Source organism: Corynebacterium lubricantis DSM 45231 (genome assembly GCF_000379425.1).
GTDB classification, from domain to species: Bacteria; Actinomycetota; Actinomycetes; order Mycobacteriales; family Mycobacteriaceae; genus Corynebacterium; species Corynebacterium lubricantis.
Map to the genome: position 1 here is coordinate 57672 of NZ_KB902226.1, position 57671 is coordinate 115342.

54 protein-coding genes (2 of these 54 cut by a window edge) are annotated in these 57671 nt (G+C 58.3%); 21 read left to right on the top strand and 33 right to left on the bottom strand.

Annotated elements, in window-relative coordinates:
• Positions 1-529, bottom strand: partial view of an FAD-dependent monooxygenase gene (locus tag A37O_RS0110775; RefSeq protein WP_018297510.1) — the 5' portion only. 845 nt of this gene lie to the left of the window's left edge; the window shows 529 of its 1374 coding nt (coding positions 1-529); it begins with the start codon at positions 527-529; the stop codon falls past the left edge of the window.
• A gap of 48 nt (positions 530-577) precedes the next feature.
• Positions 578-1945 carry an MFS transporter gene (locus tag A37O_RS0110780; protein ID WP_018297511.1) on the bottom strand — a complete coding sequence of 456 codons (1368 nt, stop codon included), beginning with the start codon at positions 1943-1945 and terminating at the stop codon, positions 578-580.
• A gap of 64 nt (positions 1946-2009) precedes the next feature.
• Between A37O_RS0110780 and A37O_RS0110785 the strand changes: the two genes are divergently transcribed.
• The 4 genes from A37O_RS0110785 (at position 2010) to A37O_RS0110800 (ending at position 5585) form a co-directional block, all read left to right on the top strand.
• Positions 2010-2795, top strand: a complete 786-nt coding sequence (locus tag A37O_RS0110785; RefSeq protein ID WP_018297512.1) for an IclR family transcriptional regulator — start codon at positions 2010-2012, stop codon at positions 2793-2795.
• Between the two features lie 210 nt (positions 2796-3005).
• Positions 3006-4040 carry a cupin domain-containing protein gene (locus A37O_RS0110790; RefSeq protein ID WP_245533839.1) on the top strand — a complete coding sequence of 345 codons (1035 nt, stop codon included), beginning with the start codon at positions 3006-3008 and terminating at the stop codon, positions 4038-4040.
• Between the two features lie 4 nt (positions 4041-4044).
• Positions 4045-4872: a fumarylacetoacetate hydrolase family protein gene (locus A37O_RS0110795; protein ID WP_018297514.1), complete on the top strand. Its 828-nt coding sequence runs from the start codon at positions 4045-4047 to the stop codon at positions 4870-4872.
• Positions 4872-5585 (top strand): maleylpyruvate isomerase family mycothiol-dependent enzyme, encoded by a 714-nt coding sequence (locus A37O_RS0110800; RefSeq protein ID WP_018297515.1) that lies wholly within the window; start codon positions 4872-4874, stop codon positions 5583-5585. The genes A37O_RS0110795 and A37O_RS0110800 overlap by 1 nt, the downstream gene beginning before the upstream one ends.
• An 86-nt stretch (positions 5586-5671) precedes the next feature.
• Here A37O_RS0110800 and A37O_RS15395 read toward each other — a convergent pair whose 3' ends face one another.
• The gene (locus A37O_RS15395; protein WP_018297516.1) at positions 5672-7084 is read right to left on the bottom strand and encodes a DUF5129 domain-containing protein; all 1413 of its coding nucleotides are present in this window, start codon (positions 7082-7084) and stop codon (positions 5672-5674) included.
• Positions 7081-8037: a nitronate monooxygenase gene (locus A37O_RS0110810; RefSeq protein ID WP_018297517.1), complete on the bottom strand. Its 957-nt coding sequence runs from the start codon at positions 8035-8037 to the stop codon at positions 7081-7083. Before A37O_RS0110810 ends, A37O_RS15395 begins: the two co-directional genes overlap by 4 nt.
• 13 nt (positions 8038-8050) lie before the next feature.
• Here A37O_RS0110810 and pth point away from each other — a divergent pair, with 13 nt between their 5' ends.
• Positions 8051-8704 (top strand): aminoacyl-tRNA hydrolase, encoded by a 654-nt coding sequence (pth, locus tag A37O_RS0110815; RefSeq protein WP_026196316.1) that lies wholly within the window; start codon positions 8051-8053, stop codon positions 8702-8704.
• Positions 8705-8761: 57 nt separating this feature from the next.
• Here the strand turns inward: pth and A37O_RS0110820 are convergent, their stop codons facing one another.
• Positions 8762-9322 (bottom strand): NADPH-dependent FMN reductase, encoded by a 561-nt coding sequence (locus tag A37O_RS0110820; protein WP_018297519.1) that lies wholly within the window; start codon positions 9320-9322, stop codon positions 8762-8764.
• A 178-nt stretch (positions 9323-9500) separates the two neighbouring features.
• Here A37O_RS0110820 and A37O_RS0110825 point away from each other — a divergent pair, with 178 nt between their 5' ends.
• Positions 9501-11132, top strand: a complete 1632-nt coding sequence (locus tag A37O_RS0110825) for a peptide chain release factor 3 (protein ID WP_018297520.1) — start codon at positions 9501-9503, stop codon at positions 11130-11132.
• Here the strand turns inward: A37O_RS0110825 and A37O_RS0110830 are convergent.
• A complete protein-coding gene (locus tag A37O_RS0110830) occupies positions 11129-12001 on the bottom strand; it encodes a patatin-like phospholipase family protein (protein ID WP_018297521.1) in 873 nt (290 codons plus the stop codon). The genes A37O_RS0110825 and A37O_RS0110830 overlap by 4 nt on opposite strands.
• Positions 12002-12127: 126 nt before the next feature.
• Between A37O_RS0110830 and A37O_RS0110835 the strand changes: the two genes are divergently transcribed.
• Complete coding sequence (locus A37O_RS0110835; RefSeq protein WP_018297522.1) at positions 12128-12892, top strand: HNH endonuclease family protein; 765 nt, start codon at positions 12128-12130, stop codon at positions 12890-12892.
• Here the strand turns inward: A37O_RS0110835 and A37O_RS0110840 are convergent, their stop codons facing one another.
• Complete coding sequence (locus tag A37O_RS0110840) at positions 12893-13258, bottom strand: DUF2200 domain-containing protein (RefSeq protein ID WP_018297523.1); 366 nt, start codon at positions 13256-13258, stop codon at positions 12893-12895.
• Between the two features lie 4 nt (positions 13259-13262).
• Positions 13263-14468, bottom strand: a complete 1206-nt coding sequence (locus tag A37O_RS0110845; protein WP_156802579.1) for a YihY/virulence factor BrkB family protein — start codon at positions 14466-14468, stop codon at positions 13263-13265.
• Positions 14469-14574: 106 nt separating this feature from the next.
• Between A37O_RS0110845 and A37O_RS0110850 the strand changes: the two genes are divergently transcribed.
• From A37O_RS0110850 to A37O_RS0110865, 4 genes are all read left to right on the top strand, one after another.
• Positions 14575-15057, top strand: coding sequence for a heme-binding beta-barrel domain-containing protein (locus A37O_RS0110850; RefSeq protein ID WP_018297525.1), 483 nt, complete (start codon positions 14575-14577; stop codon positions 15055-15057).
• A 29-nt stretch (positions 15058-15086) separates the two neighbouring features.
• Complete coding sequence (locus A37O_RS0110855; protein WP_018297526.1) at positions 15087-15497, top strand: hypothetical protein; 411 nt, start codon at positions 15087-15089, stop codon at positions 15495-15497.
• A gap of 148 nt (positions 15498-15645) precedes the next feature.
• Complete coding sequence (locus A37O_RS0110860; protein ID WP_018297527.1) at positions 15646-16935, top strand: NAD-dependent epimerase/dehydratase family protein; 1290 nt, start codon at positions 15646-15648, stop codon at positions 16933-16935.
• A 6-nt stretch (positions 16936-16941) separates the two neighbouring features.
• Positions 16942-18102: a glycosyltransferase family 4 protein gene (locus A37O_RS0110865; RefSeq protein ID WP_018297528.1), complete on the top strand. Its 1161-nt coding sequence runs from the start codon at positions 16942-16944 to the stop codon at positions 18100-18102.
• Positions 18103-18126: 24 nt separating this feature from the next.
• Here A37O_RS0110865 and A37O_RS0110870 read toward each other — a convergent pair whose 3' ends face one another.
• Positions 18127-18339: a hypothetical protein gene (locus tag A37O_RS0110870; RefSeq protein WP_083912652.1), complete on the bottom strand. Its 213-nt coding sequence runs from the start codon at positions 18337-18339 to the stop codon at positions 18127-18129.
• A gap of 182 nt (positions 18340-18521) precedes the next feature.
• Between A37O_RS0110870 and A37O_RS0110875 the strand changes: the two genes are divergently transcribed.
• Positions 18522-18977 (top strand): DoxX family protein, encoded by a 456-nt coding sequence (locus A37O_RS0110875; protein ID WP_018297530.1) that lies wholly within the window; start codon positions 18522-18524, stop codon positions 18975-18977.
• A 121-nt stretch (positions 18978-19098) separates the two neighbouring features.
• Here the strand turns inward: A37O_RS0110875 and A37O_RS15400 are convergent, their stop codons facing one another.
• Together A37O_RS15400 and A37O_RS0110885 are read right to left on the bottom strand one after the other, a co-directional pair.
• The gene (locus A37O_RS15400) at positions 19099-21327 is read right to left on the bottom strand and encodes a YhgE/Pip domain-containing protein (protein WP_018297531.1); all 2229 of its coding nucleotides are present in this window, start codon (positions 21325-21327) and stop codon (positions 19099-19101) included.
• A 619-nt stretch (positions 21328-21946) separates the two neighbouring features.
• Positions 21947-23398, bottom strand: a complete 1452-nt coding sequence (locus tag A37O_RS0110885) for a glyceraldehyde-3-phosphate dehydrogenase (RefSeq protein WP_018297532.1) — start codon at positions 23396-23398, stop codon at positions 21947-21949.
• Positions 23399-23696: 298 nt separating this feature from the next.
• Here A37O_RS0110885 and A37O_RS0110890 point away from each other — a divergent pair, with 298 nt between their 5' ends.
• The gene (locus A37O_RS0110890) at positions 23697-24914 is read left to right on the top strand and encodes a DUF6882 domain-containing protein (RefSeq protein WP_156802580.1); all 1218 of its coding nucleotides are present in this window, start codon (positions 23697-23699) and stop codon (positions 24912-24914) included.
• Here the strand turns inward: A37O_RS0110890 and A37O_RS0110895 are convergent.
• Positions 24911-25897, bottom strand: a complete 987-nt coding sequence (locus tag A37O_RS0110895) for a 3-hydroxyisobutyryl-CoA hydrolase (protein ID WP_018297534.1) — start codon at positions 25895-25897, stop codon at positions 24911-24913. The genes A37O_RS0110890 and A37O_RS0110895 overlap by 4 nt on opposite strands.
• 16 nt (positions 25898-25913) lie before the next feature.
• Here A37O_RS0110895 and A37O_RS0110900 point away from each other — a divergent pair, with 16 nt between their 5' ends.
• Together A37O_RS0110900 and A37O_RS0110905 are read left to right on the top strand one after the other, a co-directional pair.
• Positions 25914-26732, top strand: a complete 819-nt coding sequence (locus A37O_RS0110900; protein WP_018297535.1) for an HAD family hydrolase — start codon at positions 25914-25916, stop codon at positions 26730-26732.
• A complete protein-coding gene (locus A37O_RS0110905) occupies positions 26729-27292 on the top strand; it encodes a DNA-3-methyladenine glycosylase (RefSeq protein ID WP_026196317.1) in 564 nt (187 codons plus the stop codon). Before A37O_RS0110900 ends, A37O_RS0110905 begins: the two co-directional genes overlap by 4 nt.
• A 23-nt stretch (positions 27293-27315) precedes the next feature.
• On the opposite strand, the gene ppk2 is transcribed toward A37O_RS0110905, so the two are convergent.
• The 8 genes from ppk2 to A37O_RS0110945 form a co-directional block, all read right to left on the bottom strand.
• Entirely contained in the window at positions 27316-28206 is an 891-nt protein-coding gene (ppk2, locus tag A37O_RS0110910; RefSeq protein WP_018297537.1) for a polyphosphate kinase 2, read from the bottom strand.
• 85 nt (positions 28207-28291) lie between these two features.
• A complete protein-coding gene (locus tag A37O_RS0110915) occupies positions 28292-28618 on the bottom strand; it encodes a putative quinol monooxygenase (RefSeq protein WP_018297538.1) in 327 nt (108 codons plus the stop codon).
• 56 nt (positions 28619-28674) lie between these two features.
• Positions 28675-30363: an alpha/beta hydrolase gene (locus A37O_RS0110920; protein ID WP_018297539.1), complete on the bottom strand. Its 1689-nt coding sequence runs from the start codon at positions 30361-30363 to the stop codon at positions 28675-28677.
• Positions 30344-32155: an ABC-F family ATP-binding cassette domain-containing protein gene (locus A37O_RS0110925; RefSeq protein ID WP_018297540.1), complete on the bottom strand. Its 1812-nt coding sequence runs from the start codon at positions 32153-32155 to the stop codon at positions 30344-30346. Before A37O_RS0110925 ends, A37O_RS0110920 begins: the two co-directional genes overlap by 20 nt.
• A 50-nt stretch (positions 32156-32205) precedes the next feature.
• On the bottom strand, positions 32206-33186 hold the full coding sequence (locus A37O_RS0110930; RefSeq protein ID WP_018297541.1) for a 4-(cytidine 5'-diphospho)-2-C-methyl-D-erythritol kinase: 981 nt from the start codon (positions 33184-33186) through the stop codon (positions 32206-32208).
• Positions 33179-34051, bottom strand: a complete 873-nt coding sequence (gene rsmA / locus A37O_RS0110935; RefSeq protein ID WP_018297542.1) for a 16S rRNA (adenine(1518)-N(6)/adenine(1519)-N(6))-dimethyltransferase RsmA — start codon at positions 34049-34051, stop codon at positions 33179-33181. Before rsmA ends, A37O_RS0110930 begins: the two co-directional genes overlap by 8 nt.
• Before the next feature lie 22 nt (positions 34052-34073).
• Positions 34074-35273, bottom strand: a complete 1200-nt coding sequence (locus tag A37O_RS0110940; protein ID WP_018297543.1) for a resuscitation-promoting factor — start codon at positions 35271-35273, stop codon at positions 34074-34076.
• 215 nt (positions 35274-35488) lie between these two features.
• Entirely contained in the window at positions 35489-36328 is an 840-nt protein-coding gene (locus tag A37O_RS0110945; protein WP_018297544.1) for a TatD family hydrolase, read from the bottom strand.
• A 62-nt stretch (positions 36329-36390) separates the two neighbouring features.
• Here A37O_RS0110945 and A37O_RS0110950 point away from each other — a divergent pair, with 62 nt between their 5' ends.
• Together A37O_RS0110950 and A37O_RS0110955 are read left to right on the top strand one after the other, a co-directional pair.
• Positions 36391-36780: a DUF3806 domain-containing protein gene (locus A37O_RS0110950; RefSeq protein WP_018297545.1), complete on the top strand. Its 390-nt coding sequence runs from the start codon at positions 36391-36393 to the stop codon at positions 36778-36780.
• 69 nt (positions 36781-36849) lie between these two features.
• A complete protein-coding gene (locus A37O_RS0110955) occupies positions 36850-37338 on the top strand; it encodes a GNAT family N-acetyltransferase (protein WP_051077987.1) in 489 nt (162 codons plus the stop codon).
• A 9-nt stretch (positions 37339-37347) separates the two neighbouring features.
• Here A37O_RS0110955 and A37O_RS0110960 read toward each other — a convergent pair whose 3' ends face one another.
• The 7 genes from A37O_RS0110960 to rsmI all read right to left on the bottom strand — a co-directional run bounded on the left by A37O_RS0110960 (position 37348) and on the right by rsmI (position 48635).
• Complete coding sequence (locus tag A37O_RS0110960; protein WP_018297547.1) at positions 37348-38511, bottom strand: MFS transporter; 1164 nt, start codon at positions 38509-38511, stop codon at positions 37348-37350.
• A 50-nt stretch (positions 38512-38561) separates the two neighbouring features.
• Entirely contained in the window at positions 38562-40652 is a 2091-nt protein-coding gene (locus A37O_RS0110965; RefSeq protein ID WP_018297548.1) for a RecQ family ATP-dependent DNA helicase, read from the bottom strand.
• Positions 40653-40692: 40 nt separating this feature from the next.
• Positions 40693-41865, bottom strand: coding sequence for an MFS transporter (locus tag A37O_RS0110970; protein ID WP_018297549.1), 1173 nt, complete (start codon positions 41863-41865; stop codon positions 40693-40695).
• Complete coding sequence (gene metG / locus A37O_RS0110975) at positions 41866-43719, bottom strand: methionine--tRNA ligase (protein WP_018297550.1); 1854 nt, start codon at positions 43717-43719, stop codon at positions 41866-41868.
• A 66-nt stretch (positions 43720-43785) separates the two neighbouring features.
• Positions 43786-45642 carry a BCCT family transporter gene (locus tag A37O_RS0110980; RefSeq protein WP_018297551.1) on the bottom strand — a complete coding sequence of 619 codons (1857 nt, stop codon included), beginning with the start codon at positions 45640-45642 and terminating at the stop codon, positions 43786-43788.
• Positions 45643-45842: 200 nt separating this feature from the next.
• Positions 45843-47675, bottom strand: coding sequence for a BCCT family transporter (locus A37O_RS0110985; protein ID WP_018297552.1), 1833 nt, complete (start codon positions 47673-47675; stop codon positions 45843-45845).
• 102 nt (positions 47676-47777) lie between these two features.
• Positions 47778-48635: a 16S rRNA (cytidine(1402)-2'-O)-methyltransferase gene (rsmI, locus tag A37O_RS0110990; RefSeq protein ID WP_018297553.1), complete on the bottom strand. Its 858-nt coding sequence runs from the start codon at positions 48633-48635 to the stop codon at positions 47778-47780.
• A 75-nt stretch (positions 48636-48710) separates the two neighbouring features.
• On the opposite strand from rsmI, the gene A37O_RS0110995 reads away from it, so the two are divergent.
• Positions 48711-50354 carry a dolichyl-phosphate-mannose--protein mannosyltransferase gene (locus tag A37O_RS0110995; protein ID WP_156802583.1) on the top strand — a complete coding sequence of 548 codons (1644 nt, stop codon included), beginning with the start codon at positions 48711-48713 and terminating at the stop codon, positions 50352-50354.
• A gap of 24 nt (positions 50355-50378) precedes the next feature.
• On the opposite strand, the gene A37O_RS0111000 is transcribed toward A37O_RS0110995, so the two are convergent.
• On the bottom strand, positions 50379-51074 hold the full coding sequence (locus A37O_RS0111000; protein ID WP_018297555.1) for a zf-HC2 domain-containing protein: 696 nt from the start codon (positions 51072-51074) through the stop codon (positions 50379-50381).
• Positions 51067-51474: a DoxX family protein gene (locus A37O_RS0111005; protein ID WP_018297556.1), complete on the bottom strand. Its 408-nt coding sequence runs from the start codon at positions 51472-51474 to the stop codon at positions 51067-51069. The genes A37O_RS0111000 and A37O_RS0111005 overlap by 8 nt, the downstream gene beginning before the upstream one ends.
• 91 nt (positions 51475-51565) lie before the next feature.
• Here A37O_RS0111005 and A37O_RS0111010 point away from each other — a divergent pair, with 91 nt between their 5' ends.
• Positions 51566-52150, top strand: coding sequence for a DNA-3-methyladenine glycosylase I (locus A37O_RS0111010; protein ID WP_018297557.1), 585 nt, complete (start codon positions 51566-51568; stop codon positions 52148-52150).
• On the opposite strand, the gene sepX is transcribed toward A37O_RS0111010, so the two are convergent.
• The 4 genes from sepX to A37O_RS0111030 form a co-directional block, all read right to left on the bottom strand.
• Positions 52147-53478, bottom strand: coding sequence for a divisome protein SepX/GlpR (gene sepX / locus A37O_RS15405; protein WP_156802584.1), 1332 nt, complete (start codon positions 53476-53478; stop codon positions 52147-52149). The genes A37O_RS0111010 and sepX overlap by 4 nt on opposite strands.
• 112 nt (positions 53479-53590) lie before the next feature.
• Positions 53591-54286, bottom strand: a complete 696-nt coding sequence (locus tag A37O_RS0111020) for a GNAT family N-acetyltransferase (RefSeq protein WP_018297559.1) — start codon at positions 54284-54286, stop codon at positions 53591-53593.
• Positions 54287-54290: 4 nt separating this feature from the next.
• A complete protein-coding gene (glp, locus tag A37O_RS0111025; protein WP_018297560.1) occupies positions 54291-55562 on the bottom strand; it encodes a molybdotransferase-like divisome protein Glp in 1272 nt (423 codons plus the stop codon).
• 117 nt (positions 55563-55679) lie between these two features.
• A complete protein-coding gene (locus A37O_RS0111030; RefSeq protein ID WP_026196320.1) occupies positions 55680-56624 on the bottom strand; it encodes a UTP--glucose-1-phosphate uridylyltransferase in 945 nt (314 codons plus the stop codon).
• A gap of 62 nt (positions 56625-56686) precedes the next feature.
• On the opposite strand from A37O_RS0111030, the gene A37O_RS0111035 reads away from it, so the two are divergent.
• On the top strand, positions 56687-57286 hold the full coding sequence (locus A37O_RS0111035; RefSeq protein ID WP_018297562.1) for a 5-formyltetrahydrofolate cyclo-ligase: 600 nt from the start codon (positions 56687-56689) through the stop codon (positions 57284-57286).
• Between the two features lie 42 nt (positions 57287-57328).
• Positions 57329-57671, top strand: partial view of an SAF domain-containing protein gene (locus A37O_RS0111040; protein WP_018297563.1) — the 5' portion only. It continues 341 nt past the right edge of the window; the window shows 343 of its 684 coding nt (coding positions 1-343); its start codon is at positions 57329-57331; its stop codon lies beyond the right edge, outside the window.

Sequence of the window (57671 nt, forward strand, 5' to 3'; positions counted from 1 at the left end):
GGATTCCGTCGAAGGCTACAAGGACGTCGGCTTCGTCGTCGTCAAGCTTTTCGCCCGTATTGGCATCTTCAAGATGGACGGACACTCCGTCGCCGTGGTCGTCGGCGCCGGTGACCTTGACACCATTGACCAAGTTCGCGCCTGCTTCGCGGGCGGCCTCGACGAGCATGTTCAGCAAATCAGAACGATGGATCACGAGGTATTCGGCGCCGTAGTGCTCGACGAACTTCTCGTCGAACTCCATGTTCAGGATTGGCTCGGCGGTGATGCCGTCACGGAACTGCATGCGATCTGGCAGGTAACCGCCCTCGATTGCTTTTTCCTTCAGGCCCCACTTGTCCAGCATTTTCACGCCGTGTGGACCGATCTGGAGACCAGCGCCGACTTCCTTGAATTCGTTATGGCGCTCGTACAGGGTGACATCTGCTCCGCGCAGGGCAAGAGCGAGTGCCCCGGAGGCACCGCCGATGCCACCGCCGGTGATGATGATCTTCTGTCCTGAGAGGTCGTTCGTTTTCATTGCTGACATTGTGGAGCGTCTGCCTTTCTATTGAGAGTTAACGTCGAATGCAGTTAATTACTGAGGGTCGGTATGGGAGACCACGGTTGAGGCTGGCTGAGGGTTCTTTGCCTTTTCGCGACGCTGGATACCGGTCAAGATGAACAGCGAGAGCGAGGACAGCAACGCGGCGATCGCGAACATGAGGTAGTTCGAATTGACGCCGAGACCCCAGGTGAGCAGCAGACCAGCAAGCTGAGGAGCTGCCACCGCACCGAGACGTCCGACGCCGAGTGCCCAACCGAGAGCGGTGCCACGGAGGCGCTGAGGGTAGAACTGGGAAATCGCTGCGATGATGAGGATCTGGGTGCCGTGGGTACCAACGCCGGCCAGCACCAGGATGATGTAGACCCAGAAGATGGATGGGCCGGTCAGGAGGAAGAGCAGTGCGATGCCGGCGATACCAGCAGCGACCGAACCTGCCTGGACTGGACCGAAGCGGTCGCCTGCCCATGCGGTGACAACGGAGCCGATGATTGCGCCAAGGTTCAGAGCCAAGGTGAAGTTCAGCGCTGCACCGAAGTCGTAGCCTGCAGTTGTCATCAACTTTGGCAGCCAGGTGCCAAGGCCGTACCAAGCCAGCAGGGTCACGAAAGTTGCAAGGGCGAACCAGATAGTGATGGTGCGGTACTTCGGGCTGAGGATGGCACCGAAGCCAGGCTTCTCGCCCTTTTCGACTTGGTTCTGCTCGGTCTCATGGTGTGCGAGGTAGTCTTCCTTAATTTCCTTATCGGAAGGAATGACCTTCATTGCGATAGGCAAGCCGATCACCAGCGGCACAAAAGCAATCAGGAACATGGTGCGCCAGCCCCAGTGCGGGTCGAAAGGAACGATCCATTGCGCCAAAACTGCCGCAATAGAACCGCCCAGAGGCACGCCAGACATCATCACGGTCGACCATGCAGACACCTTGTTGGAAGGCACTAGGTCAGCGGTCATCGCATTGACGGAAGGAACCAAGCCACCAAGGCCGATGCCTGCGAGGAGACGGAAAATGGCGAAGACGACAGGTCCTGGCGCGAATGCACAGAGGATAGTGAAGACGGACAAAACAACGACGGACCCGATGACAGCGAACTTTCGGCCAATGCGGTCAGAGATGCGTCCAATCAGCAGCGCACCAATCACCATGCCGAGGAAGGCTGCGGATCCGATCGTTCCGGCCTGCGCCGCGCTCAAGTTCCACTCTTCCATGAGAGCGCCCTGCACGGTGCCGTAGACGATGAGGTCGTAGCCGTCAAAAATGACGAAGAACCAACCAATCAAGACGGCGGCTAGACGTCGTCCAGAAATACCAAGAATGGTGAAACTGTTTTCTTTTGCGTACTCGACGGGTTTTCGCCGCTGCGAATCAGCGGTGTCTCGAGGTTCGGAGATGGAAGCCATACGCACATCTTGGGCGTGATGCGGGTTACAATCAAAATAGTTCCACATAGCGGAAGGTATCATTTTGATCCATCATGGCCCCACACACGGCTCACCCCCGCGCGAGTATCTCCAATCCGTCGACCTCGCGCTCGTACTCACCCTTATGCTGCGCGATTCAGGCTCGCTCACGATTTCCTCGGCAGCAGAATCCCTCGGCGTTGCCCAATCAACAGTGCACCGCTCTATGTCCATGCTGGTCTACCGCGGTTTTGCCACCAAGTCTGAATCCCGAAAGTACCTCCCGGGGCCGGCGCTATCGTCGTCAAGCTTGGTACCTGGCGTCGGTGCTGAACTGATCAACGCCACCGCCGACCACCTCACGGCGATGGCCGCGGAGTCCTCGGAGACGGCGAACCTGCAGGTCTTGGCCAGCAATAAGTCGCACTTCATCTATTCAGTTGAGGGCACGCAGAACGTGCGAGTGAGCTCGCGCCAGGGCCAAATCATGCCGGCGGCGGAGAATGCGGGCGGATTGTCCATGCTCAGTGAGCTCTCCCCCGGCGAGCTGCGCGGCCTTTACCCCACCATGACCGATGCGGATTTCGACGAGCTCCGTCGCACGTTGCAGCGCACCAGGAAGCGCGGATTCGCCTACAACAATGGACTTTATGAACATGACGTGTCCGCTGTGGGCACCGTGTTGAAAAACGAACTCGGCGACACACTTGGTGCTGTGACCATTGCAATTCCAACGCAGCGATTCCGCAATGTGCACAGAGCAAGTGCGGATGTATTGATGCGCCATGCAGTGGATCTCAACCGCAGGTTGGCGAAGTTCCGTCCCCCTCCGATGCCCGGTATGGGGTAGGCCTTTTTACCCCCACTTTCAGATTCCGCATAGCGGAATAGCTTTGTGTCACTTTCCAATCTTGCCTATGTTCGATGTCACAACCGTTTCTCAAACAGGCTTCACCAACAGGAGGTTAGAACCGTGAGCAGCGAAAACGACTACTCCAAAGAGCACGTTGAATTCAAGGTCCCTGAAGCGACTCCAGAAGAGCAGGCAGAGCTCGATGCCATGTACAAGCGCATGGACGAGATGCATCTGAAGCCACTGTGGCGCCAGATCGGCGGACTCATGCCAAACAGCCCAGAGCCAGACGCCATCCCTTATCACTGGGACTGGGAAGAGCTGTACAAGATGGCTCAGCGCTCCGGCGAGCTCGTTCCTGTCGGCCGTGGCGGGGAGCGTCGCGCAATCGGCATGGCGAACCCAGGCCTCGGCGGCAACACCTACATCGCCCCTACCCTGTGGGCTGCAATCCAGTACCTGGCACCTGGCGAGAACGCCCCTGAGCACCGCCACTCCCAGAACGCTTTCCGCTTCGTCATCGAGGGCGAGGGTGTCTGGACCGTTGTTAACGGCGACGCTGTGCCAATGAAGCGCGGCGACTTCCTGCTCACCCCAGGCTGGAACTTCCACGGCCACCACAACATTGCCTCCGAGCCAATGGCCTGGCTCGACGGCCTGGATATTCCATTCGCACGCCAGATGGACACCGGCTTCTTCGAGTACGGCACCGAGAAGCTGACCGACGAGTCCACCCCTGAGTACTCCCGCGGAGAGCGCCTCTGGGCTCATCCTGGCCTGCGCCCTGTGTCTTACCCAGGTCAGCAGTCCGCTTCCCCAATCGGCCGCTACGCGTGGGAGCACACCGACGCAGCGCTCAACGAGCAGCTCAAGCTCGAGGACGAAGGCTTCCCTGGCGTTGTCTCCCCAGGACACGCAGCAATCCGTTTCACCAACCCAACCACCGGTGGGGATGTCATGTCCACCATCCGTGCTGAGTTCCACCGCCTGCGTCCGAACGCTGCCACCGTGCCTGTGCACGAGGTGGGCAACCGTGTCTTCCAGCTCTTCGAGGGCTCTGCCACCGCGTATATTGGAGACCAGAAGTTTGATCTGCAGCACGGCGACATCTTCAACGTTCCATCGTGGAAGAAGTGGCACATCGAGGCCGGCGACGCTGGCGCTGACCTGTTCAACTTCTCTGATCACCCGATCTTTGAGAAACTCGATCTCGCACGTACCTACACTCCGGAAGGAATCTAATTTTATGCGCCTAGCAACAATTCGTTCTCAGCAGGGCACTTTCGCCGCACGCGTCGAGGCAGAGAACTCTGCTGTCAAAATCGACGGCTACGCTAACGTCGGCGACCTGCTTCAGGAAGAGAACTGGGAGCAGATCGCCAAGGATGCTTCCGGCGACGCGATCGAGTTCGCGCAGACCGACCTCGAAGCAGTTGTTCCAGCACCAAACAAGATCGTTTGCGTTGGCTTGAACTACGCCAACCACATCAAGGAAATGGGCCGCAACCTTCCTGCAGTTCCTACCCTGTTCGTGAAGTTCCCAGACGCACTGACCGGTCCTTTCGACGACGTTTTGGTTCCTGAGTACGCCAACGCCGAGCTCGACTGGGAAGGCGAGCTGGCTGTTGTCATCGGCAAGCGCACCCGCCGGGTCAAGGCTGCCGATGCCAACGATCACATCGCTGGCTACGCCGTTATGAACGACTACACCATGCGCGATTACCAGTACCGCACCTTGCAGTGGCACCAGGGCAAGTCCTTCGAGAAGACCGCTGGATTCGGTCCATGGATGACCACCAAGGATGACTTCACCTTCGGCGGCGAGCTGGCTACCTACCTCGAGGGCGAGAAGATGCAGTCCACCCCAACCGACGATCTGGTGTTTAACCCAGAGGCTCTGGTTGAGTACATCTCCCACATCTACCCACTGGATGCTGGCGATGTCATTGTCACCGGTACCCCAGGTGGCGTCGGCCACGCTCGCGATCCAAAGCGCTACATCGGCGACGGCGAGACCGTGAAGGTTGAAATCGACGGCCTGGGCTACGTAGCGAACAAGACGGTGTTCGAGTAATGAGCTCCTTCCACGACCTATCTATTGAGGAGCGACTCCAGCTCACCCGACGTGGCACCGCCCACTACTCGGGCCAGCTGGCGCTCATTGACAACGCCGATTTCGGCCGCGATACCCTCCTCGAAGGTTGGTCCGTCTCCCACTTGGCTGCACACGTTGCGTACAACGCAGCGGCGCTGTGCAACCTGATGGAGTGGGCGGAAACCGGCGTGGAGCACCCCATGTATTCCTCTCCCGATGCCCGCGGCACGGAGATCGAGTACGGCGCGACGCTGATTCCTGATGCGATCCGCAACCTGCACGACCACACGTTGGTCCGCCTCGACGTCGCCTGGCGCGACGCGTCCGAAGAGGCGTGGTCACACGAGGTCAAGACGGCACAGGGCCGCACGGTTCCGGCGTCTGAAACCTTGTGGATGCGCACCCGTGAGGTCTGGATCCACGCCGTTGACCTGAACGTCAACGCTGGTTTCGCAGACATCCCCGAGGTCATCTTGTCCACTCTCCTCCCGGAGATCGCGGGCAAGTGGCGCGGCGGCGGTCTCGGTAAGGGCCTCGTTTTGGTCAACACCGACACCGACGAGCGCATCGAGGTCTCCGGCACCCCGACCACCGAAGTGCGAGGCAACCTCCAGGGCCTCGCGCGTTGGGCAACGGGTCGCGGAGGCCGCGGCGTCAATGAGGACGCTCCGCAGCCACCTCGCTGGCTCTAAGAGCAGTTCGCTTGACGACGATTAAACCCACCTGGAACCTTCCTACTGCGGAAGGTTCCAGGTGGGTTTTGGTGTTTGGATCAGAGCTAGAACCTACCCGAACCGCCACCACCGGAGAAGCCCGAGCTAAAGCTCGTATTGGTTGAGGAACTCGATTGCGCAGCTTCGTGTGTTTCCACATCGCGCTGGTGCCAGGAGTACACCATCCCAAATGGAACGTAGTTGTACACGCCTGTGCCCACTCGGTAGTTGGAGTCGTAGAGGCGCGGCTCCTCGCGCTCGGTCGTGCGCTTCACGTCGCTGAACTCCTGTTCGTCGATGAGCCCGACGACTGTAGAGCAGTCGCTAAGTAACTGGACATACTGATCGAGGAAGTCATCGGCGTCGGCATCGTCGCGCAGTGCAAACGCACGATCACCGAGTTCGCGTGCCTGTTTTTGTAAGACATCGCTTTTCGCCACGGTTTGGGCTTTGAGCATGTCGCGGTAAAGATCATCCGCCGCTTGCATGCGGGCGGGCCGGTCGCCATGTTCCACCGCGTAAATCATGTTGATGTTTTCTTCTGCCGTGGCAACCTGCCTGGTCGTCTGCGCGGCCTGCTTCAGTGCGTCGTATTTGCTGCGATAGGCTTTGTCGTCCGAGTCTGTTGTAATCGAGTCGAAGTCCTGGACCTCGTCGTGAAGCGAGAGGAACTTATCGCGCACCTCCTCCCATTCCTTGCGCAACTTTGCGTTCGCAAGGGGCGAGGTCAGCGAGTGCGCGCGGACATCAATCGCATCGAGTCGGCCGGCCACGCTGCCGTAGTGGGCCATCACAAAAGCGTAGTTATCGCGGGCTTCGTTTGCCCGTCTCTTATTCCGATTGCGCACGGCGTAGGTGCCTCCCGCGGCGGCGGCCACCACTCCAACTCCCCCGAGAATCCCGCCAACTATCGCCCCGGAACCGTCTCCGGAACCACCCGAACCCGCCGTAGGATCAAGCGCAACTTCGGTCGTGGCGAGCAATCCGGAAACTATATTGTCATTGCGCAGATCATCGCGCGCGGCTTCCAGCGACCGATCGAGGTGCTGCCCCTCCCACAAATCAAGCTCGTCACAGACGTCGTTTCCGCAGTACACGCCATTGAAATTTGGATTGTAGCCCACACCGACGATCAAATTTCCGTCGGCGAAGAATTCACCATCGATCAGGTCGGGACGCTGGGCGCGAGCGTACTGCTCCACCGCATCATTGAACACGGAGTCATAGTCTTGACCACCCGAGTAATCATCGAAGACCAGGTAGGTCACCCCATCGACGACCTCGGGATACTCCAGGGCCCCGGCGCGCTCGACGAGGCGACCCGCATCAGAATCGCTGAGTCGCCCATCGGGATTTTCCACGGACACGGTAACAGCAGGATCCTGCGCGTCTTGCGCAAACACGAGGGTTGGCGCGGTGCCGATTCCGACAAAGACGGTAGCCGCAACCAACCCGATAACCCGAGAGCGAAGTGTCATACCTCCAGGGTACCTAGTAAGCGCTGCTCGATCCCCTTCGCAGACCCAGCATGCAGCTGCGCCGCCGGCTCCCCGACCAGACAATAAGCAAAGTCTAGGTCGCTGCGCCGCGGTTTCAACATCGCGTTGAGATACGGATAAATAGCGGGCATGTCAGGGTGCTCGCGGGTAAAGGTCGTCTCTAGGCCACGCGCGTAGCGTCCCGAGAACGCACGAGTGCTTGTCGACGACCCACCCGCCGCCAACAATTCACGGTTGAATTCCGAGGTGCCGGCCTCGTCGGCAAGCAAAAATGCCGAACCACACATCACCGCGACCGCACCAAACTCGATAAGCTGTGCGATGTCGCTCGAGGTGCGCACACCTCCGGCGGCGATGAGCGGAAGATCGGTGACCTCTCGCACCGCCGCGAAAAGTTCGGGCAGGCTGCGCCAATCGGGTTCGGCGGTGATACTCCACGTGCCGCGGTGCCCGCCTGCGTTTGGGCCTTGCACGACCAGTTTGTCGGCGCCGCGCTGCGTGGCTGTGAGCGCGTCCTCCGGATTGGTCACGTTGACCCAGGCCTCGACCCCACGCTCGTGGAGGGCCTGGATGTCTGTTTCAGGGAAGCAGCCAAACATCGTGGACACCACCCGTGGGCCGCGACCAGCATCGATTGCATCGAGGACTGCGGCGAACTTGGCCGGATATCCGCAAGTGAGATCAGCCGTGGGAACTTCGACGCCGAGCTCTGCGGCGATCGACTCTACGTCGGTGTCCTCGGGCTTTTCGGTTTGTTCGCTAAAGAGGTTGACTCCATAATCGCCGGTTGTGCGTGCAAGCTGCGCGCGTGCGTCGTCGACGCTGCAGGTGCCAAAGGCTAAGAATCCAAAGGAGACTGCGTCTACCAGCTCAGGGGTCGAGGGACCGCCGGCCATCGGAGCAGCAAGAACATGTGGGAGTACGAAATCCATGGGGCCATCATAGATGTGGAACAATTGCAGCGTGTTTAATTTTCTTCGTCGCATATTTGGCTCATCTCCAACTACCCTTCCCGGCTCCCCACTCGAAGGTGTGGCGGCCGAGTGGCTGATTGTGGGTTTGGGAAATCCCGGGGCGAAATATGAAACAACTCGGCACAACGTGGGTTACATGGCCACTGACCTCCTATTGAGCAAGCGGGGCCTGCGTTTGGAGCCTGTGCCGGGCCGCAAGGCTTTGGCAGCAGTGGGAGACGGACTCGCTTTCGCTCGCTCGACCACATATATGAATGTCTCTGGTGAAGGGATCGCTCCCATCGCGGCACAGCTCGGCATTTCCCCCGATCACATCATCGTGCTTCACGACGAGTTGGATCTGCCTCCGGGCGAGGTGCGCGTCAAGCTCGGTGGCAACGAAAACGGCCACAATGGGTTGAAATCTCTGACCGAGCATCTGGGCACTCGCGACTATAACCGCGTGCGGATTGGCATCGGCCGTCCGAATGCGAACCAGTCGATCCCCGAGTGGGTCCTGGGTCAGGCCGATAGTGGCCCCGAATTCGAGGACCAGATCACTCGCGCTGGCGAAGCTGCGGCTCTCATTGCGGCCGAAGGCTTGGCGAAGGCGCAGAATCAAGTGAATTCTCGCCGCCGGAAATAGAAAAATCCGTACCACCCTTGCGGGAAGGTACGGATTAAACGTTGCTGCTGCTAGAGACTACTGGTTGACCTTAGCAATTGCCTCGGTGGTCTGCTCGAGCTCGTTGAGGATGTTCTCCAGCTCGCCGCCCTTGCGATCTGCTGGCTGCAGGCCTTCTGGGCCGAACTCGGTGAACAGGGAAAGCTCGATCTGGTTGCGAATAGCGATCATGGCGAAGTTAGCCACGATTGTGCGCCAGTGCTCAACCGCACGAACGCCGCCCGAAGCGCCGTAGCCGACGAATGCGACTGGCTTGCCGGCCCACTCGGAACCGAGGGAGTCGAAAGCGTTCTTCATAGGTCCTGGTACGGAGTGGTTGGACTCAGGGGTGATGAAAACGTATGCGTCACAAGCATCAACTGCCTGGGACCAAGCGTTGACGTTCTCATCGTCGTACTGCTTGTTAGCTGCACCTGGAACGGTTGCGGACTCGAGCAGTGGAACGTTGAATTCCTTCAGGTCGAGCATGACGTACTCTGCGCCTTCGCGCTTCGCAGCTGCGTCTGCAACCCACTGCTTGACGGCCTCTGCGGAGCGGCCTTCGCGGATGGATCCGACAAAAATACCAATCTTGGTCATTCTAAAATCTTTCTTTGTTGACAAGTCATCTTTCCTTGAACATTGTAGTAAAGTTTCGCGGATGTGCAATTCAAGATTCACTCTTTAAGAAAACTTCTACAGAACTCGCAGACATACAGCCTCCACTCAGCTGGCCCGTCTCGGTGTTTTATAGGCCTACCGACTACTCTTAATCCCCATGAGTACGCTTACGGAAGCAGCACGTCGCCGCACATTCGCAGTTATTGCACACCCCGATGCAGGTAAGTCCACCCTGACCGAGGCCTTGGCGCTGCATGCACACGTAATTTCCGAGGCGGGCGCAGTTCACGGCAAGGGCAATCGTAAGTCCACTGTCTCCGACTGGATGGACATGGAAAAAGACCGTGGCATTTCCATCGCGTCGTCTGCGCTGCAGTTCGAATACAAGCCGGAAGACTACGAAGGCGAGCCCTTTGTTATCAACCTCGTGGACACGCCGGGTCACTCCGACTTCTCGGAGGATACCTACCGTGTGCTTTCTGCCGTGGACGCCGCGGTCATGCTCATCGATGCGTCCAAGGGTCTCGAGCCGCAGACGCTCAAGCTCTTCCGCGTGTGTAAGGCCCGCGGACTGCCCATCGTTACTGTGATTAACAAGTGGGACCGCATCGGCCGCGAGCCACTTGAGCTCGTCGACGAGATCGTCACCGAAATCGACCTGCAGCCGACCCCGCTGTACTGGCCTGTCGGCGAGGCCGGCGACTTCCGCGGTCTCGCCCACGTCAACGATGATGGCGAAGTAGACAACTACACCCACTTCACTCGCACCGCGGGTGGCTCCACCATCGCGCCAGAGGAGGACTACACCCCGGCGGAGGCCGACGAAAAAGAGGGCGACGCCTGGGAAACCGCCGTCATGGAGGCCGAGCTTCTCGCCGCCGACGGAGCCACCCACAACCAGGAGCTCTTCGAGCAGTGCGTGACCTCTCCCCTGATCTTCGCCTCCGCGATGCTCAACTTTGGTGTGCACCAGATCCTCGACACCCTGTGCGCCATCGCACCCGCACCTGCCGGTCGCGCCTCCGATCCGAAGGCAGTGGCATCGTCGACAAGCGCGATGGATGAGTACCGCGACCTCGACAATGCCTTCTCCGGCATTGTCTTTAAGGTCCAGGCCGGCATGGACAAAAATCACCGCGATACGCTCGCGTTTATGCGCGTCGTTTCGGGCGAGTTCGATCGTGGCATGCAGGTCACGCACGCACAATCGGAACGCAGCTTTTCGACGAAGTACGCGCTGACCGTGTTCGGTCGCAGCCGTGACACCGTGGAAACTGCCTTCCCTGGCGACATTATCGGCCTAGTTAACGCCGGTTCGCTCGCGCCTGGTGACACGATTTTTGAGGGTCGCAAGGTGCAATACCCTCCGATGCCGCAGTTCGCTCCGGAGCATTTCCGCACGCTGCGCGCGAAGTCGCTGGGCAAGTACAAGCAGTTCCGCAAGGCACTCGAGCAGCTCGATGCCGAGGGTGTTGTGCAAATCCTGCGCAACGATCTGCGTGGCGACGCGGCTCCCGTCATGGCTGCCGTGGGTCCGATGCAGTTCGAGGTCATGCAAGCGCGCATGGAAAACGAGTACAACGTCGAAACCGTCACGGAGCCGATTCCATACTCGGTGGCGCGACGTACCGACGAAGCCTCCGCTGCGGAACTGGGACGCCAGCGCGGGGTGGAGATCTTCACGCGCACCGATGGCGAACTCATCGCGCTATTTGGCGACAAGTGGAAGCTCGCCTTCGTGGAGAAGGAGAATCCACACCTGACCATCGAACCGCTGGTGGCCGACTAGCTCCCGAGCTGAAGGAACTGCATCCAGGACTCCCACTCGCGGTCGACCTGGGAGAGACCGAGCGCATAGGAGGCCTCCAGCTTGGGTACGCGTCGTTCGCTGACGTCAACGGGCATGGTCTCCGGGAAGAACACCTGGGCCCGGCCTTCTTTCTCCAGATCGAGGATGCGTTCTTTCGACGCGTTATAGCGAGCTGGGCGCGTGATCTGAGCTTCTGCCACGGCCGGGTACTTACGGAAGAGTCGCTTCAACGCCTCGGGGCGTGAGACTTCGGGCTTCCAATAATCCCGCGTCCTTGATGCGATGACCAGGAATTTGGAGTACCCGGCGCGCTCCGCGGCGTCGATGAGTAGGCCACCTGATTCGCCGAGGGCTCCATCGACGTAGGGTGCGTCGTCGATAATGCGCATGGGCATCACCAGCGGAAGCGTCGACGAGGCGCGCACCGCTGCCAGCACCGTTTCGCGCTCGCGGAGATCCTCACGATTCCACGTCTTGGTTTCGCCGTTATCGGCGCGGGTGGCATCGATGTGGACGTCGATCGGGTTGTCGCGGAAAGTCTCCCAATCGAATGGGAGCGCCTCCTGGGAGTTCTCATAGATGAACTCGGCGTTGAAGTAGCCGGTGCCCCGGATCATGGACTGCCAGCCGCCGAACTGCGGGTGAGACGCAAAGGTAGTAAACGCGGCTTTTGCCCGAGGTGCGTCGCGGGAGACATAGCTAGACAGGTGCGAAGAACCAGCCGAGACACCTCCGACCCACCCAAACTGCACGTCGTGTTCGATGAGTCTGACAATGGCACCGGCGGTATAGGAATTGCGCATGCCACCGCCTTCAATGACAAGGGCTGTGTCTGTTGCATCGATCATGCCACCAAATTCTAGTCCTTTCACTACAAATTTGTAGCCCGCACCAGCAGCAATAACCTTTGGTCTCCGAACATAGTTGTGAAGGAATTCTGTCGTGTCGATGGTGCCCGATAGGCTGGAACTACTGTGAAAAAATTCCGTTCTTCGCTTCTTATCGGCCTTGTTGTTGCCGCGTGCTGTGGGGTCTACTTTTACTCCGCTGAAACTCCCGAAGGCTCTCCCCTTCCACCGGGTAGCGTGCTCGAAGTGCAACCGGAACCGGAGCCGGTGCCTGAACCAGCTCCGGAACCGGAACCCGCGCAGCCTGAGGCCGGTGATCTCGAATCCACTGCCCGCGAGCAGCTGGCAGAACTCGAGGTCAAAGGTAAGGCCGGGCGGGGCGGATATGAACGCGAACTGTTCGGCGACGAATGGTCGAATAACAAGGGGCTCGATGTCATCGATGGCAGCTGCGATACCCGCAATCTCATCCTGGCCTGGCAGTCCGATTACGTGGCCTACGACGCAGACGGGTGCACCGTCACGTGGGGCGTGATTCGAGACCCCTATTCCAATGAGTACATCGATTTCAACCGCGGCGACGGGCAGATCGAGATCGACCACCGCGTCAGCCTGGCCAACGCCTGGGAAACCGGCGCCTTCCAGTGGGACGATCACACCAGGCGCACATTTGCGCACGATCCGCGCAATCTCGTTGCCGTGGAGATGAGCCTCAACCGGCAAAAGGGCGCAGGAGATGCCGCCACGTGGCTGCCACCGTATAAGCCGTACCGGTGCGAATTCGCAGCGAAACAGATCGAGGTCAAGCACGCTTACGGCCTGTGGGTCGCTCCCGCCGAGCACGAAGCCTTAACCAGGCAACTTGATTCCTGTGCGCCGGCGGCGGGCTAGCTAGGCTCGCTTAATCTTTTCTAACTTCTTGCCCTTTGCGAGCTCGTCGACGACCTTATCCATGTAGCGGATTTTCTGCATCAACGGTTCCTCGATATCTTCAACGCGCACACCGCAGATGACGCCGGTGATCAAATCCACGTTCGGGTTCATGTTGGGTGCGGCGTCGAAAAATTCGCTCAGCGTCTCTTCGGACTCCACGGCCGCGTGCAAGCTTTCCTCGTCGTGGCCGGTCAGCCAGCACAACACGTCGTCGAGCTCCGCGGTGGTGCGGCCTTTCTTCTCTACCTTTTCCACGTACAGCGGGTAAATCGACCCGAAAGGCATTTTGTAGACGCGTTGGAGAGTTTTCTCGTTCGTTTTCATGGTGTTATTTTCCCTCCTCTACTTGTTCTTTACCAACACGCTCCTCCTCAGAGCGCTTGTTGGCATGTTTTTCTTTGATCGTCTTGGCCGCGGACTCAAGCTTTTGCTGCGTCTTTGCGTACTGCACGGAGGCGGTGCTCGATCGAGGCGGGGACTGGATCGTTTTCTCGGAATCGTAGCCGACCTGCAATTCCTTGGCCCGCAGTACTTCCGCATCAATTTTCACGCCGACGATCAACACGATATTCATCACCCATACTGCGATTAGCGCGGCCACCAGCGTACCGATGGCTCCGTAGGCACTGGCGCCGGCGAAATACGACAGGTAGAGGTCAAACAGCCACCGCACTAAAGCAATGCACACCAGGGCGATCACTGAACCGAAGGTGAGCCAGCGAAAACGCGAGGGGCGCACGTTCGGAGCAAAGTAGTAAAGCATGGCCACCAGTAAAACCGCGATGATCGCTATCACCGGGTAGCGCAGCCACTGCCACACGGGCAAAAAGATCCCGACCAGAAACTCAAGCGTCCCGGTCAGCCCCAGAGGTTCCGCGATCGGTTCGAGGAAGAATTTCACAATGTCTTCGCGCAACAAGAACGCACCCAGCATCAAAACGGCACCGATCACAAGTCCAAATGTCAGGCCCCACATTGTCAGCCACTGGCGGATGGAGGCTCGCCCTTCAACGCGCCCGTACACGGAATTCGAGGAGCGTGCGAATGCGCGCACGTAGGCCGAGGAGGAAAACAGCGCGAAGGCCACACCGATAATCAGGGCGACCGTGCCCTGCGAGGCGGAGCCGATGATCGATTCGAAGGCGCGACGCACCGGCTCCGCGATCTCATTGGGGACATAGTCATTGATCAATTGATCTGCCAGCGAATTGACCGTGTCTTCGTTGCGCGCCAACACCAATATGGCGATGGAGTATGCGGACAGCACGGTTGGGGCAAAGGAGAGGAGCATGAAAAAGGCGAGGACTGCTCCTCGATCCAAGAATTTGTTTAAGAAGAAATCGTTCCAGGTTCGACGAATGACAAGCCACCAGCTTTGCCACGTCAGCCGGTTCCCCGGCGCCAAGGGGTCCGCTTTATCGTCGTGTTGATAAATTACGTGGGCCCGGCTCCCGCCAACGGGAACGATGAAGTCGGCGGAGGTGGCTCCGGGGGCCGTCGGGCTGGCTCCTTCTTGAGGGTCCTTCTCGCTCATGCCGTTTAGGGTACCGGGGTGCGCGCTTTTCGCTGAGTTGAACTTCATTAAAACTGCAGCACAAAAGAGATCAGGTTCTTCGACTATTTCTTCTACTATGGGGCCCATGGAACTCCACGACAATGTTGCGCCGTTTGCGTTTCTTGCCGGTGAATGGGTTGGTGCAGGCAGCGGCCACTACCCCACCATCGAGAGCTTTTCGTATTCAGAGACCCTGACCTTTACTACCGTGCCCAATAAGCCTTTCTTCCGCTACGAGCAAAAGACTCAGAGCCCCGAGGGCAACCCCATGCACACCGAGGTAGGTTTTTTACGCCCCACGTCCGAGACCACTGTGGAGTTCATCATTGCCCAACCCACGGGTCAGACGGAACTGCTCGAAGGCGTCGTGGAGCGCAGTGGCGAGGAAGTGACTTTCGTCTTTACTGAGTCGCAGGTGGTTAATTCCTCAAGCGCGAAACACGTCGATGCCACCGCGCGTCGCTATCATTTCGATACCACGAAGACTGTGCTGACCACGGAGTTTTCCATGCAGGCGGTGGGCCAGGAGATGCAGAACCATCTGCGCAGCGAGTTGGAGAAACGCTAGCGTCGATTCGCTTTACTACACTCATTCCTATGGGCCTTCTTGATCGCATCCGTACTTTTCTCGGCACGGAAAAATACCCCGAACTCGTTGACTACCCCGACGAGGTCGCCATCACCGAAGTCGATGTCTTAAATGTGCACACCGCGCACATCACCCCGGATACGAAAGACATCATCGTCATTGTCACCCTCGACGAGAGGGCATTTCAGCTGGTCCGAGGCACTGAGGAACCGCTGCGCATGACGCTTCGCGACGAAAGGCCGGTCACCTGGGTCCCCGTGGAACAAGACGGCCCACCGGCGTTGGATCCCACCCTGGGGTGGATCATCCCGCTGACCCCAGAGACCCAGGCGGAGCTGCGCGCGTTGCCGGCGGACACCGACCAAGTCGAGCTGGAAACTATCAACGTGGGGTTGATCGTCGAGAAGCGAGTGCTCTAGCCCACATCGATAATGCCCCGCGCTGCGGACATGTCACCTGAAATTAACCCCGCGGAACAGGCAGGCTCGTGGTACAGGGACTAGTGTGGATAGACAGCGTGCAACTTGCACACTTTTTCCTGTCCACTGAAATTTTTTGGAGTATTAAGTGAAGATCGCAATCTTGGGCGGCGACGGTTTCTGCGGCTGGCCAGCATCCCTCCACTTGTCGGATCTAGGCCATGACGTGGTTATCGTAGATAACTTGTCCCGTCGTGAGATCGATAAGGAGCTCGGCGCGGAATCACTTACCCCAATCCGTTCCATTGAGGAGCGCATCGCTGCGTGGAAGGAGATCTCCGGCAAGGAGATCGGCTTCGAAAACATTAACGTGGCCAAGGACTATGACGCACTGCTGGCACTGTTCAACGACTACCAGCCAGACGCTGTAATCCACTTTGCGGAACAGCGCGCTGCGCCATACTCCATGAAGAACTCGCGCAACAAGCGCTACACCGTAGATAACAACACGAATGCGACCCACAATGTGTTGGCTGCCATCGTGGATTCTGGCCAGGACATCCACGTCGTTCACCTGGGCACCATGGGTGTCTACGGCTACGGCACCGCGGGCATGAAGATTCCTGAGGGCTACCTGGACATCAAGGTGGAGGTCGACGAGGACGAGAACGGCAACTCCGTTGAGCCACACCTGATTGACCAGCAGGTTCTCTACCCCACCAACCCAGGTTCTGTGTACCACATGACTAAGGTGCTGGATCAGCACCTGTTCGCGTACTACGCCAAGAACGATGAGCTGCGCATCACCGACCTGCACCAGGGCATCATCTGGGGCACCAACACCCCACAGACCGAGCAGGACGAGCGCCTGATCAACCGCTTCGATTACGACGGCGACTACGGCACCGTGCTCAACCGCTTCCTCATGCAGTCCGCAGTGAACTACCCGCTGACTGTGCATGGCACTGGTGGCCAGACCCGCGCGTTCATTCACATCCGCGACATGGTCAAGTGTGTTCAGATTGCCCTGGAGAACCCGCCTGCTGCTGGTGAGCGCGTGAATATCTTCAACCAGATGACCGAAACTCACCGCGTGCGCGATCTGGCCAACCTCATCGCTGAGATCTCCGGTGCACAGGTGGAAATGGTGCCAAACCCACGTAAGGAGTCCGCGGAAAACGAACTCCACGTAGTCAACGACACCTTCCTGGATCTGGGTCTGAACCCAACGAAGCTGGAAAATGGTCTGCTGCATGAGGTCGAGGAGATCGCCCGCAAGTACGCCGACCGCGCGGATATGTCCAAGATCCCGGCCCGCTCCCTGTGGACCGAGAACCAGGCGGAAGGCGTTCCTTCCTCCGTTGCGGAAGATGAAACCCCAGAGTCGGCAGAGTCCGCTGGCGGCGCGAGCCAGTCCACCGCTGCAGCAAAGGCATAAGACACAATGAAGATCTCCATGTTCACGGAGGTCTTTCTGCCAAAAATTGACGGAGTGGTTACCCGCATCACGGGCACTTTGGATCAATTGGCAGAAATGGGCCACGAAGTACAGCTCTTCGCCCCCGGCGATCCGCCGGCGACCTACGCCGGATTCGATATCCAGCGCGTCCGCGGGGTGTCCTTCAAACCCGTGTATCCGGAGATCTCCGTTGGCCTCCCCACCCCCGCCATCGCGCGGAGGATGGAGGAGTTCCAGCCCGATATCGTCCATTCCGTGAACCCCGTGGCCTTGGCCGCCTATGGGGTGCTCTCGGCAAGGCGTCGCAACGTGCCCCTGGTAGCTTCGTTCCATACCAACGTGCCCGAGTACACGGAATCTCTGAAGATTGGTTGGCTGCGCCAACCCGCCGCTTCCTGGATCCGCTACCTGCACAACCAGGCGGAAATCAATCTAGTCACCTCGGGGCCCATGATGAAAAAGGCCGCCGACACCGGGATCCGCAACGTGAAACTGTGGCCTAAGTCTGTGGACACCGTTGGCTACACACCGCAGCGTTACTCCCGCGCCATGCGCGAGAAACTCACGAACGGCCACCCAGAGGCACCTTTGGTGATTTACGTCGGTCGAATGAGTCGCGAGAAAGGCCTGGATCGACTCGCCGGCATCATGGTCGAATTGCGCAAGCTCGTTCCCAGCGCCCGCCTGGCCATGGTGGGCTCGGGGCCACAGCGCGACGAGCTCATGAAAACGCTGGATCCCGCCTGGACGACGTTTACTGGGTATATGTCGGGCGCCGAGCTCGCCGAGGCCTTCGCCTCCGGCGACGTGTTCTGCTTCCCCTCCGAGACAGAAACACTCGGGCTCGTCGCTCTCGAATCCTTCGCCTCGGGAGTTCCCGTCGTCGGAGCCAAAGCCGGCGGCATCCCGTTCGTCATCGACGACGGCATCACCGGGTTCTTAGTCGACCCGGCTGCGCCCGACGCGCAATGGGCAGAGTCGCTCGCGTGTGTGCTTAACGACGAAAACCTGCGCGCAAAGATGAGCACCGCTGCTCGCGAGGAAGCTGAGCGTTGGTCATGGCGTGCTTCTACCGAACAAGTGGTGAAATACTACGAGGAAGCCATTGATTTACACTCGAAGCGCGTGGTGAAGAAGCGCAAATAGCCTGCGTTTCAGCCATTCAGTGCTTCAGTGGCGCCGCCTGTTCCTACCCATGTGGCCGGAGCGGCGGGCGCGAACGGATTTCTCTCCACCCTCCCAGCCAAGATCATCGTTGCCCCACGAGTCTTCTGCATAGAGGGCATACTCATCATCCTCGCGTTGCTGTGCGCGTTGTCGCCTTCGCTCTTCACGAAATTCATCATCTTTCCGTGGCTTCGAAGGCCTTGTTGGCTTCCCCATTATTCTCCTTGGTATTCGAGTGCATGTCGAATGGTTACCGCTCAAAATAGATTAGCATTTGCTCTGGTCACGCCTGGTTTTTGGCAGCCATCACCCATCCTCAATCAAGGGTTTGGAACGCGCCAAGCATCCAAATTGCTTTAAATTTGCACCAATTGATTGAAATCTGTAGTGTTCGTGCAATGCAAATTACTAAAGACATTTCAGCGCTTGTTGCCCGCATTGTCCTCGGCGCCATTCTCATCGCCCACGGCTGGCAGAAGTTCACGGAATGGACCCTTGCCGGCACCACCGAATCTTTTGGCATGATGGGCGCTCCCCTCCCCGGTTTGTCTGCCCCAATCGCAGCGATCATTGAACTCCTCGGCGGCATCCTCATCATCGCTGGCTTGGCTACCCGCTGGGTCGGCATCATCGTCGCTCTCGAAATGCTGGGCGCAGCAATCATCGTCCACATCTCGAGCGGTCTTTTCGTTGAAAATGGCGGCTGGGAATTGGTGGGAGCCATTGGAGCCGCCGCCCTGGCGCTGACGGCAGCTGGCGCTGGACGCATCAGCCTTGATCACCTCATTGCACAGCGTCGCGTAGTACAGCCAACAGCTGACACCGATTCGCACAAAGTCCCATCCAACGTCTAACTTGCACTAGTTCGCAGTACCTCTGCTCATCGGCGGTACTGATACATCTCAAACGCACCTCGAGTCGCCCGAAAATTCACGGCGACTCGAGGTGCGTTCATTTCAATCGGAAGGCGAGGAACTAGACCTTTACTAGGTCATCATCGCGCAAAGTTTCCTCCGCCCTCATCTCACTATGCTCACGAGCAGCTCCCTGGACCCTAGCCCGGCGGACCAGGTAGGTCACCAGGAAGGAGAGCACGATAAAGATTCCCATGACACCGAGACCAGCGAAGAACGTACCGTCATAAATGCCATCCGAAGCACGAACGAAGGCATCTCGCGCGTAGGTCATCGGGTGAATTTTGTTCAACATTTCAAAGACTTTAGGCATCAGATCGATCGGCCAGACCGCACCGAAGGAAAATACTCCATAAGCAACGGTGGCCAATGAAGCCATTCCGCCGAAGACTCGACCCAGCAGACTTCGAAGCATCTGGAACATCGCCGTACCCAGCGCTGCAATGACAGCCAAAACGAAGATCATGATCGGCCAATTAGCAGGCGACCAGCCAAAGGCCACAGAAACTGACGCCAAGACAGCAAGAATGATTGCGTTTGCAAAGAAGGCCGCAATGTATCCACGGACAGTCGGGCCGAATGCGTTGTCCAATCGGTTCCTACCAATGACGTGCGGCATTAGGACGGAAGCAAGAGCCATCAGCAAGAAACCGAACACCAGGATCAATAGGATCGAGACGCCACCCTTGACTTCTTTCACTGTTGGGTCGTCGGCGGCAACAACAAGCTGAACGGCATTGTGGTAATCCTCGCCAAAGGACACGGGTACGGCGACCTGATGAGCGGATGCCTCAACATCTTCCACGCGAGGTGCCTTTTCCACACCGGACTTCAAGGACCCCTCAAGTGTGCTCACACCTTCGGACAGCCCACTTGTGCCGTCCTTCAACGCAAGGCCACCTTCGTAGAGCTGTCCGGTACCGCTGTAGAGCCTTTGCTGGCCGTCGTCGATTTGGGTGAGTCCATCGTGCAGCGCACCTTGGCCATCGTTGATCTGGGTGAGCCCGTCGTGCAGCGCACCCTGACCGTCGTTGATCTGGATGAGCCCGTCGTGCAGCGCACCCTGGCCATCATTGATTTGCACGAGTCCGTCGTGGAGTTCACTTTGACCCGCGACGAGCTGGTCGGAGCCGTCGGTAATCTGGTTCCAACCGCTCATCAATTGGGAGCCTGGATCGTTGAGTTCGCCGCGCATCTGGGCGGTTCCGTCGCGCAAACGGTTGAGGTCGCCAACGACAGCGCCATCGAGTTGTTCTGCGACGGCAAGGATCTGATTAGCTTCCTCGTTGCGACCAACAGAGTTCAGTAATTCCGCAGCGCTATAGAGGTGTGGAGCAGCGACTTGAGCTTGCTCCAGCATCGGGATGAGCATGCCAGTTAATTGTTGGACGCCGTCGTCGATCTGGACAGCACCATCAGCAAGCTGTCCCAGACCTTCGGTTTCAAACTGATTGAGACCTGCAGCAAGCTGGTTTTGGCCGTCGACGAGTTGGCCGGAGCCGTCGAGTGCAGCCCCGGTGCCATCGACAAGCTGCCCTGAGCCGTCGAGTGCTGCCCCGGTGCCATCGACAAGCTGCCCTGAGCCGTCGAGTGCAGCCCCGGTACCGTCGACAAGCTGGCCGGAACCGTCGAGTGCTGCCCCGGTACCGTCGACAAGCTGGCCGGAACCATCACGTAGGTCGCTGATCCCGCTGAGCGCCTTGCCCACTCCATCGTCGACTTTCCCCGCACCTTCATTCAATTTGACGGATCCGTCGTGCGCCCTGATCAGACCATCACCGAGTGAGTTCATGCCGTCGAGGACTTTGACTGCATATCCTTCCTGAATGCCGGCGGCAACTGCGGTCTCTACCTTCGGGACAACGCCAGAAGTCAGCACCGAACCATTAGTGCCATTGAAGTCGTTGTATGAGATGGTCACGGTGGGGCTCACTGGATTGGGATCCATCACCGATTCCAGATCATCCGAAAAGTTCGTTGGAATATGCACCGTAAACAGGTAGTCCCCGCGGAGCAAGCCGTCTGCAGCTTGCTCCGCGGAGGTCTCCTCAAAGGCCATGTAATCGGTGCTGACTAACCCATCGACAACGGAATCGCCGAACTCTCCGGTGTCCTCATTAACAACGGCAAGTCGCACGTCAGGAAGATATTTTGTGGGGTCCCACATGGACCACATGTATCCCACAGAAAGAATGAGCGGGGCAATGAATACCGCAATCAGCCCAAATCGGGCCAAACTACTACGTGGGCGCCAATCCAACACTGCGCCGAATCCTCTGCTGGAACTCATCTACATCGAACCTTCCTAAAAAGTGTGCCCCAATTGTGGGTCAAGTCACATTAGGTGGAAAACGTAACACACTAGTCAGTAGGCAGAAAAGCACAAACCGAAACTTATAAGCTCACTTAATGAGAGAAAATTGCATGACCTTTCGGTCGTAACGCTCAAAATTCAGCACCCGAGACGACTCTCCATTCGTTCCATCCATGTGCACATCCCCTTTCATAGAGGGAAAATCTTCCGGCAAATTCGCAAACTTCACGTCGCCACAAACACGAGGACAGTCCAGGCCTCCGAAGTCGTCACCACACAATCAATAGGCCTTGAGCATGTCATTTCTAGCGACGCAAACGAATCTTTATTCGCAAGAGGTCACTGCCCTGCCAACTTTGAAACGCTAACGCGCTGAACAGGCAGTTTCCCAGGGGAAACATCTTTAATTCTCGCCAAAATAGACACCTAGGAATACGCCCCGGACACCACATCGAGCCCCGCAAGGAGCTCTGGACACGCACCGTGAACCACCCCATTGTGGGTGTACCGTTGTTTTCGCAAGGCCGCAAAAAGCAGCAAACCCCAGGGGGATCCCTGGGGTTTGCTGGCCTGGCCTATGCCAGATATTGAAATGCTAGCGAATGTCGGTCGGGTCCTTGCGGATCGGAAGAACGCGCGGGCGGACACCGGCGATCTCCTCGACGATACGAATCACCTGGTTGGAATAGCCGTACTCGTTGTCATACCAAACGTAGAGCACGAGGTGATTTCCCGAGGCAATCGTCGCTAAGCCATCGACGACACCCGCGTGGGTCGAGCCAACGAAGTCCGTGGAGACGACTTCTGGGGAATGGATGTAATCAATCTGCTGACGGAGGTTCGAGTCCGTAGATACGCGACGCAGGTAGTCGTTGACCTCGTCCTTGTCTACCTCAGTCTCAAGGTCGAGATTCAGCACGGCCATGGATACATCCGGGGTCGGAACGCGAATCGCATTGCCGGTGAGCTTGCCTTCAAACTCTGGCAGCGCCTTGGAGACTGCCTTCGCTGCACCCGTTTCGGTGAGCACCATGTTCAGGCCAGCAGCACGGCCACGGCGTGGTCCCTTGTGGAAGTTGTCCGCTAGGTTCTGGTCGTTAGTGTAGGAGTGCACGGTTTCCACGTGTCCGTGCTTGACACCGTAGCGGTCGCCGATCACCTTCAACACTGGGGTGATTCCGTTGGTGGTACACGATGCTGCGGAAAGTACGCGATCGGAATCGTCGTTAGTGATCGTTTTGTGGTTGATGCCGTAGACAATGTTCTTGACATCGCCCTTGCCCGGCGCGGTGAGCAAGACCTTGCTGACACCGGTGGATTTGAGGTGCTGAGACAATCCTTCGCGATCGCGCCAGCGGCCGGTGTTGTCCACGACGATGGCGTCGTTAATGCCATAGGACGTGTAGTCAATGGTCGATGGGTCGTCCGAGTAGATCATCTGGATCGGCGTGCCGTTCGCCCAGATCACATCGTTGTCCTGGTCAACGGTGATGGTGCCTTCGAATGCTCCGTGAACGGAGTCGCGGCGCAGCAGGGAGGCGCGCTTCACGATGTCGTCGTCGCCCTTCTTGCGCACAACGATCGCGCGAAGCCTAACGCCTCCGTAGGTGGCGTCGCGCTTGATCAGGATGCGGGCAAGTAGGCGTCCAATACGGCCAAATCCGTAGAGGACAACATCTTTAGCCTGCTTCTCCGTGTCCCCGCCGATGACAGGTGCGAGTTCTTCTTCGAGGTACTCGCGCAAATCCTTGTTCTCCAGGCGACCGTAGTTCTTCGCTAGGCGGCCTAGATCGATCGACGCGGAACCCAGGTCCATGGTGACCAGCTCACGCGCGATGGGAAGGGTTTCATCCAACGAGAGCTCGCGGGAAACGACACGACGTGCGAAGCGGTGCGCTTTCAGAATGTCGATGTCGGTCGCACCCACCAGAATCCTGCCGAAAATCGAGGTAACGGCGTTGCTATCTCGATGGAGCTTACTGATCAGCGGCAACATTTCCTGTGCTTGCTTCAGGCGACGATTCCAGTCTTCCTGCTTTTGTTGCATGCTGTCCTGAGTGCTCAAATCAATCCTCTTCTTCTTCGCTCTTAACTTAGGTGGATAAGGAACAGTTTTCGGGGGCAGGGTGATGCCCCAGCGATTCCCTAACTTTATGTGATTTGGCATGTCATTACAGGTACCGGGGGTACTTTGTCACACCCACGACCTGCAATAATAGTATCTATGTATGTACTCTCGGATCATTTCTTCCTGGAAGTGCACCGATTCCCACCGACTCCACACCGACTCCGCACCGCGACTTGGCCTGGAATACAGTTACACTCGTTGTATGATTTGAGCCCGCGTGACTGCGAGCTCACGAGCGCGGAAGGAAATCGTGGAAAACGTGGACTCACTTATGCCCTCCACTTTGCAGGACATCGAGACCGACGGGGCGATCGCCCAGAACGATATAGATTCCATCGCCGGCGCATCGACAGGCAGGATCGAGGGCATCGAGTTCTCCGGGCCGGACCCCGCCGACGACGCCCTCGACGCCTTTGTGGACCTGCGCGTGCACTTCCAGGACGGACACGTTACTGAAGCCACAGGCACCCGGGCCGCCATTATCCGCAACGGGATCTGGCAGTGGCGCACCGAGCGAGTGGCTAATTTCGAAGTCCCGGAGTTGCACCGCGATGAGCAAGCATCGGATCAGCTCATTGCCGCTACCCGTACCCTCTTCGGCAATGCGCCGGTGTTTTTAGCTCCCCATTCCGATGGAACCTCCAGCGTGGTGGCCCTCAACGGCGCCCCGCAAGAGGGCGCCTTCCGCCCCGCTCTGATCAGCGGAGTCGCCTCCCTGCGAGAGGGCCTCGATGCACAACGCGCTGTCCAGGCATTCGTTGCGCAACGCGGCTTCGAGTGCACTTCGTCTGGCAATACAGTCTCGATTTCCGACGGAACTACGCTGACGCTGAAAGACGGCAACGTCACCGACATCAGCGGGGGCTTGTCGTTCGGCGACGTGCTCGCCGACGGGTATCTCACCAGCAAGGAACACCAATTCTTGTTCCACGGTTACTTTCCTAATGCACAGATCCGCGCGAACTTAGCCACCGGCCGAGCACTCGTCGTCTCTCCCGGACACGACACCTTCGAGGTGGAGGCTCAGGTCATCGCCACCGTGCACGAGAACCAAGCAACCTGGTCGTGGGCTGATAAGGGACTTGCGGGAGCACCCGCTGCTCAAGCAGCCGTGTACCTGCGCCGCTTTGCCCTCGATAATGGCATTCCCCAATTGCTGCGCCCCCAATTCGACGCAAGCGATCTCAACGACGCCATCATTGCTGCCAAACCAGTAGTAAATATGTGGACGCATGCGGCCACTCAACTCAATCAAGAAACGACGGGAATCGTCCTGCTTCGCGGACCTCAACTCGGCCTCCCCGACGCGAATCAAGAGGCCATCAGCGCGACGGTCGCAGACTTTCCTTCGCATATCGACGAAAAACGCACCCGGGACACCTACGCAAGGAATCGTAAATTGACCACGGACGCGGACGGCGAGTTGAGCGTCTAGCGCTTCAGTACCGCGCGATAACGCTCTGCTGGGCCTGCCTCAGCAAAGTGCGGATCCTGGTCCTTGTCCACCAGTACCGCGCGCACGCCTTCGGCAAAATCTGGCTCTCGCCGCATGAATGAGCCGAGGGCCCCTTCGTTGTCGAGAGATCCCGCAAGATCGAGTTGGGAGTTGGCCTCAAAGAGCTCCGTTGCCGCCACCAGCGCGGAAGGGGATGCCTGCGAGGTCAGCTTATCGACGAGTTCCTTCAGATCTCCGTGCAAGTTTTGCTCGATCTCTTCCCAAGAACCCTGGAATTGCGCCTCGATGCCGTCGTAAAGCGAAGGCAGCTCAGGACTTGCCGATGGTGCGATGGCCGCTTCCTCGATGGCGCTGACGCCCTTTTCGATGATGGCTTCGAGCAGTCCGTCGAAGCTTTCAACGTGGTGGGTGGCAAGACCCGTTTCGATCATGTCGGCTGCTTTCAAGCGGTAGCCCGTCAGCCCGAGGAATTTGCCCAACGCCAGCGATGGATGGCCCGGGAGGTGCTGGAAGAGGTGCGAAATACCGACATCGGTAATGAAGCCGATATTGATCTCCGGCATGGATGCCCATGAATCGCTGGTGATCACGCGGTGCGAACCGTGGGCGGAGACACCAAGGCCGCCGCCCATGGTCAGGCCGTTCATTAATGCGATGTAGGGCTTGGGGTATTCGGAGATCATCAAGTTGGTGTTGTACTCGTACGCAAAGAAATCATCCACCGGTTGAAAATCCTCGGCCAGGACTTGGTCTCGGATGGTGCGGACGTCACCGCCGGCGCAAAAATGCTTGGCGTCGCTGCGAATTACTACCTGCTCGATGGCGGGATCGTCCTTCCAGGCGATTAAGGCATCCGTAATCAATGTCATCATCTCGTCGTTGAGGCTGTTCAGCGCTTTGGGACGATCTAAGGTGAGGATTCCGGTAGACTTTTCTACGGTAACTTTTACAGGCTGATTCATGTAGCCAGTGTTTCACATGACAAAGGGTCTCGCTATTAATTCTCCAAAACTTATTGCCTTAGACATGGACGGTACGCTCCTCGACGGTGACGGCCAGATCCCCGATCCTTTTTGGGATCTTCTCGGTCGCGCCGAGCTCGCTGGCATGACTATCGCACCCGCCTCGGGGCGTCAGCTTGCCACTCTGCAGCACATGTTTTCCGTGACCAATACCCGTCCTCACACCTATATTGCCGAGAACGGTGCTGTGGTGTGGCACAAGGGCGAGGTGGTGTCCCAGAAGCGGATGCAACGTGATGTCGTGCTGCGCATCCTCGAAGCTGTGAAATCGATTGATGTTGGTGTGCACATTGTTCTGTGTAAGGCCGATGTTTCCTTCACCGATGAAGACATGCCGGTGGACGTCCAAACCGAGGTTGACAAGTACTACCTTGCCAACCGGCACACCGAGTCGGTCTTTGACGAGGTGGACACGAACGTGGTGAAGATTGCGCTTTTCGTGGAGACCGACTCTGAAAAGGATGCCCTGCCGGTCATTCAAGAGGTCGCATCGGACTACACCATCGCCGTGAGCTCCAAGCACTGGCTCGACGTGATGGCACCTGGAGTCAATAAGGGTGTTGCCCTGCACGACCTGGCCAAGGTGTTGGGTATCAAGCAGGAAGACACCGCAGCTATCGGTGACTACCTCAACGACTACGACTTGCTCGCTGCAGCAGGTACCGCCGTGGCCATGGAGAACGCACACCCGAAGCTCAAGGAGATCGCCGACGAGATCGCGGACTCCAACGTCAATCATGGAGCTCTGAAAAAGATTCGCGAGTGGATCGGTTGATCGATTTCGCACTACCCGCCAATCTCGTTGCTCCTCAGCTGCTTGGTTGTCTGCTTTCTCACCGTGGCGTGACAATTCGCCTCACCGAGGTGGAGGCCTATCTCGGCGCTGAGGACGAGGCCGCGCACACCTATCGCGGGCAGACGCCGCGCAATGCAGCAATGTTTGGCGAGCCCGGCAGGATGTACGTCTATCACTCGTACGGGATCCACAAGGCAGGAAATATCGTGTGTGCACCTCGCGGCACGGGACAAGGGTGCCTCTTGCGCGCTGGCGAGGTCGTCGATGGCATCGAACTCGCACGGGCGCGACGCGGGGACGTGGACTTCTTTAACCTCGCGCGCGGGCCGGGCAATTTGGGTAAGGCACTCGGGCTGGAAATCAGCGACAATGGGCAACCCGTGACTGGACCCGAGTTCATGCTGCACGAACGTAAAACCGAGCCCGAGTGGGTGGCTGGGCCGCGCATCGGGATCTCGAAAAACGTCGACGCACGCTTAAGGTTTTGGATTCCCCGAGACAAATCCGTCTCCGCGCGCCGGGGATACCCCGCAACCTAGGGGCTTATTCAAGAAGAAGCGGCTTATTTCTTCTTTTTCTTCTTGTCCTTATCTTTATCCTTGGACCCTTTGCCCTTGCCGCTCTTCGACTTCGCTTGCTCTAGATTGGCAGCCACGTCTGGCACGTAGCGGAACTCGCCACGTGGAGGGCGCTTGTAGTCGCCTGGTTCTGGGCGTGTTGGGATCTCAGGCAATGGACGATCGATCTTCTCATAAGGGATCGTAGAGAGAAGATGCGAAATCACGTTGATGCGTGAGCGCTTCTTGTCCTCGGATTCAACGGTGTACCACGGCGCCGACGGGATATCAGTGTGGATAAACATCTCGTCCTTGGCACGGGAATAATCCTCCCACCGGTTAATGGACTCCAGGTCCATCGGCGAGAGCTTCCACCGGCGCAGCGGATCGTCGAGGCGCGATTGGAACCTTGCCACCTGTTCCTCATCGGAGACAGAGAACCAATACTTGCGCAGCATAATGCCGTCCTCGACGAGGAGACGTTCAAAAATTGGTGCCTGGTGCAGGAAGCGGCGGTACTCCTGCGACGTGCAGAAACCCATGACACGCTCGACACCCGCACGGTTGTACCAGGAGCGGTCGAAGATAACGATCTCGCCCGCTGTAGGAAGCTTTTCTACATAGCGTTGAAAGTACCACTGCCCCTGCTCGCGCGAGTTAGGTGTCGGCAACGCCTCGACCCTGGCCGAGCGCGGGTTAAGGTACTGAGTGATCCGCTTGATAGCCGAGCCCTTACCTGCGGCGTCGCGACCTTCCATGACCACGACGACGCGGGCACCAGTTTCCACGACCCACTGTTGCATATCGACGAGCTCAGCCTGCAGCCTCTTCAGCTCAGTCTCATAGGCCTTCTTATGCAGTTTTGGTGGCTTCGATGTCGTGTTGTCAGATCCCATATCCACTACGGTACCTTCCCCTTCTCGCATGAAAAAATGAGCCGCCTTCGTATCAAAAGACGGCCCATTGAACTGCTTGAGGCGCTTAGTTTTCGACCTTAAACTCGGCCATTTCATCCCACTCCAGCTTGCCCTCGATCAAGGTATTGATGATCGTTGGGGTCTCTTTCAAAATAGTTGGGAACAGCTCCCCTGCTGCCTTGAAGTGATCGGAACCGACGTGTGCTTCGGCAGCGTCGTCCTTAAAAGCTTCGATCAGCAGGTACTCGTTGGGGTCATCAGTGTTGCGGTACCAATCGAAGAACAGGCAACCGTCTTCCGCACGGGAAGCCTCAGTGAACTCAGCGACCTTCTCGCGGAAATCTTCGGCGTGTTCTGGCAGGGGGCGAAAACGAACGTTAATCAGAATCATGTGCCCAATGGTACTCACTTATCGGTGAGCTAGTCGGGCCAGCAGGCCGTGCAGGCCTAGTCACCGATGACGAGGGCCTCCCCCAGCCGATCTTGGGTCTCGCGGACGTAGGCCTCGTCGAAACGCCCATCAGGAGCAATCGCTGCGAAGCCTGGAACCATGGAATTTCCATAGTTATGGCCGTGCCCATCGGGCACGTTTTGGGACACAGGCAGGTCAGCGGACAACTGGAGGAAGGTAACAAATGGAGCCCAGCCCATCTCGGGCAAGCGATCGAAGCCGGGATCTTCCTTCAACCAATCCGGTTCGGTGAAAATCAATTCGGGACTCCACCACACCACGGGATCCGAGGGGTGCTGCAGGTAGAGCATCCGGGTCGGGCCCCACTCGATCTCGTCCTGGGTAAGAGCCGCGATGTCCTGGTTGTTGTTCGCAAAACGGACAACCATGCCCGCCGAATATTCCGGCTTCACCTCGGGTGTGCCGGGGTCTCGTCGCGAAGTGAACTCAGGCCACAGCGGGTTGAAATTTGGCGGCCCGGCCAACAAAATGCCGTCGACAGAGTTGGCGATGTCGCGCATTCCAGAAAACGCTGATTCGACGGCGGTTGTGCCCAGCGATTCTCCATACAGGTACAACTTCGGCCGATCATCTTCCGGCAACTTGTTCCACCAGTCGAGGATGGGAGTGATGAACTCCCGGCCCGCCGTCTGCACCGCCTCGCCGCCGGCGAAGAAATGGAAAGCAGAAGGCATCGAGGAATACTGCTCTGCGGCAATCGCAGTGTCGCCGTTGTAGAGCAATTCAAAGGCCTGAGCTGTCGACGAGTTCACCCAGCCGGTACCCGTGGTCATGGTCACCAAAATGGCTTCCCTCTCGGTGGCCTTAGTGCGCTCGAGCTCGTCGATGATGAGCTCGGCACGCTGGGCATCCGTCGGAGCATGTTGGATCCCGGCGTACAAGCGGATCGGTTCCTTCGCCGGTTCACCCGACAGCTCCTCCAGCTCTTCTGCGTTCAAGCCTTGGTCGAGAAAGCGAGAACCATAAGCGCCCACGCCGTCCCAGGACAGAGATGAGGTGGGTGAACCCGCCCGCTCGGTTTCCGCTGGGGCGTCCCTGCCCGGCTCCGCATTCGCGTTGCGTACTGAGAAGATCCGCTCTCCGGTAGCGACGATACTGCCTGGAATAGCAGTCTCAACAAGCCATGCCGCGACGAGCAACACGGCGACCCACCCCACGGCACCGCGCACCGTCGGTGCAAGGCGTTCCGGCAGCGCGCGGCGGATCCGCTGTGCAACCCACCGCGCACCACGCCCGACACCCACAACGAGCAGCGCCACGACAAGGCCAGTGGGCAAAATGAGCAGCCGCTGCCACAAAGGTGACGGGATGCCTTCGGTAAGCTCCGCTAATCCACGCTGCCAACGCGAGGACAAAATAATGACCGCGAGCATCCAGATCAGCAAAATCGACGCCAATGCGATATCGATGATGCGCCATCTCGACTCAGGAATACTAATCCTTCGCCACACCACGAATTTCACTACGAGCCAGTGCACCAAAACTCCGATGCCGTAGCCGACACCTGCGGAAACCCCCGAGACAAGGCCTTGGTAGAACCAGTCGCGCAGCAGTAGTGAGGGGGTCAGCCCGAGAGTGAAAAAGATCGCAGCAAAAACCAGGCCCCACCGGTTGAAGTGCAACCATGAGGGCCTGTGTCGCTGGCTAACCTTCGAGTCGCTCACCGAGTTCCATCCACTCCATTTCCAAACCCTCGTGTTCTTCGCGCACCTCACCCAATTCCTCGGTGACCTGCGTGAGCTGGGCATAGTCGGGGCCATCGCTGGCGGAAATCCGCGCCAGCTCTTCCTCGAATGTAGATATCTTATCGGTTAATTTGCCCATTTTGCGCTCCAGCGCGTTCATCTGCTTGGTGATGTCGCGTTCTTCCTGCGAGCTCAACCCCGAGCTCTTGGGCTCAGGGGCGGAGGCCGCATCGTTCTTGATCCCCAGGTCGAGCACACCTTGGGAGTCATTCATCGCTTCACGACGAGAAAGATACTCTTCAATCCCACCAGTGAGACTGGTCAATGTACCGTCGCCGAAGAGCGCATAGGTTGAATCAACGATGCGCTCAATGAGATAGCGGTCGTGGGAGATGACCACAAGAGTTCCTGCCCAATTATCCAACAGGTCTTCGAGCTCTTGGAGGGTGTCGATATCCAAGTCGTTGGTGGGCTCGTCGAGAAGCAAAACATTCGGCTCGCTCATGAGCACACGCGTGAGCTGGAGGCGACGGCGCTCACCGCCGGAGAGGTCGCCGACTGGGGTGCGTTGGCGCTTTGGGGAGAATCCAAGCCGTTCCGCAAGTTGGGAGGCCGAGACTTCTTTGTCGCCGAGTGTCATGTAGTTGGCCACGTCTTCGACGGCCTCGAGGAGGCGTTGTTTCGGATCAAGATCGTCGAGTTCCTGCTTCAACCAGCCGATGCGCACAGTTTGGCCCTCGATACGCTTGCCCGCGGCCAAGGGGTACTCCCCTGCCAGGGTTCTCAGCAGCGTAGTCTTTCCGGAACCGTTCACGCCGACCAGGCCGATTCGCTCTCCCGGGGCGAGGCGCCAGGTGAGGTGGTCGACGAGGGTGCGCCCGTCGGGTGCATCGATGCGGGCATCCTCGAGTTCGATGACAACGCGGCCTTGACGCTGCTTGGAAAAGCTCATCAGCTCAATCTTGTCTCGGGGTGCCGGGACATTAGAAATCAGAGCTTCGGCTGCCTCGATGCGGTAGCGCGGCTTGGAGGTTCTCGCCGGTGCGCCGCGGCGCAGCCAGGCGAGTTCCTTGCGTGCGAGGTTCTGGCGACGCTGCTCAATGGCGTCGGCCTGGCGGGCGCGCTCGGCCCGGGCGAAAGTCCAGTCGTTGTATCCGCCTTCGTAGACATCGACGGTGCCGTCGTGCACCTCCCACGTCAAGGTGGCAATCTTGTCTAGGAACCAGCGGTCGTGCGTGACCACGAGAATCGCGATCTTGCGTGAGAGCAGGTGATCTGCCAGCCATTGCACTCCCTCAACGTCGAGGTGGTTGGTTGGCTCGTCCAGCACCACCAGATCGAGGTCTTGGACCAAGGCGGCGGCGAGGTTCACGCGCCTGCGTTCGCCACCGGAGAGTTGACCGACCGGGGTCTCTAACCCAAGCTCGGCGACGCCGGTTCCTTGCAGGACTTCGCGCACCTTTGCGTTGGATGCCCACTCGAAGGTTTCCAGCCCCAGCGGTTCGACGACGGCTTGGCCGATGGTGAGGTCCTCGTCGAGGTCGAAGCGCTGCGTCACCACTGCCATACGCAGATCCGAGTTGTGTGAGACCCGACCCGAATCCGGTTCTTCAATGCCGGTGACAATTTCCAGCAAGGTAGTTTTACCGCCACCGTTGAGACCGACTACTCCGATCCGGTCACCGGTTTGGATGCCAAGCGAGACACCGTCGAGCAGGGTCTTCAAACCCCACGTTTTGGAAACATTTTCCAAGTTGATCAGATTAGCCATAGTGCGACTAATTCTAGTGCACGATAAAAATCCCGTGGAAAACCTGGGAGCTAATCCACCATGTGGGTACCCGGGGCGGGGCCACGCGCCACAAACCCCTCGTACGCCACGGTAGCGGTGAGAGCATCGACGACGCGTTGGGCGTGTTCGCGGTTTTCGCACAACAGCGCCAGGGTCGGCCCCGAACCCGAGACGATGGCGCGGAGCGGATTGAGCCCCATCGCCTCATTCATGGTGCGTCGCAGATTCGGGTGCAGTGTCACCGCCGCGGCTTGCAAGTCATTATGCAGTGCTCCCGCGACCGCGATCGGGTCCCCTCCGACGAGGGAGCGCGCGATTCTTCCTGTATCCATGCGCGGAACCAGCGACGGATCGTTGTGCCGCATGTCGTCGAGATGCTCAAACACGGTGCCGGTGGACAGCCCCTCTTGCTGGGAGACGAATGCCCACCAGAATTCACCGCGCGTGAGCATGGGAGCGAGGTTGTCTCCGCGGCCTGTGCCGAGTGCGGTCCCTCCCATCACACAAAATGGAACGTCGGCGCCTAGGGTTGCACCGATGCGCATCAGCACTGCTTCCGAGAAATGATGCTGCGCGTAGTAGCTCAGGTAATGATTGGCGGCTACCAGTGCTGCCGCGGCATCCGCGGAGCCCCCGGCCATACCTCCGGCAACGAAGACGGTCTTGAGGACTTCGATAGACAAAGTAGGCAGTGCGACGTGATCTGTGCCGGGAAGTCCACGGTAGGCCTCGACGACTGCATCGACGGCGCGCCAGGCAAGATTTGTGGGAGTGTCAATGTCCATCTCGGGTTCATTGACCCGGAAATCCGTGGACATTCGCTCCACTACGGATCCGTGGCTGACACGCCTGGCATCCGAGGCTACGACCAGGCTGACTGTCTCCGGTCGATCCACCGACTGAAAGACAGTGGCCAGTTCGTGGTAGCCGTCGGAGCGTGCCTCGCCGACACCGAGGTGTAAGTTCACCTTGCCGTATGCACGAGCTGTGAACCGCTGCGCGCTAATCACTGCTACTGGCCTTTCGGACCTCAGCGAGTCGCACATAATCGTCGACAAGCAGCTTTTCGCCGCGCAATTGCGGGTCGATATCGGCTGCGACGAGCGCTTCTTCCGCCGCTGCGCCGGAACCGAAGATGCCTGAGAGACAGGAGCGCAGGGTCTTGCGGCGCTGGGCAAAGGCCGCGTCGATAAGCGGGAAAACCTCGGAGCGCGCCTCGCGCGACCATCCCTTGTCGCGCACGTCGATGCGAACCAAACCCGATTCGATCTTCGGTGCCGGCCAGAAGACATTCTTGCCGATGGAGCCCGCGCGGGTGACGTCGCCGTAGAAGGACGCCTTGACGCTGGGGACGCCGTAGATTTTCGAGCCTGGCTGCGCTGCGAGGCGGTCGGCGACCTCGGCTTGCACCATGACAAGCACGCGGCGGATCGAAGGGAATTCCTCGAGCAGGTGCAAAAGCACAGGCACCGAAACGTTATACGGCAGGTTGGCTACCAGTGCGGTCGGCGCCTCTGGTAAATCCGCGGCGGTGACTTTCAGTGCGTCGATGTTCACCACATCGAGGCGATCGGCAAACGCAGGTGCGCGCTGCGTAACAGTCTGCTCGAGGCGGCCCGCCAGGCGCGGATCAATTTCCACGGCAACGACGCGACGGACCGTGTCAACGAGACCTAACGTCAAAGAACCCAAACCCGGGCCGACCTCGATCACCACATCGTCGGGCGAGAGATCGGCGGCCGCAACAATGCGGCGCACCGTGTTTGGGTCATGGACGAAGTTCTGCCCCAGCTTCTTCGTTGGGGTGACATCCAGTTCTGCTGCAAGATCTCGGATTTCAACGGGACCAAGCAGATGGGAGTCGGGAGTGCTCATAAGCTCCGAGACTAGCGGGAGTTTAGCGGATGCCCAACTTAGAGGTACATGCTGGCCATGCGCCCCAGCCCTGGGATGCCTGGGTCTTTTCAGCAATTGCGATCTGCTGTTCACGGGTTGCCTGGTCAGCAGATGGTGCGTACTGGGTGCCGCCGTATGCAGCCCAAGTGGACTGGCTGAACTGCAGGCCACCCTGGTAGCCGTTGCCAGTGTTGATGGACCAGTCGCCGCCGGACTCACACTGAGCCAGGGAATCCCAGACGGAACCGTTGGACACTGCAGGTGCCGCTGCGCCGGAGTTACCGGAAGCAGCTGGAGACGATGCGGACTCAGAAGGTGCAGACTCTGCTGGAGCTGCCTCTACTGCAGGAGCCTTGGTGCCACGTGCGATGGTGGCTGGCTTTGCTTCGCGTACCTCGCGCTCGGAGATAACCTCTTCGCTCTGTGCTTCGCCGTTGACGTAGGTGACACGGCTGACAATGCGCTTTTCACCCTGCTGGCCTTGCTCGCGAACCTCTTCCTGGCCCTGCTCAAGGTTGTGGTCCTCGACGTAGTTTGCAGGAACGTCGAAGGTCACGGTCTCAGCAGATTCACGAACGTTGACGCGCTCGATGGAGATCTCTTGGCCTGGCTGCACCTGCTCGTTCAGAGCTGGGGACACACGGTCGAAGGAGTCCACTGCAACACCGCGGGATGCGAGCAGCTCGCCGACCGTCTTCTTAGCTGCGGAGGTGTAGGTGACGTTGCCGCCATCGTTGATGGCAACGATCTTTGGGTTGGTCACATCCAGGGTCATGCCGTCGGTGACAGGTGCATCTGGTGCAGCGTTGTATTCTGCGCCACCGTTGATGCCGTCGAGCTCGCGGATGAGGCCTTCGACGGTGGTCGCGGTGGAGGTGAGCTCCTGCTCCTTGCCGTCGATGACAACAGCGACTGGCTTTGCGGTCTGCACGGTGATCGTGTCACCGCTTGCCAGGGACTCGGATGGCGCTGGGTAGACGAGGTCCTCGGTACCGATCTGGATACCAGCGGCCTCGAGTGCACCTTCAACGCTGCCGGAGAAGGTGGACAGGGACTGTGCTTGGCCGTTGACGTCGATGGTGACGTCCTTCTGAGCTGCGCCAGCGACGGCAACGCCGCCGACAACGAGGGTGCCAAGAACGCCGCCTGCGGCAATCTTCAGTGGAAGGGAGGCGGACTTATTGATCTTCTTAGACGACATGGAAGTAGGTGTCCTCAAAGTAGGGAATTTCGGATCTTTCGCGGAACTACTCGCGATTTCTTCCGGTAACGATACGATAACGGCACCGATTTTACCAGAACGTTATCTTTATGCAATCAATGCGTGTCCTACCGAAAATGGCCTCTTCCAGCGGAAATGAAAATTGACGTCCGCCATAGAAGTGACGATTCTCACACTTTTTGATGTAACTTTTCCTAAGTCAGGCCAAAAACTCGTCGAAACGTATCCCCCACTTCAACTGCAAGATCGGCCACTTCCATACCACGAGCCTCAGCGACACACAGTGCGGTGTGGCCAATCAAACTGGGTTCGTTGCGCGCACCGCGAAAGGGCTCCGGTGTCATGTACGGTGCATCCGTCTCGATGAGCAACTGCCCCGCCGGCGCTTCGGCCGCTACCTGGCGCAGCTCGTCGTTACGCTTAAACGTGACGTTGCCCGCCAGGGAAATCACGTAGCCACGCTCGATGGCCTCGCGTGCCACCTCCATCGGCGACGAGAAGCAATGCAACATCACTTCCTTCGGGCGAGGACTATCGGCCAAGATGCGCATCATCTCAGCGTCGGCCTCGCGGTTGTGCACCATCAAGGCCTTTCCCGAATCAACCGCCAGCTGAATGTGCCACCGGAAAGCTTCCTCCTGCACGTCTAGCGGCGCCGTCCGATCGGGGTCGTGCTGAATCCAATAGGTATCCATGCCCGTCTCCCCGATGGCCACGCACCGTGGATCCGCAGACATCTCTATTAGTCGCTGCTTCGCGGACTCATCGAGTTCGTGCGCTCGGGTGGGGTGGATCGCCGTCGCGGCAAAAACGCGTTCGTTGAAGTGTGCCGCCTCAAGGGCGAGTTCGGCTTCGGCCAACCCGTCTCCGACTGTACAGATCTGCTGCACACCTACATCGACTGCACGCTGAACAATCGCGTCCACTTCCTCCTTGGTCCGCGCCTTCGCGCTGGCCAGGTGGGTATGGGCGTCGATCAGCCCGGGGATCTGTTGGGCTGGCACGGGCGTAGGACGTGGCTTCTTCTTCGACATAGGCACTACCTTAACGCCCAATCCCCCTCCCGCCCCAGTGCGGTAACACCTAGACTTTGAGCATGACATTTTCGCGTATCGACGAATCCACCTCCCTCCAGCTCACCCGCGACCTCGCAGAGGCCGCGGTCCGAGGGATCAACGGTTCCGTTGCCGACATCGTGGCAAGTTTCGAGGCGGACCTTGGTGAATACCTCGCGCTCGACCCGGACTTAAAGCAGGAGTTTCCGCGTGGGGAAACCGCGCGCATCTACGGCACCGCACTCGGCGATGCCCTCACCCGCGAGCTCGACCTGACGTGGCAGATTCTGTCGGATGATTACGGCACCGATCTTGTCGTCGCAGACAGCACTGGTGAAAAGTACACCGCCCCGCTGATCGTGGTTGATTCGCGTTTCGACGATGACGAGACCGGAAAGCTCACCGCCTTCATTGACCGATTCTTGGCGTGAACCTGATTTAAACCTGGCTTTAGCCTGCTGTCATCGAAACGCTTAGTCCCAGAACGCTATGCTCGATATATGTCTTCTATGAGTATCCGCCCCGCTACGCATGACGATCTGGCCCAGATCACCGATTTGTACAACTGGGCAGTCGACAATACCCAGGCGCTATGGGTCGACGACCATGTCGATGTCGACAACAGAGCACAATGGTTGCGACGGTCCCGCGCAGCCCTAGTTGCCTACGACGAAGACGTCTTTTTGGGATACGCCTCGTACTCAGATTTTCGCGATTTCCCTGGTTACCGCCACACGGTAGAGAACTCGATCTATGTCCACCCCGATGCCCAAGGCCGTGGCGTCGGCGGCGAGCTTTTGCAGGCACTGGTCGAGGTAGCGCGTAGCGACGACAGCGTGCACACCATCATCGCCGCCATCGAAGGAGAAAACGTGGCATCCACCTCCCTGCACTTTCGCGCTGGCTTCGAAGAAGTAGGCTTCCTGCGCGAAGTGGGTTTCCTCAAGGGCAAGTGGCTCGATCTGCGTTATATGCAACTCACCCTCTAGGACACTTTTTTAGGACACGTATCCGCGACGAATTTGAACCTCTCGGATCACGGCGGACCCCACTGCCAAAACGGCAAGAATGATAAAAGGCAGGCTCGGGCCGACGACCGGCACAATCACATCAAGCAGACGTGGCAGGCCAAAGCCGAGGTAGGTGAACACGTAGTAGATACCGATCGCAATGCCACGGCTTTGAGGCGGAGAGTACTTTTCCACTCCCAGCAGTCCTTCGCGTAGGTTAAGGCCATAGGCACAACCCAGGATGAATGCGGCCACAATAAACAGCCACACTGGCACCGACGCTCCACCGGCTGCGGCAAGCAGGAAACCGATTGCAGCGAAACTCGCACCAGCTGTACCAGCTCGCCTCCCCCAGCCATACTTACGGCCCAGCGCTTGAACCACGATGCCAGTGCCAAACGCGAGTGCTGCGGAAATACCTGGCAGCAACACTGGAGGCGCGAAGTCACTGTTCGTCCTCGACGAGAGCACCACGAGCGCAGTGGCAATAGAAGCAAACACCCAGATCGCCATCGGTAGAGAGATAGCGAGTGCTTTACCCATGCTTCGCTTGTACGTCGGCATCTGTGCCGAGCCCACCTCCATCGAAGGGGCTCGTGCGTCCCCCACAACCAGTGTGATCAACACGGAAACCAGGGACAACACCACGGTCACAATGAAGGGGACTTCGATATTGAGATCTGGCTGAAGAAAATACGCCATGGTGCTTGCCGCTACTGGCCCAGTAGCGAAACCGAGGGTGAGCATAATCCCAGCCATAGTCATGCCGCTTGCGCCTTTGAGACGTCCAGACCACGCCGTGCCTGCGCTCACGGAAAGACCTACGCCAAGGCCGATGATAAAGCGCCACAGTAACAATGCGCCGCCTTCGTGATTGAAGTACAACGCAAGGTTTCCCCCAGCAGCGACAATTCCGCCAACCACTACGACGGGACGCGCACCAAATCGGTCAGCGAGTGCGCCACCACCCAAGAGGCTGGGCACCAAGCCAAGCGCATAGATTCCATATGCACCATTGACGAGCTCACTAGAAACGCCTACTTGCTCGCGCAAGAGGACCATTATCGTGGTGAAATGGTTCGCTGCCCAACCCGCGCTGAACAGCAGGAAGAGGACCGCGGCGTAGACGCGGTTCAGGTTCGCTTGTGCCATGGGAGTTTAGCCTAGGCAATAAATGTGGCCTACGTCATTGGTTTGAACAATTATCCCTGTGAAGCCACGGCGAAAGGCAAAATTTCGACCCCATATTGGGCAAAAATATCTGCTCCCACGACCGTGACAGTCCAGCCTGTGTCTACGACATCAGTCACAAGGAGCGCCGGGCCAGCGCTTACAGCAGAGACCTCTACGCCCGCGTAATCGAAGTGCTTATCTAAGGCATTGACCCGAAAAGCAGAGTTGTGTGCGGTAACTTCGTCGCCCCTGGGCCTTACGACACCGCCAAAGTTCATCCGGCCCACCTGCGCGACTGCCTGCCCCATTGCGATGAGCATGTCTTGGCCTTCATTATCCTCGCTACCCAGCACAATGACAGAGACTGGGCGCTCCTGCCACTCCCAATCCGCCAAGACTGCTACGATTCGTCGCAGCCAGGGATCAGATTTCCAGTCCGTCGCAGGCCTCCACGAGTTGTCACTGAGCAGATTATGTAGCTCAGGTCCGCGAACGATGTCGTTTAACCTACCCAAGGCGCGCCCAGCCAACACCCCGTTAATCTTTCCTCGCCGTACCGATCCTGTGGGCCACATCTTGCGTTGCGAAAGCCTCACCCCCGGCGCGCTGAGCCGAGAATCCACTCGCTCCGCGATCGTCGGATTCACCACAAGTGAGCGCTGGACTCCCGTGCAGTTATCACACCTGCCGCAGACCTCGCCTTCGACGATGGTGGGATCATCGAGCTGCGAACGCAAAAACACCATCCGGCATTCGCTGGTGCGTTGATAGGTGATCATCGCATCTTGCTCGTGTTTCCGGGCTGCAGCGAGACCGTCGTAGCGGGCGTGATTATAATTCCATTCGCTTCCGGTGGAGATCCAGCCGCCCTTTACGCGACGCACTGCTCCATCCACGTCCAAGACCTTCAGGGCTTGATCAATGCGCGAACGAGACAAGTCCACGAAGTTTTCTAGCTTGGGTGTGGAAAGTGGCTCATCACCGAGCGCACCTAAAAGCTGCTGCACGGTCGCTTCACTTGGCATGGACACCTGGGAGAAATACTCCCAGATCTCTTTGTCCTCGGGCCCAGGCAGCAGGATGACTTCTGCATGCTCGGTGCCACGGCCGGCGCGACCGACTTGCTGGTAGTAACTAATTGGTGAACTGGGGGCACCAAGGTGGATGACGAATCCGAGGTCTGGTTTATCAAAGCCCATCCCCAATGCGCTGGTGGCCACGAGTGCTTTAAGTTCGTTTCCGATAAGCGCTTGCTCTAGTTCTTCGCGTTCGGCTGCCTCAGTGCGACCGGTATAGGCGGACACGTTCCACCCCGCGGATTCCAGTGCTTCGGCCAAATCTTCTGCGGCAGATACCGTCAAGCAATAGATAATGCCGGAGCCGGGCAGGCTATCGAGTTGTTCGGCAATCCATGCGGCGCGCTGAGTCGAATCCGGCAGGGACACAACCGAGAGGGCGAGGGACTCCCGGTCTAAACCACCGCGCAGCACTCCCGTCCCCTGACCCAATTGCTCCACCACGTCAGCTACAACACGGTCATTTGCCGTTGCGGTAGTAGCCAGCACCGGAGTTCCAACGGGGAGCTCGGCAAGCAGAGTGCGGATACGACGATAGTCTGGCCGGAAGTCATGCCCCCAATCTGAGATGCAGTGTGCCTCATCGACAACGACCATGCCCACGCTCCCGGCCAGCTGGGGCAAGACTTGCTCCCGGAAATCAGGGCTGTTCAGTCGCTCAGGACTAATTAGCAGCACATCAACGTCTCCCGAGACGACTTGGTCTTGAATCTCTTCCCATTCCGTCATGTTGGCGGAGTTGATTGTCACTGCTTTAATCCCAGCACGCGACGCAGAACCAACTTGGTTGCGCATCAACGCAAGCAGCGGGGAGATGATGACCGAGGGGCCCGCTCCCCTGGCGCGGAGCAGTTTCGCAGCGATGAAATACACGGCCGATTTTCCCCAGCCCGTGCGTTGTACAACAAGCATCCTGCGCCTTTGGTTGACCAGCCCGTCAATGGCCACCCACTGATCGTCGCGAAGCGTTGCTCCCTCACCGGCGATGAGTCGAAGGAGTGCGTCCGCTTCCTGGCGCGTTGCTACCTGCCCTGTCGTTTCCATGAACCCTACGGTAGCAATACCCCTAGACATCGCCGGGAAATTACCTCTGAGCTGCTAATTCATCGTCAATATAGACGTTGCGAGCTGCGGTAACACCCAACAGGCCGAGCAGCACTCCCAGGATAATCAGCACAATCAAAATTGCTTGGAAAGAACCGAGAATTCCATACGCCACGCCGATCAGCATCGGCCCCACCGCCGCGACAACGTAGCCATAGGGCTGCACAAAGCCCGAAAGCTTGGCGGTTACCAGGGGCGAACGCGTGCGCGCCGGGATCAATGCAACGGCCAGGGGGAAACACCATCCGCCAACTCCTAGCACAACAGCCCACAGCAGTGGGGCCGCCGCCGGTGCCACGAGAAGGCCGAGGTAGCCACCCGCGGTCGCCAGCCCAAATACAAGCACCCAAGGGGTCAACGTGCGCGAGCGGGCAATCACTGTAGGCAGCGTCAATCCACCGAGGATGCCGCAAAATCCAACCACGGAAAGTGCGGTGGCGGCCGTTGAATCGTCGACACCTGCATCTTTCAAAATAACCGGCAGCCATCCCATCTGGACGTAGCCATTCATTGATTGCAGGCCGAAGAACAGCATCAGCGACACCGCGGTCGGCGAGCGCCACAGGCTACCGTAGAGCTCCGAGTCGGTCCCAGATCCGCGCGGGATATCGACGCGGAATTTCGCCACGACGTAGATCCACACCACAACCTGCAGCGCCGAGGGAATCGCCCAGAATCCAAGGGCACCCTGCCAATTCTCGGTGATGAGTCGACTGAGAGGCCCCAGCGCTGCGGAGAGCCCCAGCACACCGGAGTACACGGTCATCAAAGCGACCATGTGCTTCCCGCCGTATTGCTTCACCCACACCGGCAACAGCACGTTGGCCACGGCAACGCCTGCCACCACACCAACAGTGCACACGATGAACAGGCTGATCGTCGGCGCATATGGGCGCAGCGCCAGACCAAATAGCGTCAGTACTGCCCCACCGAAAATCGTCGGGGTGATGCCGGTCCTGCGCGCTAACGGGACGGCGCCGAGTCCCATGATGCAGAAGAAAGCACCGGGCATCGCGGTGATCACTCCCGCCAGAGAGGCGGGCGCATCGTAGTAGGCGATGACCTCGTCGAGAACAGCCCCCACCGAGGCCATGCCTGCGCGGAGGTTGATCGCGGCGGTAAACACCGCCAGGAACAACATCACAACGGGCATTTACTTAACCGGTGCCCATTCTGGTCCGGTTTCGCCCAGTTCTGGATCCAGCTTGGCTACCAACGGCTTTGGCTTCGCCAGCTCGGTACCGGGTACGACATCGATGCGCTGCCAGGTGGCCTGCTGAGAGGTGTAGTCGCCGGTGATGACTGGGTAGGTCTGGCCCTTCTCAGGCAGGCCAACACCGACGAGGTCGAAGTCGTGGTCGTCGACGACTTCCTCAATGCGAGGCGTTGCGGCCCACACGCCGGTGCGCCCCAGAGTCTCATGCACTGCCTGCGCGGTGTGTGGCAAAAATGGGGTCAGCATCGTGTTGCAGTCAGAGACGACCTGCAGCGCGGTCCACAATACGGTGGCAAGTCGCTCGCGTTGCGACGAGTCCTTGGCCAGCTGCCAAGGCTCCTGCTCCGCGATGTACGCGTTTGCTTCACCGACTAGGCTCATCACCTTGCCGATGGCGTTCTTGAATTTTGCTGCTGCCAAATCTTCGCCAGCCTCATCGAAGGTGCGCGCCGCCAAGTCCAGGATCACCTGGTCGGATTCCTCGAGTGCCGCAGGCGTGGGGATCTGGCCGAAGTTCTTGTGCGCCATGGACACGGTGCGGTTGACTAGGTTGCCCCAGCCGTTGGCCAGTTCGTTGTTGATGCGGCGGACGAATTCGTCCCAGGTGAAGTCGGTGTCGTTGTTCTCTGGGCCGGCCACCGCGATGAAGTAGCGTAGTGGGTCTGGCCCGAATTCCTTCAGGAAGTCCTTCACATAGATGACAACGCCCTTGGAGGAGGAGAACTTCGACCCGCTCATGGTGAGGAACTCCGAAGACACAACCTCGGTAGGCAGGTTGAGCTCGCCGTACTTGTGCACCTCGCCGCCCTTGGAGCCCTTGCCCGAGTAACCCAACAGTTCCGCTGGCCAGATCTGGGCGTGGAAGGTGATGTTGTCCTTGCCCATGAAGTAGTAGCCCTGAGATTCCGGATCTTGCCAGAACTTCTTCCAGGCGTCCTCATCGCCGGTGCGTGCTGCCCATTCGATAGAGGCAGAGAGGTAGCCAATCACAGCGTCGAACCAGACGTAGAGCTTCTTGCTGGGCTTGTCCTCCCACCCTTCCACGGGAACCGGGATACCCCAGTCGATGTCACGGGTCATCGCGCGTGGACGCATATCTTCCAAGAGATTGAGCGCAAATTTCAGCACATTCGGACGCCAGTCTTCGCGGGTCTCCAGCCACGCCTTCAATGCGTCGTGAAGCGCAGGAAGGTCAAGCATGAAGTGCTCGGTCTCGATGAACTCGGGGGTCTCACCGTTGATCTTCGAGCGCGGGTTGATCAGGTCGATCGGATCGAGCTGGTTACCGCAGGTATCGCACTGATCGCCGCGGGCATCGGTGGCGCCACAGATCGGGCAGGTGCCCTCTATGTAGCGATCCGGCAACGTCCTGCCCGTCGACGGCGAAATGGCACCCTGGGTGGTTTCCTTAATCATGTACCCGTTGGAATACAGGCCCTTGAATAATTCCTGCACCACCGAGTAGTGGTTACGAGTGGTGGTACGGGTAAACAGGTCATAAGACAGGCCGAGGCCTGCAAGGTCTTCGACGATCTGTCGGTTGTATTTATCCGCAAGTTCCTTGACCGTGACGTTTTCTTTGTCTGCCTGCACGAGCAACGGGGTGCCGTGCTCGTCTGTTCCCGAAACCATGAGCACGTTGTTTCCCGCCATGCGCTGGTACCTAGCGAAAACGTCCGATGGAACGCCAAAGCCGGCAACGTGACCAATGTGGCGGGGGCCGTTTGCATAAGGCCACGCAACGCTCACCAAAATATTCTTCGGGGTGGATTCAGTCATGCCCTCTAGCATAGGTTATGGCTCCACTTCGGTTGAAGTGGAGCCATAGATTTGACCATGAAGATCGCTGAAACCGTATTACTTAGCCTTTTTCGACACAACGTTGCGACGACGTGCCTTCTGCTTTTCGCGGTACTCCGCTTCACGGTGCAGGCGGCGCTCAATGGCAAGCTGACGCGCAAACTTCTGTGATTCGCGCTGATCAAGGTAAATCACGTCATTGCGCAGGTCCTTGACAATTGCGAACATCAACAAGATCAAGATGATCAAGAAGGGGCTCGCGGCCACGATGGTCACGGACTGCAGCGAGTTCAGGGCTTCGTCGCCACCCGAGATCAGCAGGGTCAGGCCCACCGCTGCGGTGCCCAGACCCCAGAGTGCCGACAGCCATGGTTTCGCGTCGGATTTGCCGTTTTGGGTCATCGAGCCCATCACTGTCGACGCGGAGTCGGCAGAGGTGATGAAGAAGGTACCCAGCAAAATCACGGCAAAGATGGACATGATCGCTCCACCGGGCAGGTTATGCAGCAAGTTGAAGAGCTGCGACTCCGAGGTTCCGTCGCCGTAGATGGACTGACCGTTTTGCTCCATCCAAATAGCACTGCCGCCGAAGATGGCGAACCACACGGTAGACAGACCAGCCGGGACGAGCATGACACCAAGGCAGAATTCACGGATGGATCGACCGCGGGAGATGCGTGCCAGGAACATGCCGACGAATGGTGACCAGGAGATCCACCACGCCCAGTAGAAGATGGTGTAGGAACCCAGCCACTCTCCTGCTGTTCCGTCTGCGGATGCTCCGGTGCGCGCGGCCATCTCAAAGAATTGGCTCAGGTATGCGCCAATCGAGGTGGGCAGCATGTTGAGCAGGTTCAGCGTTGGGCCCATGACAAACACGAAAATTGCCAGGATTGCAGCGATGACCATGTTGATATTGGACAGCCACTGGATGCCCTTACCCACACCCGACATTGCCGAGAGCAAGAAAGCAAGGGTAAGTACTGCAACAATGCCGATGATCAGACCGGTGGAGGTGTTTTGTACGAAACCGGCAGCTTCGAGGCCAGCAACAATCTGGAGAGCACCCAGACCGAGCGAACACGCGGTGCCGAAGATCGTTGCGAAGACCGCCAGACCGTCGATGATCTTGCCAATTGGTCCGTCGACGGCGCGCTGTCCGATGAGAGGGATAAACGCGCTGGAGAGCAGCTGCTTTCGCCCAAGGCGGAAGGTGGAGTAGGCAATGGCCAGACCGATGATGGCGTAGACGGCCCATGGGTGCAGGGTCCAGTGGAACATGGACTGTGCCATCGCGGTGCCTACCTCGTGGGATTGATGTCCGGGTACGCCGTCGCGGTAGTGCGATAGTGGCTCGGATGCTCCGTAGAACATCAGGCCGATACCCATACCTGCTGCGAACATCATCGCGATCCAAGAACCCGTGCGGAACTCGGGTTGCTCATCAATTGCTCCCAAGCGGATCGAGCCGAACCTCGAGAGTGCGATCACGAGAACAAATATCACGAACACAGTGCCGAAGAGCACGAAGGCCCAGCCCATTGAATCGACGACCCAGCTAAAGGCTGCGTTCGCGAAATTGCTGAAACTTTCTTGTCCGGTCAGTCCCCAGATGACTACACCGGCGACGATGATGACGAGGGGAATCACAATTGCCCAGTCAATCTTCGCGTTCTCGTCTTCAGAAAGCCGCTTGATCGGTTGTTCGGAAGCTGCGATCGAAGCGGCGGCCCGCTCAGGCTCTGCCTCGATCATGGCGGCTAATTGGCTTGTTGCGGAAGTTGTGTCCACTTCTTCCTTGACAGTTTTGTAGTCGACGTTTCCTACGTCGGAACGACTGCCTGGAAAAGTTTCGGACACTACTTTTTCTTTGTTTTGTTGATTCTCATCAAAAGTAGGGTCATTTTTCGACATGTGCAATAACACTGGCCTATAAAGTGTCCTCATTCAATGCAGCTGCGCTAATATCCGCCACATCGAACATGACACCACCAGCATCGTTACATTTTCGTTACACGTCGTTAACGCTGGTGGCGCGGACGAAACGAGCACGCAATATAACGGAATGGTAAATTTATACTTTTACCCTGCGAATTTGTTCGAAATCAGCTGCCTTATCGTTTCGTTTTTCGCTGTTTTCTCGCAATTCGCTCATTGCGTCTCGCTTCCAAGGCCTCGATCCGCTCGAGCTCCTTAAACGCACGCCTCTCCCTCGCCAACTGCGCGGCGAATCGCTGTTGTTCTCGGTAATCTTGGTAATTCACGTCGATTCTCATGGCGAGCAGTGTGGACACCATCAGCCCGATCAAGATCAGTATGAAGGGGCTGGTGGCAACGATGGTCACGTTTTGCAGATTGCTTAGTGCATCGCTGCTTGGAATCAACAAAATCAGGGCAACCACGGCAGTCAAGGCACCCCACATCGCGCTCAACCAAGGATTCGCATCTGAGCGACCATTCTGGCTCATCGATCCCATCACGGTCGATGCCGAATCTGCAGACGTAATAAAGAAGGTACCCAGCAAGATCACGGCGGCAATCGCCATGATTGATCCGCCTGGCAGCTCATAAAGCAAGTTGAACAGGATATTTTCTGGGTTGCCGTCGCCCCAAACCGACCGACCATTTTGTTCAAAGACGATCGCGGATCCACCCATGATGGAAAACCACACCACGGAGACCGCCGACGGAACGACTAAGACACCGAGGCAGAATTCCCGTACGGTTCTGCCGCGAGAAATACGCGCCAAGAACATGCCGACGAATGGCGACCAACTCGACCACCAGACCCAGTAGAAAATGGTCCATCCCGACAACCATTCCCCGGCAGTACCATCGGCGCTCATTGCGGTTCGTCCGGCCATTTCGAAGAATTGATCAAAATAGGCGGCGAAGGAACCTGGGATCAGATTCAGAATCGATACTGTCGGTCCGACGGCGAAAACTAATATGGCCAAGATCGCGGCCAGAATAATATTGAAGTTGGATAAGTACTGGATGCCCTTGCCCACTCCGGAGACTGCAGACGCCATAAACGCGAGGGATAGGACGACGATAATTCCGATCAATAGCCACTGCGTGACATTTTCTATAAACCCAGCCGCGACAAGACCCGCACCGATCTGCATGGCGCCGATGCCAAGCGAGACGGCAGTGCCGAAGATGGTGGCAAAGATGGCGAAAATATCGATGATCCGCCCCGGCCAGCCGTCCGCTGCTCGCTGGCCAATCAAGGGGACGAAGGCCGCGGAAATGAGTTGTTTTCGGCCCAACCGGTAGGTGGAGTAGCCAATGGCCAAGCCCACGACCGCATAGAGCGCCCAGGGGTGCAGCGTCCAGTGGAACATCGAGTTCGCCATCGCTGCGCCGACATCGTTCGGTTCTCTTCCGGGGACTCCCTCACGGTAGTGAGTGAGCGGTTCCATTGCGCCGTAGAACATCAAGCCAATGCCCATGCCGGCGGCAAACATCATTGCGATCCAGGAAACGGTGCGGAATTCCGGTCGTTCGTCGTCGCTGCCGAGCCGGATCCTCCCGAAACGAGACAGCGCAACAATCAAAATGAACGCGACATAGACGGAGCCGAAGAAGACGAAGGCCCAGCCGAAATTATTCAGCAGCGCTGTCATTGATTCTGAAGCGAAATTCGCAAATTCGTCGGGCCAGAACAGGGCCCATACCACCACCGCGAACACAATCACGACGGTAGGAACGACGATCTTCCAATTGATCGGCGCGTTTTTGTTCTCAAATTCCAACACGGGGCGCTGTTCAGAAACCTCGACCCCTTCACCAGAGGTTTGCCGTTCGAGAATCGCGGCAAGCTCCTCTGTGGCAGAGCGGTTGGAGAGGGTCTCGTCTACAGATACGTAATCCTTCTCAAGGTGTGGACCCTGATAGGAAGGTTGGACATTTTCCAGGTTTTTCTCAGACTCTTTCTCTTCCATTCTCCCCAGACTAGCGAGAAGGAACGATAATTCAACCTATATATCTGCAGCGTACAGCCCTATATGACCTAAAAACCAACCTCAGACCCTGAAAATTTGCTGCTATTTCTGTTTTTTAGCTGCCAGGGCCTCGTCGTAAAGCGAGCTCACCTTAACCCCGTGCTCACGCGCAACTTCCTTCGCCGCGTCCTTCAAGCGCATCCCTGCCTCCTCGCGGGCGAGAACGAGCCCGACTAAGTCCGCGGGCTCCACCGCTGGGCCCGTGCCGCCTTCGATGACAATGGAGACCTCTCCCCTGACTCCGTCGGCTGCCCACGCGGCGAGCTCTGGCAACGTGCCGCGACGCACTTCCTCGTAGGTTTTGGTCAGCTCGCGGCACACCGCGGCCCGACGCTCACCGCCGAGTACTTCCGCTGCGTGCTCGAGGGTCTGCGCCGTGCGATGCGGGGATTCGAAGAAGCAGACGGCGCGTTTCTCACCGACGAGGGACTCCAACCAGGTCTGACGAGCGCCCTGCTTGCGTGGCGCGAAACCGTCGAAAATGAAGTGGCCAACGTTCAGCCCCGACAAGGCGAGCGCGGTGGGCACTGCCGACGGCCCGGGGAAACACGTGACGGGGATGCCCGCGTCGTGTGCCGCCGAGACCAACGAATGGCCCGGGTCAGAGACGACGGGCATCCCGGCGTCAGAGACCACGAGGACGAGCCCCGTCCTGGCCGCGGCGATCAGATCGGAGGTCCTGCTGTCCTCGTTGTGGTCGAAGTTGGACACGACCTTGCCCCGAATTTCGACTCCCAACGATGCTGCGAGGGAGCGCACTCGACGAGTATCTTCCGCAGCAACAACGTCGGCGTTTTCCAGGCCTGCGATCAATCGCGGTGAGGCATCTGCCGGATTCCCCAGTGGAGTCGCGGCAATAACAATGCCATGGGTCGGCAGAGAGACTTCGGACTTTTCCATGTCTTCTAGCTTCCCACACTTGCCTCGCCCCGCGCTGCACGCGCCGCTACGTGGTCACCGACTAGTATCAAACGAGTGAGTACGACTGCCCAGCCTCGATCTACATCGCACCACGATGAACCTTTAGGTCCTCGTGGCCGTAGGGGTCGCCAGGGTCGCCGTGTCCACCGAGGTCTCGCCGTACAACCCGCACCCACTGCTCCGGTTACTGTGCCGTGGTCCTTCCGTGACTCCGTGTCCGTCTCGGTGATCGCTCTCCTAGCCATCATTACTAGGTTCTTGGGGCTGACGGTGCCCACCGCTGGTGGCACCCCGGTGTTCGACGAAAAGCATTATGTTCCGCAGGCGTGGGATATGGTGCGCAGTTTTTTCAACCCGGTGCTCGGTGGAATTGAATCCAATCCGGGCTACGGTCTCGTGGTACACCCGCCTCTGGGCAAAAGATTGCTCTCAATCGGCGAAGCGCTCTTTGGGTACACGCCTTTGGGCTGGCGGTTTATGACTGCACTCTTCGGCGCCGCCGTGGTCGTGTTTACGATGCTGCTGGCACGCCGGATCACCCAATCCTGGCAGGTGGGTCTGTTCGCAGGCATCATCGCGTTGTGCGACGGCGTGTTATTGGTGGCCTCGAAGTTTGGCATGCTCGACATCTTCCAGGTGCTCTTTATCGTCATGGCTGCCTGGACCCTTGCCGGTGATATGCGTCAAGAGCGCGACCGCTTCCACACTGCATACTTAGATGGCAGGTTTGCCCAAGCCGGGCCATTTGGTCCCCGCCTGGGCTTCCGGTGGTGGCGCTTTACTACGGGTGTCTTGTTGGGTATGGCGCTAGCGGTGAAGTGGTCGGGTTTGTACTACATCGCGTTCTTTGGACTCCTCAGCGTGTTCTACGACCTGTATCTGCGCAGGCACTACCGCGCGAGAAAACCTGTGACTGGGACTCTGATCAGGGATGTTCCCGCGGCGCTCGCATCGCTCGTGATTGTTCCTGCAGCACTCTATATCTGGTCGTGGCGCAGTTGGTTCGCCTCGGAAACCTCGGTGTATCGCCACGCGGCCTCCGACGGAACCATCCCCAACAGTTCATATCTCCATCTGCTCCCCGATGCGTGGGCAGGGTGGTTCTACTACCACTTCTCCGTCCTTGAGTTTCACTCTGAGCTCACCAGCTCGAGTGGTCACTCGCACCCGTGGGATTCGAAGCCGTGGGCGTGGCTCGTCGCAGCGCGACCTATTTTGTACTTCTCCTCCACGGATATCGAATGCGGCACCACCACGTGTCGACGAATGATCTATCTCTTTGGCACGCCTGCCATTTGGTGGCTGACCGTCCCCATTTTGCTCTGGGCTGTCTGGGTGTGGATCGTGCGGCGAGAACAACGCGTGATCCTTCCGCTCATCGCCTTCGCCGCGGGTTTCCTGCCCTGGTTGGCTGCCTTTGACCGGCAAATGTACTTCTTCTACGCCACACCGCTGGTGCCTTTTACGATCGTTTTGATTGCACTCGCGCTTGGTTATCTCTCCCGGCGAGGCAGACCGATTCAATCGAAGTGGTTGTCCACCATCGCTGGTTTCCAGCTGCGGTGGGGTCAGCTGGGTGTGATCGCGTACCTTGCCCTAGTCATCTCGATGTTCCTCTACTTCTCCCCGCTCTTTTATGGTTACCCCATCCCCGAATCCTGGTACCAACAAATGATGTGGTTGCCGAGCTGGCAGTAAGCGCCCCAGCGTAGGGCCTAGGTCTTAGGCGGGTTCGGCGTTGAGTGTTTTCCAGGTTTGGCGCAGTTCCACGCCGCGGTCGGCGATCCATGTCCAGATCAAGGCGATGCAGGCAAAGAGCAGTGTCCACATCTCGCCCCAGTTTTCGGTGGATCCGACAAGTATCCAGTCCCGCACCGCGAAACCGAGGGTAAACGCAAAGACAGAGCCTGTGATGAGCAAGATTCCGGGGATATTTGACGGTCGCCAGGCGCTAAAGGCGAAGGCCAGCGCGAATGCGAAGCGTACCGCGGCGGCTTGGACCAACAGTGCTGCGAATTCGGGATCCGCCGAGACCTCAGCACCTGGGCCAACGGGACCTGTGACCACAAGACTGCCCGATTCCATGACCAGCTGAACCGCCCAAATCACGTGCAAGATGGCAGCGATTACCAGTGCGACTCGTCCGATGGAGACCCCGATGATGCGCCGGCGGGCGAATTTGCGCCACTCAGGCTCCACTCCGGCAACGATCGATTCCGTCAGGTTAGGTGGCGGAGCCATCCCGCCATCTACATCCACGAACGACAGCGTGCGTGACAGCGAGACCGCCTTGTCCCAATATTCTTGGCATTCCTCGCATGTGGCGAGGTGCGCGTCGATCACCGCGTCGTCGTAGCCCGTCGGCTCGCCATCGAGCCTGGCGGAGAGCGCCTGTTGGACATCCTTATGGTCAAGCACGGTTGAGTACCTCATCTAAGCTTGCTCGCCCGGCACCGAAAACAACCACGATTAGAAGCGCAATGCACAGCACAGCAGGGTATTCCACGCCACCAGATTCAACAAAGAACCCGTTGTTGACGTGGACGAAATACAGCGCGAGCGCAACTTGCAGCAGGAGAATTCCCGCCACAACCGTAGTCATCAGTCCAATGATCAACAGGGCTCCGCCAATCAGTTCCACGCTAGAGGCCAAGTAGGCAGAGAATTTCGCCTGGGGAATATTCCATGCCCCGAACTGGGCTGCCACCGCATCGATACCGTCGACGAACCAGTGTTGATATCCGCGTGCAACGAACACGACGCCGAGCACAAAGCGCACAAGGAGAAGGGTGAAATCGCGAACCACGGGCCTGTTCATGCTTGATAGACTACCCTGCCCCTCGCCCAAGGTTCCTCACCGACTAGCGTTTAGAGGGAACCATTCAGGCCATCGCGCAGTCTAAAAGCATATGGAGCAAATTCAGAAAGATTCTGGCCTCGTTACAGGAAGTGACGGTCGCGCCCGCCCGGAGTGGGCCGCGCATGATGCGCTACTACGCAATTATTACGACACCGAATGGGGCATGCCCATCCGCGACGAGCAGGGTGTCTTCGAACGCCTCTGCCTCCAAGGATTTCAGGCAGGGTTGTCCTGGCGCCTCGTCCTCAACAAGCGGGAGGCGCTGCGTCGCGCCTTTCACGGATTTTCACCCGACAAGGTCGCCGTCATGGACGGCATTGAGCATTTGCTTGACGACGATTCGCTGATCCGGAACCGTCGCAAATTGCAGGCAGTCATAACAAACGCGCAGGCAACGATTGCTCTGCGCGGAGATGAATCAGCAGGTGGTGGGCTTGCGGAATTGATCTGGTCATACCAGCCAGATCAAACGCCGCGCCCTCGCAGTCTTAAGGAGGTGCCTGCTACTTCGGACGAATCTCGGGCCTTGGCCAAGGACTTAAAGAAGCGGGGATTTTCCTTTGTCGGTCCCACTACCTGTTTCGCCCTCATGGAAGTCATCGGCGTCGTCGACACGCATCTTTTGGGCTCTTAGCCTACGCGGCGGCTACGAGGGCGCGGTGCGGTGTCCTCGTCGTCGTCCTCGAAGTGCCCATAGGTCATTGGGAGGTGGTCGAAGTCGGGAGAATCATCGTCGGATTCAAGGATGATCGCACCTGGGCGTCGCAGCTCGCGTGGCACGGGGGCCTGCGCATCCGAGCTCTTCACACCGAGGCGTGCTCGACGCAGTTGACGCACTCGACGGGCACGCAACGCGCGCTCCTTCTTCACTAGGCTGCGCAATGCAACGAGGTACCAGACAATGAGTCCGACGACGATAACGGGAGCGCCCCAGGCCCAACCACCGACGAAGAAGCCGAAGACCACAGCGAGTACCAGCACTGCGCACAGGGCGAGGAAGGTGCGCTGGCGACGCTGGTAGCGGTCGAGTTTATAGGTGTCGTCGGATTCTGGATCCCAGCTGCCCCTACCCCGACGGGCTTTCGCGAACTCAAGTTCCGCTTCCGTGAGCTCTTGGTCGGCGCTGTCGTCGTCGAGATCCGCGTGCTCCTCGGTGTCCTCACCGTCCGCACCGTTTTCGGCGCGGGCAGCGTCATCGGAGTTGTCGCTTTCGTTTTCCGCATCCGCGTCGGCGTCGGCGGAATCGTCGATAAGCGAAACGACAGTAGAGTTAGCCGCGGAGTAGGCAACGTCGTCCACACCAAGGTAAGAATCGTCCATCGGGTAGGTCGATTCCGGGTCCTCGTCGATGTCGATGAACTTTTCCGGTGCGATGTGAGAGATGGTCTCTACCGTGTCGGCGGGCTCGTTCGCTTCAGCGTCAGTCACTTCAGACTCAGGCTCAGGCTCAGCCTCTGTTGCTTCGCTGACGACTTCGCCTTCCACGAGCTCTGCTGGCGCTTCTTCTCGTTCGGCCACGCCAATGACGCTTTCATTCGTAGCGGTCTCTACTGCTTCCTGCGGCGCGTCGGCTTGAGCCGATTCCATTGTCATAGCTTCGACGCGAACTGTGCCCCTAACGGGATCTTGTGCGGAATCCTTCGCGGAGAACTCACGGAAATGGTGCGGCTTCGTATCGTCGATGAGAACGGTGTCCTCGACTTGGTCCTGGTCGACGTGCACGGCCTCGACTACCTCGAGGTCCTCGGCATCGTCGCGATCGTAGCGATGGACATCGTTCGCCGTCAGCTTCGGTCGGCGACGTGCGGCCACGGGTTCAGTGCCGCCTTCGTGCAAGACACGCGTTTCGTCGTAAGCCTCACCTGATTTACGGATTGGCTTATTGTTTCGCCCCAGCACTACTGGTGCCAGTACGAAAATCCACACCACAACGATGAGGACGATTACAAGAGTGCCATCCACGTCCACGTCACCTTTCTCACTGTGCGTTCAAAACTTTTTACCTAGCGTATCTACGATGGTGGAACCAACCCACCTGCCACGCCGTCGGGCAAGAGAAGCAATCCTTTATGGTTTAACGGCTGATCCGACCATCGCGAATGAGCCGCGCCACCGCAGTATCCGCAAAATCATCCACATTCTGAGCGACAAAATAATGGTCCTGCCATTGACCATCAATATGTAGATTTTTGCGCAAAAACCCCTCCTGACGATACCCATTTAACTGTAGTACCCGCCCGGATGCCGGGTTACTCGGCAAAAATGTTGCGGTAAGCCGGTGCAACCCAATGCGACTAAACGCGTGGTCAGTACCCAGAGCGCATGCCGCCGTAGCCACACCTTTGCCCATCGCCGGGGAGGCAACCCAATAGCCAATCCACGCTTCACTGATCGAACCGTGCTGAATGTTGCCCATGGTGAGTTGGCCTGCGAACTTTCCGTTGAGTTCGATAACCAGCGGAACGACGCTGCTTTGTCGGGCCATCGCGCGAAGATTGCGGAAACTCGCCCGCCAATTGGCAGGAGAATGAGCCTGTTCCCACGTGCCATGGGTGGTGGGCTCCACCGGTTTGAGCCACTCTTTATCAAGAATTCGCAGCTCACTCCATGCCTGACCGTCGCTCGAGAGCAGGGGGCGTAAACGAAGCCGGTCGCCGCTTTTCAAAGTCACTGTCCGCGTCGACTCGGGCCACCCTGGATGGATGATGTCGCGGGGTCCCGTCGCCGGACTAGCCGAGCGTCGCGCGCCCATTCCGAATGCATCGAGCATTAGTTCACGACCGCTGCTGAATAAACAGCACGTCGACAACATCGCCCGGGCGGACTTCCACGACATCATCAGGGATCCGGATCATCGCGTTGGCCTCCGCCAGACCTGCGAGGAGGTGTGCCGGTGCCCCGTCGGTATCGGACAACCCCTCGACAAGATAGTCGCGGGTATCGGCGTCGCGCATCAGGCGTGCGCGAATATAGCCACGTCGACCAGGTATCGACGAAATATGTCCCAGGGCGCGCGCCTGCACACTGCGACGCTCGGCAACACGTTTGCCCAGCGACGTTCGGATTGCCGGGCGAACAATCACATCGAACACGACTAATGCGCTCACCGGGTTAGAAGGCAACAAGAACACAGGCACGCGATCTTCCCCGAGGAGACCAAAACCCTGCGTCGAACCGGGATGCATAGCTACGCGAGTGGTATCAATGTCACCAATCTCAGACAAGACTTTTTGGATTGCCTCGGCGCCGGAGCCCCCGACCGCGCCAGTGATGACAAGCATCTCGCTGCGCGCGACTTCATTGTTGATAATTTCACGCAAACGGCGTGGCTCAGCGTTGGAAATTCCCACTCGATGTACATCCGCCCCAGCTTCCTTGGCGGCGGCAGCAAGCGAGTAGGAGTTAATGTCAAAGACTTGACCGAGACCCGGATTACGGTCGATATCGACTAATTCGAGTCCGAACGACAGCACTGTCACGCGGGGCCGCGGGTACACCAGCACTTTGTCGCGGCCCGCAGCCGCCAATAAACCGATTTGAGCAGGACCGAGTACTGCCCCAGAGGTGACGGCAATGTCGCCGGGCTGAATATCAGCCCCTTCTTTGCGGATGAAGTCACCGGATTGGACTGGGCGAGTCGCAGTCACACGCTTCTTACCCCGATCAGACCATTCCAGGGGCAACACCGCGTCGGCTAGCGTTGGGATCGGTGCCCCCGTGGCGACCCGCACTGCCTGACGAGGTTGCAAACGCAACGGCTTCTGAGAGCCCGCAGCCACCTCGCCAACAACGGGAAATGAGCGTTCTGCCTGCGGAACCTCTTCCCGCGGGCTGTTTTTGTTCGAGATCCCTTGAGTTCCCCCAAGGTCGACGGAGCGTACGGCGTAACCATCCACCACTGCTTGGGCAAATCCGGGCACAGAACGCGTTGCGACGACTTCTTCGGCGCTCATCATCCCCAGAGCATCGGTGATCCCAATTCGGACAGGTTCAGGAGTCGGGGCGGCATCCACCACGATGGCTAGCTGGTCTTCAACGCTGCGCACAGATTGCTCCTTCTCCGATAACCGTTTGTTCCCTGATTACCCTGAATGCTTTGTAATTCTGACGAACTCAATACTAGGTTCTCAGCGGAACTCTAGGCGTGCAGACATACGGAGCACTTAGCTGTCAGGTAGCTCTGTCTCGAAGGCCTCAATGACTTGCTTGACAGATTTATAGATTGCAGGCCCGTACTTCGGGTGCCTCAAGCCGAAATCAACATTGGCTGGAATGTATCCAGCGGGGTTGCCAAGATCGTGTCGCTTTCCCTCGTGGATCACGATATGAACTGGGTGGCCTTCTTGAATCATCAGCTCGATGGCATCTGTGAGCTGGAGCTCGCCACCCTTACCAGGCTTGATTCGTTTCAATGCCGAGAAAATCTCGCGGTCGAGCAGGTAACGTCCTGCCGCGACAAGGGTGGAAGGCGCATCCTGTGGTTCGGGTTTTTCCACCATCCCAAGAACTTTCTTCACGCTTCCTTCGGGAAGAGAGCACTCTTCCGAAACATCCTCCACGTCGAATACGCCGTAGTTGAAGACTTCTTCCGGCGAAACGTTAAACGCACACAACACCGAGCCGCCCAACTCGTTACGCACGGTGGCCATCTGCTCCATCACACCGATGGGCAACACGATATCGTCGGGAAGCATCACGGCGACAACATCCTCGTCGGGTTCGAGGACATCTTCTGCCAAGCCAACTGCGTGGCCGAGACCCAGAGGCTGATCCTGGGTGACAGATACTGCATCAATTAAATCGGCGGCGCGTTCAACCTTCTTGACTAGATCGTCTTTTCCGCGTTCCGCTAATGTCGCTGCAAGCTCTGGGAACTCCTCGAAATGGCGCATCACCTCACCCTTTGAGGGAGCAGTAATAATCGCAAGACGTTGCGCTCCCAGCTGAGCCGCTTCCTCTGCGATCAATTCGATACCGGGCGTGTCCACAACGGGCAGCAGCTCCTTCGGTACCGTCTTTGTCGCGGGAAGAAATCGCGTTCCCATACCCGCGGCAGGGACGACAACGGTTCTAACGCCGTTTGCAAGGTTTTCGCTCGAGTTCCGCATAAATTCCCACTCTACCGGTCGAAGAAACCAATTCTCGTTATTGCCCCACTAAGGTTTGAAATATGAATACCTCAGAGGAAAAGAAATCGGCGTTACGGGAGAAGATTGTCAAGCAAAGGCGTCAGCTCGTGTCCACTCCCGAGGTGAAGAAGCGCGTCGATGCTGCAATCGTATCTTTTGCGGCGACGTATGTGCGTGGCCTTTCCAATCCGCAGCCCCGGGTCGCCGCCTATTCCCCACTTCCGAACGAGCCCGGAAGCCTCCTCTTATTGGAGGCGCTAGCTTCCCAAGCTGCTGAGATCTACCTCCCGATCACCGAAAGCGACGGTTCATTAAAATGGTCGAGTTATCGGGGTCGCACTGACCTTGCCGCCGGAACATTGGGCATTTGGCAGCCTACAGGCCCTCGTTACAACTCCAATTTGCTGCGGTCCTGCGATGCCATTTTCGTCCCAGCCACGGCCATCGACCAGAAGGGCAACCGACTGGGCAAAGGCGCCGGCTATTACGACCGGGCACTAACCAATATTCGTGGTGTTGTCCCACTCGTTGGCATGGTTTATCACAACGAATTTGTCCCCGAGGTTCCCGCCGATGACCTCGACGTTCCGGTCGATGTAGTGATTACCAATCAGGGCGTCACCACCATCGCGAAAGGTTAATTCCGAAGGAACCAAACCGGTGGCAAAACAGTCCAATAGGGTATGAGCCCTAAGAAACTTTCGTCGCGCGATGGTCTCGCTGCCATGCTCGAGGCTTTGCGCTCCCCTGGTTACCAGCGCACCTTAGCCCTGCGCCGCTTCCTTGCTGCCACATTGGTCCTTATCGCCGTAGCCAGCCTTGTCACATCGACGTTTTCCCGCGACCCGTCTGTAGTTACTCTTACTTCCCCGGTAGAAGCCGGGTCGGTCATTAGTGAGGAAGATGTGCGCATAACTCATGTGCCACGAGATTTGATGCCCCACAACGCGGTCACGCTTATCGACGATGCGGTGGGCCGCGTCGTTGTAGCGCACGGCAGTGAAGGCCAATTCCTCACCAGCGTGC

Bases quoted from the DNA above. Each gene is read 5' to 3' on its own strand.
- A37O_RS0110780 (WP_018297511.1), bottom strand. From the start codon at position 1,945: ATGGCTTCCATCTCCGAACCTCGAGACACCGCTGATTCGCAGCGGCGA.
- A37O_RS0110790 (WP_245533839.1), top strand. From the start codon at position 3,006: ATGTACAAGCGCATGGACGAGATGCATCTGAAGCCACTGTGGCGCCAG.
- A37O_RS0110795 (WP_018297514.1), top strand. From the start codon at position 4,045: ATGCGCCTAGCAACAATTCGTTCTCAGCAGGGCACTTTCGCCGCACGC.
- A37O_RS0110800 (WP_018297515.1), top strand. From the start codon at position 4,872: ATGAGCTCCTTCCACGACCTATCTATTGAGGAGCGACTCCAGCTCACC.
- A37O_RS15395 (WP_018297516.1), bottom strand. From the start codon at position 7,084: ATGACACTTCGCTCTCGGGTTATCGGGTTGGTTGCGGCTACCGTCTTT.
- A37O_RS0110810 (WP_018297517.1), bottom strand. From the start codon at position 8,037: ATGGATTTCGTACTCCCACATGTTCTTGCTGCTCCGATGGCCGGCGGT.
- pth (WP_026196316.1), top strand. From the start codon at position 8,051: ATGTGGAACAATTGCAGCGTGTTTAATTTTCTTCGTCGCATATTTGGC.
- A37O_RS0110820 (WP_018297519.1), bottom strand. From the start codon at position 9,322: ATGACCAAGATTGGTATTTTTGTCGGATCCATCCGCGAAGGCCGCTCC.
- A37O_RS0110825 (WP_018297520.1), top strand. From the start codon at position 9,501: ATGAGTACGCTTACGGAAGCAGCACGTCGCCGCACATTCGCAGTTATT.
- A37O_RS0110830 (WP_018297521.1), bottom strand. From the start codon at position 12,001: ATGATCGATGCAACAGACACAGCCCTTGTCATTGAAGGCGGTGGCATG.
- A37O_RS0110840 (WP_018297523.1), bottom strand. From the start codon at position 13,258: ATGAAAACGAACGAGAAAACTCTCCAACGCGTCTACAAAATGCCTTTC.
- A37O_RS0110845 (WP_156802579.1), bottom strand. From the start codon at position 14,468: ATGAGCGAGAAGGACCCTCAAGAAGGAGCCAGCCCGACGGCCCCCGGA.
- A37O_RS0110850 (WP_018297525.1), top strand. From the start codon at position 14,575: ATGGAACTCCACGACAATGTTGCGCCGTTTGCGTTTCTTGCCGGTGAA.
- A37O_RS0110855 (WP_018297526.1), top strand. From the start codon at position 15,087: ATGGGCCTTCTTGATCGCATCCGTACTTTTCTCGGCACGGAAAAATAC.
- A37O_RS0110865 (WP_018297528.1), top strand. From the start codon at position 16,942: ATGAAGATCTCCATGTTCACGGAGGTCTTTCTGCCAAAAATTGACGGA.
- A37O_RS0110870 (WP_083912652.1), bottom strand. From the start codon at position 18,339: ATGGGGAAGCCAACAAGGCCTTCGAAGCCACGGAAAGATGATGAATTT.
- A37O_RS0110875 (WP_018297530.1), top strand. From the start codon at position 18,522: ATGCAAATTACTAAAGACATTTCAGCGCTTGTTGCCCGCATTGTCCTC.
- A37O_RS15400 (WP_018297531.1), bottom strand. From the start codon at position 21,327: ATGAGTTCCAGCAGAGGATTCGGCGCAGTGTTGGATTGGCGCCCACGT.
- A37O_RS0110885 (WP_018297532.1), bottom strand. From the start codon at position 23,398: ATGCAACAAAAGCAGGAAGACTGGAATCGTCGCCTGAAGCAAGCACAG.
- A37O_RS0110895 (WP_018297534.1), bottom strand. From the start codon at position 25,897: ATGAATCAGCCTGTAAAAGTTACCGTAGAAAAGTCTACCGGAATCCTC.
- A37O_RS0110900 (WP_018297535.1), top strand. From the start codon at position 25,914: ATGACAAAGGGTCTCGCTATTAATTCTCCAAAACTTATTGCCTTAGAC.
- ppk2 (WP_018297537.1), bottom strand. From the start codon at position 28,206: ATGGGATCTGACAACACGACATCGAAGCCACCAAAACTGCATAAGAAG.
- A37O_RS0110915 (WP_018297538.1), bottom strand. From the start codon at position 28,618: ATGATTCTGATTAACGTTCGTTTTCGCCCCCTGCCAGAACACGCCGAA.
- A37O_RS0110925 (WP_018297540.1), bottom strand. From the start codon at position 32,155: ATGGCTAATCTGATCAACTTGGAAAATGTTTCCAAAACGTGGGGTTTG.
- rsmA (WP_018297542.1), bottom strand. From the start codon at position 34,051: ATGAGCACTCCCGACTCCCATCTGCTTGGTCCCGTTGAAATCCGAGAT.
- A37O_RS0110940 (WP_018297543.1), bottom strand. From the start codon at position 35,273: ATGTCGTCTAAGAAGATCAATAAGTCCGCCTCCCTTCCACTGAAGATT.
- A37O_RS0110945 (WP_018297544.1), bottom strand. From the start codon at position 36,328: ATGTCGAAGAAGAAGCCACGTCCTACGCCCGTGCCAGCCCAACAGATC.
- A37O_RS0110950 (WP_018297545.1), top strand. From the start codon at position 36,391: ATGACATTTTCGCGTATCGACGAATCCACCTCCCTCCAGCTCACCCGC.
- A37O_RS0110955 (WP_051077987.1), top strand. From the start codon at position 36,850: ATGTCTTCTATGAGTATCCGCCCCGCTACGCATGACGATCTGGCCCAG.
- A37O_RS0110960 (WP_018297547.1), bottom strand. From the start codon at position 38,511: ATGGCACAAGCGAACCTGAACCGCGTCTACGCCGCGGTCCTCTTCCTG.
- A37O_RS0110965 (WP_018297548.1), bottom strand. From the start codon at position 40,652: ATGGAAACGACAGGGCAGGTAGCAACGCGCCAGGAAGCGGACGCACTC.
- A37O_RS0110970 (WP_018297549.1), bottom strand. From the start codon at position 41,865: ATGCCCGTTGTGATGTTGTTCCTGGCGGTGTTTACCGCCGCGATCAAC.
- metG (WP_018297550.1), bottom strand. From the start codon at position 43,719: ATGCTAGAGGGCATGACTGAATCCACCCCGAAGAATATTTTGGTGAGC.
- A37O_RS0110980 (WP_018297551.1), bottom strand. From the start codon at position 45,642: ATGTCGAAAAATGACCCTACTTTTGATGAGAATCAACAAAACAAAGAA.
- A37O_RS0110985 (WP_018297552.1), bottom strand. From the start codon at position 47,675: ATGGAAGAGAAAGAGTCTGAGAAAAACCTGGAAAATGTCCAACCTTCC.
- rsmI (WP_018297553.1), bottom strand. From the start codon at position 48,635: ATGGAAAAGTCCGAAGTCTCTCTGCCGACCCATGGCATTGTTATTGCC.
- A37O_RS0111005 (WP_018297556.1), bottom strand. From the start codon at position 51,474: ATGAACAGGCCCGTGGTTCGCGATTTCACCCTTCTCCTTGTGCGCTTT.
- A37O_RS0111010 (WP_018297557.1), top strand. From the start codon at position 51,566: ATGGAGCAAATTCAGAAAGATTCTGGCCTCGTTACAGGAAGTGACGGT.
- A37O_RS0111020 (WP_018297559.1), bottom strand. From the start codon at position 54,286: ATGCTCGATGCATTCGGAATGGGCGCGCGACGCTCGGCTAGTCCGGCG.
- A37O_RS0111030 (WP_026196320.1), bottom strand. From the start codon at position 56,624: ATGCGGAACTCGAGCGAAAACCTTGCAAACGGCGTTAGAACCGTTGTC.
- A37O_RS0111035 (WP_018297562.1), top strand. From the start codon at position 56,687: ATGAATACCTCAGAGGAAAAGAAATCGGCGTTACGGGAGAAGATTGTC.